51 protein-coding genes, 1 tRNA gene, 2 rRNA genes and 1 pseudogene (1 of these 55 cut by a window edge) are annotated in these 56,965 nt (G+C 64.9%); 30 read left to right on the top strand and 25 right to left on the bottom strand.

Annotation, left to right across the window (positions count from 1 at the left end; genetic code table 11):
* The 3 genes from AC51GT_RS20295 to AC51GT_RS20305 all read left to right on the top strand — a co-directional run.
* Nucleotides 1-88 (top strand): 23S ribosomal RNA (locus AC51GT_RS20295); the annotation flags it as partial.
* A 119-nt stretch (nt 89-207) separates the two neighbouring features.
* Nucleotides 208-324: ribosomal RNA gene (rrf, locus tag AC51GT_RS20300) — 5S ribosomal RNA — on the top strand.
* Between the two features lie 361 nt (nt 325-685).
* Nucleotides 686-1,345, top strand: a complete 660-nt coding sequence (locus AC51GT_RS20305) for a S1 family peptidase (protein WP_496326769.1) — start codon at nt 686-688, stop codon at nt 1,343-1,345.
* Nucleotides 1,346-1,348: 3 nt separating this feature from the next.
* Here AC51GT_RS20305 and AC51GT_RS20310 read toward each other — a convergent pair whose 3' ends face one another.
* Both AC51GT_RS20310 and AC51GT_RS20315 read right to left on the bottom strand, forming a co-directional pair.
* Nucleotides 1,349-2,131 carry a hypothetical protein gene (locus AC51GT_RS20310; protein ID WP_496329969.1) on the bottom strand — a complete coding sequence of 261 codons (783 nt, stop codon included), beginning with the start codon at nt 2,129-2,131 and terminating at the stop codon, nt 1,349-1,351.
* Between the two features lie 147 nt (nt 2,132-2,278).
* Nucleotides 2,279-4,621: a DEAD/DEAH box helicase gene (locus AC51GT_RS20315; RefSeq protein WP_496329970.1), complete on the bottom strand. Its 2,343-nt coding sequence runs from the start codon at nt 4,619-4,621 to the stop codon at nt 2,279-2,281.
* A 306-nt stretch (nt 4,622-4,927) separates the two neighbouring features.
* Here AC51GT_RS20315 and AC51GT_RS20320 point away from each other — a divergent pair, with 306 nt between their 5' ends.
* The 3 genes from AC51GT_RS20320 (at nt 4,928) to topA (ending at nt 9,036) form a co-directional block, all read left to right on the top strand.
* A complete protein-coding gene (locus AC51GT_RS20320) occupies nt 4,928-5,131 on the top strand; it encodes a cold-shock protein (protein WP_020109852.1) in 204 nt (67 codons plus the stop codon).
* Between the two features lie 178 nt (nt 5,132-5,309).
* On the top strand, nt 5,310-5,888 hold the full coding sequence (locus tag AC51GT_RS20325) for a hypothetical protein (protein WP_496326772.1): 579 nt from the start codon (nt 5,310-5,312) through the stop codon (nt 5,886-5,888).
* Nucleotides 5,889-6,060: 172 nt separating this feature from the next.
* Nucleotides 6,061-9,036, top strand: a complete 2,976-nt coding sequence (gene topA, locus AC51GT_RS20330) for a type I DNA topoisomerase (protein ID WP_496329971.1) — start codon at nt 6,061-6,063, stop codon at nt 9,034-9,036.
* 74 nt (nt 9,037-9,110) lie between these two features.
* Here topA and AC51GT_RS20335 read toward each other — a convergent pair whose 3' ends face one another.
* Entirely contained in the window at nt 9,111-10,658 is a 1,548-nt protein-coding gene (locus AC51GT_RS20335) for an adenylate/guanylate cyclase domain-containing protein (protein WP_496326774.1), read from the bottom strand.
* 63 nt (nt 10,659-10,721) lie between these two features.
* Here AC51GT_RS20335 and AC51GT_RS20340 point away from each other — a divergent pair, with 63 nt between their 5' ends.
* On the top strand, nt 10,722-11,975 hold the full coding sequence (locus AC51GT_RS20340) for a DNA polymerase III subunit delta' (RefSeq protein WP_496326775.1): 1,254 nt from the start codon (nt 10,722-10,724) through the stop codon (nt 11,973-11,975).
* 31 nt (nt 11,976-12,006) lie between these two features.
* Here the strand turns inward: AC51GT_RS20340 and AC51GT_RS20345 are convergent, their stop codons facing one another.
* On the bottom strand, nt 12,007-12,879 hold the full coding sequence (locus AC51GT_RS20345) for a hypothetical protein (RefSeq protein WP_496329972.1): 873 nt from the start codon (nt 12,877-12,879) through the stop codon (nt 12,007-12,009).
* A 132-nt stretch (nt 12,880-13,011) separates the two neighbouring features.
* Between AC51GT_RS20345 and AC51GT_RS20350 the strand changes: the two genes are divergently transcribed.
* Nucleotides 13,012-14,091, top strand: coding sequence for a phosphotransferase (locus AC51GT_RS20350; RefSeq protein WP_496329973.1), 1,080 nt, complete (start codon nt 13,012-13,014; stop codon nt 14,089-14,091).
* A 60-nt stretch (nt 14,092-14,151) separates the two neighbouring features.
* Nucleotides 14,152-14,227: transfer RNA gene (locus AC51GT_RS20355), tRNA-Thr, on the top strand.
* 98 nt (nt 14,228-14,325) lie between these two features.
* Here the strand turns inward: AC51GT_RS20355 and AC51GT_RS20360 are convergent.
* On the bottom strand, nt 14,326-14,919 hold the full coding sequence (locus AC51GT_RS20360) for a TetR family transcriptional regulator (RefSeq protein WP_496329974.1): 594 nt from the start codon (nt 14,917-14,919) through the stop codon (nt 14,326-14,328).
* Nucleotides 14,920-15,018: 99 nt separating this feature from the next.
* On the opposite strand from AC51GT_RS20360, the gene AC51GT_RS20365 reads away from it, so the two are divergent.
* The 4 genes from AC51GT_RS20365 to AC51GT_RS20380 all read left to right on the top strand — a co-directional run bounded on the left by AC51GT_RS20365 (nt 15,019) and on the right by AC51GT_RS20380 (nt 17,427).
* Nucleotides 15,019-15,762 (top strand): hypothetical protein, encoded by a 744-nt coding sequence (locus AC51GT_RS20365; RefSeq protein WP_496329975.1) that lies wholly within the window; start codon nt 15,019-15,021, stop codon nt 15,760-15,762.
* Nucleotides 15,759-16,511 (top strand): hypothetical protein, encoded by a 753-nt coding sequence (locus tag AC51GT_RS20370; protein ID WP_496329976.1) that lies wholly within the window; start codon nt 15,759-15,761, stop codon nt 16,509-16,511. Before AC51GT_RS20365 ends, AC51GT_RS20370 begins: the two co-directional genes overlap by 4 nt.
* A 90-nt stretch (nt 16,512-16,601) precedes the next feature.
* Nucleotides 16,602-17,120, top strand: a complete 519-nt coding sequence (locus tag AC51GT_RS20375) for a cytochrome c oxidase subunit 3 (RefSeq protein ID WP_496330077.1) — start codon at nt 16,602-16,604, stop codon at nt 17,118-17,120.
* 4 nt (nt 17,121-17,124) lie between these two features.
* Nucleotides 17,125-17,427 carry a cytochrome C oxidase subunit IV family protein gene (locus AC51GT_RS20380; RefSeq protein WP_496329977.1) on the top strand — a complete coding sequence of 101 codons (303 nt, stop codon included), beginning with the start codon at nt 17,125-17,127 and terminating at the stop codon, nt 17,425-17,427.
* A gap of 5 nt (nt 17,428-17,432) precedes the next feature.
* Here the strand turns inward: AC51GT_RS20380 and AC51GT_RS20385 are convergent, their stop codons facing one another.
* Complete coding sequence (locus tag AC51GT_RS20385) at nt 17,433-18,665, bottom strand: lipase family protein (protein ID WP_496329978.1); 1,233 nt, start codon at nt 18,663-18,665, stop codon at nt 17,433-17,435.
* Nucleotides 18,666-18,816: 151 nt separating this feature from the next.
* On the opposite strand from AC51GT_RS20385, the pseudogene AC51GT_RS20390 reads away from it, so the two are divergent.
* A pseudogene (locus AC51GT_RS20390) lies at nt 18,817-19,592 on the top strand (PIG-L family deacetylase).
* On the opposite strand, the gene AC51GT_RS20395 reads toward AC51GT_RS20390, so the two are convergent.
* Both AC51GT_RS20395 and AC51GT_RS20400 read right to left on the bottom strand, forming a co-directional pair.
* Nucleotides 19,581-20,243 (bottom strand): 3-oxoacid CoA-transferase subunit B, encoded by a 663-nt coding sequence (locus tag AC51GT_RS20395; protein ID WP_496326784.1) that lies wholly within the window; start codon nt 20,241-20,243, stop codon nt 19,581-19,583. The pseudogene AC51GT_RS20390 and the gene AC51GT_RS20395 sit on opposite strands and share 12 nt — an antisense overlap.
* Nucleotides 20,243-21,007 (bottom strand): CoA transferase subunit A, encoded by a 765-nt coding sequence (locus AC51GT_RS20400; RefSeq protein ID WP_496329979.1) that lies wholly within the window; start codon nt 21,005-21,007, stop codon nt 20,243-20,245. The genes AC51GT_RS20395 and AC51GT_RS20400 overlap by 1 nt, the downstream gene beginning before the upstream one ends.
* Nucleotides 21,008-21,169: 162 nt before the next feature.
* On the opposite strand from AC51GT_RS20400, the gene AC51GT_RS20405 reads away from it, so the two are divergent.
* The 5 genes from AC51GT_RS20405 (at nt 21,170) to AC51GT_RS20425 (ending at nt 26,241) form a co-directional block, all read left to right on the top strand.
* Entirely contained in the window at nt 21,170-21,940 is a 771-nt protein-coding gene (locus AC51GT_RS20405) for an IclR family transcriptional regulator (RefSeq protein ID WP_496329980.1), read from the top strand.
* A gap of 82 nt (nt 21,941-22,022) precedes the next feature.
* Nucleotides 22,023-22,826, top strand: a complete 804-nt coding sequence (gene stf0 / locus AC51GT_RS20410; RefSeq protein ID WP_496329981.1) for a trehalose 2-sulfotransferase — start codon at nt 22,023-22,025, stop codon at nt 22,824-22,826.
* Entirely contained in the window at nt 22,823-23,755 is a 933-nt protein-coding gene (cysD, locus tag AC51GT_RS20415) for a sulfate adenylyltransferase subunit CysD (protein WP_496326788.1), read from the top strand. Before stf0 ends, cysD begins: the two co-directional genes overlap by 4 nt.
* Complete coding sequence (gene cysC / locus AC51GT_RS20420; protein ID WP_496329982.1) at nt 23,755-25,620, top strand: adenylyl-sulfate kinase; 1,866 nt, start codon at nt 23,755-23,757, stop codon at nt 25,618-25,620. The genes cysD and cysC overlap by 1 nt, the downstream gene beginning before the upstream one ends.
* A 30-nt stretch (nt 25,621-25,650) precedes the next feature.
* Entirely contained in the window at nt 25,651-26,241 is a 591-nt protein-coding gene (locus AC51GT_RS20425; RefSeq protein ID WP_496326790.1) for a dihydrofolate reductase family protein, read from the top strand.
* Between the two features lie 9 nt (nt 26,242-26,250).
* Here the strand turns inward: AC51GT_RS20425 and AC51GT_RS20430 are convergent, their stop codons facing one another.
* Complete coding sequence (locus tag AC51GT_RS20430) at nt 26,251-26,793, bottom strand: GNAT family N-acetyltransferase (protein WP_496329983.1); 543 nt, start codon at nt 26,791-26,793, stop codon at nt 26,251-26,253.
* 85 nt (nt 26,794-26,878) lie between these two features.
* Here AC51GT_RS20430 and AC51GT_RS20435 point away from each other — a divergent pair, with 85 nt between their 5' ends.
* Entirely contained in the window at nt 26,879-28,906 is a 2,028-nt protein-coding gene (locus AC51GT_RS20435; protein WP_496329984.1) for a DUF6541 family protein, read from the top strand.
* Nucleotides 28,906-29,832, top strand: a complete 927-nt coding sequence (locus AC51GT_RS20440; protein ID WP_496326793.1) for an NAD-dependent epimerase/dehydratase family protein — start codon at nt 28,906-28,908, stop codon at nt 29,830-29,832. Before AC51GT_RS20435 ends, AC51GT_RS20440 begins: the two co-directional genes overlap by 1 nt.
* Nucleotides 29,833-29,927: 95 nt before the next feature.
* Here AC51GT_RS20440 and rfbB read toward each other — a convergent pair whose 3' ends face one another.
* Nucleotides 29,928-30,932 (bottom strand): dTDP-glucose 4,6-dehydratase, encoded by a 1,005-nt coding sequence (rfbB, locus tag AC51GT_RS20445; RefSeq protein WP_496329985.1) that lies wholly within the window; start codon nt 30,930-30,932, stop codon nt 29,928-29,930.
* A gap of 83 nt (nt 30,933-31,015) precedes the next feature.
* Between rfbB and rfbA the strand changes: the two genes are divergently transcribed.
* Nucleotides 31,016-31,891 carry a glucose-1-phosphate thymidylyltransferase RfbA gene (gene rfbA, locus AC51GT_RS20450; RefSeq protein ID WP_496326795.1) on the top strand — a complete coding sequence of 292 codons (876 nt, stop codon included), beginning with the start codon at nt 31,016-31,018 and terminating at the stop codon, nt 31,889-31,891.
* A gap of 20 nt (nt 31,892-31,911) precedes the next feature.
* Nucleotides 31,912-32,541 carry a dTDP-4-dehydrorhamnose 3,5-epimerase family protein gene (locus AC51GT_RS20455; protein WP_496329986.1) on the top strand — a complete coding sequence of 210 codons (630 nt, stop codon included), beginning with the start codon at nt 31,912-31,914 and terminating at the stop codon, nt 32,539-32,541.
* Between the two features lie 19 nt (nt 32,542-32,560).
* Here AC51GT_RS20455 and AC51GT_RS20460 read toward each other — a convergent pair whose 3' ends face one another.
* The 7 genes from AC51GT_RS20460 to AC51GT_RS20490 form a co-directional block, all read right to left on the bottom strand.
* Nucleotides 32,561-33,247: a HEAT repeat domain-containing protein gene (locus AC51GT_RS20460; RefSeq protein WP_496329987.1), complete on the bottom strand. Its 687-nt coding sequence runs from the start codon at nt 33,245-33,247 to the stop codon at nt 32,561-32,563.
* A gap of 129 nt (nt 33,248-33,376) precedes the next feature.
* The gene (locus AC51GT_RS20465) at nt 33,377-34,663 is read right to left on the bottom strand and encodes an HNH endonuclease signature motif containing protein (RefSeq protein ID WP_496329988.1); all 1,287 of its coding nucleotides are present in this window, start codon (nt 34,661-34,663) and stop codon (nt 33,377-33,379) included.
* Between the two features lie 554 nt (nt 34,664-35,217).
* Nucleotides 35,218-35,829, bottom strand: a complete 612-nt coding sequence (locus tag AC51GT_RS20470; RefSeq protein ID WP_496329989.1) for an ABC transporter ATP-binding protein — start codon at nt 35,827-35,829, stop codon at nt 35,218-35,220.
* On the bottom strand, nt 35,826-36,593 hold the full coding sequence (locus tag AC51GT_RS20475; RefSeq protein ID WP_496326800.1) for an ATP-binding cassette domain-containing protein: 768 nt from the start codon (nt 36,591-36,593) through the stop codon (nt 35,826-35,828). Before AC51GT_RS20475 ends, AC51GT_RS20470 begins: the two co-directional genes overlap by 4 nt.
* Entirely contained in the window at nt 36,590-37,420 is an 831-nt protein-coding gene (locus AC51GT_RS20480; RefSeq protein ID WP_496329990.1) for an ABC transporter permease, read from the bottom strand. Before AC51GT_RS20480 ends, AC51GT_RS20475 begins: the two co-directional genes overlap by 4 nt.
* The gene (locus AC51GT_RS20485) at nt 37,417-38,376 is read right to left on the bottom strand and encodes an ABC transporter permease (protein ID WP_496330078.1); all 960 of its coding nucleotides are present in this window, start codon (nt 38,374-38,376) and stop codon (nt 37,417-37,419) included. The genes AC51GT_RS20480 and AC51GT_RS20485 overlap by 4 nt, the downstream gene beginning before the upstream one ends.
* A 29-nt stretch (nt 38,377-38,405) precedes the next feature.
* Nucleotides 38,406-40,022 (bottom strand): ABC transporter substrate-binding protein, encoded by a 1,617-nt coding sequence (locus tag AC51GT_RS20490; RefSeq protein ID WP_496329991.1) that lies wholly within the window; start codon nt 40,020-40,022, stop codon nt 38,406-38,408.
* A gap of 27 nt (nt 40,023-40,049) precedes the next feature.
* Here AC51GT_RS20490 and AC51GT_RS20495 point away from each other — a divergent pair, with 27 nt between their 5' ends.
* Nucleotides 40,050-40,352, top strand: coding sequence for an ArsR/SmtB family transcription factor (locus tag AC51GT_RS20495; RefSeq protein WP_496326803.1), 303 nt, complete (start codon nt 40,050-40,052; stop codon nt 40,350-40,352).
* On the opposite strand, the gene AC51GT_RS20500 is transcribed toward AC51GT_RS20495, so the two are convergent.
* Both AC51GT_RS20500 and ppgS read right to left on the bottom strand, forming a co-directional pair.
* Nucleotides 40,346-40,720 (bottom strand): DUF2304 domain-containing protein, encoded by a 375-nt coding sequence (locus AC51GT_RS20500; protein WP_496326804.1) that lies wholly within the window; start codon nt 40,718-40,720, stop codon nt 40,346-40,348. The two genes, AC51GT_RS20495 and AC51GT_RS20500, sit on opposite strands and share 7 nt — an antisense overlap.
* A gap of 6 nt (nt 40,721-40,726) precedes the next feature.
* Nucleotides 40,727-41,443, bottom strand: a complete 717-nt coding sequence (ppgS, locus tag AC51GT_RS20505) for a polyprenyl-phospho-N-acetylgalactosaminyl synthase PpgS (protein ID WP_496329992.1) — start codon at nt 41,441-41,443, stop codon at nt 40,727-40,729.
* Nucleotides 41,444-41,566: 123 nt separating this feature from the next.
* On the opposite strand from ppgS, the gene AC51GT_RS20510 reads away from it, so the two are divergent.
* Nucleotides 41,567-42,427 carry a glycosyltransferase family 2 protein gene (locus tag AC51GT_RS20510; protein WP_496330079.1) on the top strand — a complete coding sequence of 287 codons (861 nt, stop codon included), beginning with the start codon at nt 41,567-41,569 and terminating at the stop codon, nt 42,425-42,427.
* Here the strand turns inward: AC51GT_RS20510 and AC51GT_RS20515 are convergent.
* Nucleotides 42,371-43,615 (bottom strand): polysaccharide biosynthesis protein, encoded by a 1,245-nt coding sequence (locus tag AC51GT_RS20515; RefSeq protein ID WP_496326806.1) that lies wholly within the window; start codon nt 43,613-43,615, stop codon nt 42,371-42,373. The genes AC51GT_RS20510 and AC51GT_RS20515 overlap by 57 nt on opposite strands.
* Nucleotides 43,616-44,980 (bottom strand): M1 family metallopeptidase, encoded by a 1,365-nt coding sequence (locus tag AC51GT_RS20520; protein ID WP_496326807.1) that lies wholly within the window; start codon nt 44,978-44,980, stop codon nt 43,616-43,618.
* Between the two features lie 196 nt (nt 44,981-45,176).
* Here AC51GT_RS20520 and AC51GT_RS20525 point away from each other — a divergent pair, with 196 nt between their 5' ends.
* Nucleotides 45,177-45,599, top strand: coding sequence for a DoxX family protein (locus tag AC51GT_RS20525; protein ID WP_496326808.1), 423 nt, complete (start codon nt 45,177-45,179; stop codon nt 45,597-45,599).
* Nucleotides 45,600-45,604: 5 nt separating this feature from the next.
* Here AC51GT_RS20525 and AC51GT_RS20530 read toward each other — a convergent pair whose 3' ends face one another.
* Nucleotides 45,605-49,489: a Pls/PosA family non-ribosomal peptide synthetase gene (locus AC51GT_RS20530; protein ID WP_496329993.1), complete on the bottom strand. Its 3,885-nt coding sequence runs from the start codon at nt 49,487-49,489 to the stop codon at nt 45,605-45,607.
* A gap of 181 nt (nt 49,490-49,670) precedes the next feature.
* Here AC51GT_RS20530 and AC51GT_RS20535 point away from each other — a divergent pair, with 181 nt between their 5' ends.
* Nucleotides 49,671-50,645 (top strand): alpha/beta hydrolase, encoded by a 975-nt coding sequence (locus AC51GT_RS20535; protein WP_496329994.1) that lies wholly within the window; start codon nt 49,671-49,673, stop codon nt 50,643-50,645.
* A gap of 53 nt (nt 50,646-50,698) precedes the next feature.
* Entirely contained in the window at nt 50,699-51,589 is an 891-nt protein-coding gene (locus AC51GT_RS20540; protein ID WP_496326811.1) for an oxygenase MpaB family protein, read from the top strand.
* Nucleotides 51,590-51,602: 13 nt separating this feature from the next.
* Here AC51GT_RS20540 and AC51GT_RS20545 read toward each other — a convergent pair whose 3' ends face one another.
* Nucleotides 51,603-53,495, bottom strand: coding sequence for an ABC transporter ATP-binding protein (locus tag AC51GT_RS20545; protein ID WP_496326812.1), 1,893 nt, complete (start codon nt 53,493-53,495; stop codon nt 51,603-51,605).
* 138 nt (nt 53,496-53,633) lie between these two features.
* On the opposite strand from AC51GT_RS20545, the gene fgd reads away from it, so the two are divergent.
* On the top strand, nt 53,634-54,641 hold the full coding sequence (gene fgd, locus AC51GT_RS20550; RefSeq protein WP_496329995.1) for a glucose-6-phosphate dehydrogenase (coenzyme-F420): 1,008 nt from the start codon (nt 53,634-53,636) through the stop codon (nt 54,639-54,641).
* Nucleotides 54,642-54,723: 82 nt separating this feature from the next.
* On the opposite strand, the gene AC51GT_RS20555 is transcribed toward fgd, so the two are convergent.
* Nucleotides 54,724-55,542 carry a DUF1206 domain-containing protein gene (locus AC51GT_RS20555; protein ID WP_496326814.1) on the bottom strand — a complete coding sequence of 273 codons (819 nt, stop codon included), beginning with the start codon at nt 55,540-55,542 and terminating at the stop codon, nt 54,724-54,726.
* Between the two features lie 33 nt (nt 55,543-55,575).
* Nucleotides 55,576-56,472, bottom strand: a complete 897-nt coding sequence (locus AC51GT_RS20560) for a LysR family transcriptional regulator (protein ID WP_496326815.1) — start codon at nt 56,470-56,472, stop codon at nt 55,576-55,578.
* Nucleotides 56,473-56,535: 63 nt separating this feature from the next.
* Here AC51GT_RS20560 and AC51GT_RS20565 point away from each other — a divergent pair, with 63 nt between their 5' ends.
* On the top strand, nt 56,536-56,965 hold the 5' portion of the coding sequence (locus AC51GT_RS20565) for a DMT family transporter (protein WP_496329996.1). It continues 518 nt past the right edge of the window; 430 of the gene's 948 nt are visible here — the first part of the coding sequence; its start codon is at nt 56,536-56,538; the stop codon falls past the right edge of the window.

Below are 56,965 nucleotides of genomic sequence, written 5' to 3' on the forward strand. Positions count from 1 at the left end.
CCTACAGACCATGGGGTAGATAGGCCAGAACTGGAAGCCCGGTAACGGGTGCAGGTGACTGGTACTAATCGGCCGAGGACTTACAACCAAAACAAGAAGACAATTATGTCTCGCATCCACTGTGCAATATCTGAAACAACACACAAACAAACAAATGATCAGCACTAATCATTGACTTGATTTGTGACGATGGTTGTTTCACATTGTTACGGCGGCTATAGCGGTAGGGAAACGCCCGGTCCCATTCCGAACCCGGAAGCTAAGCCTACCAGCGCCGATGGTACTGCACCCTAATCAGTGTGGGAGAGTAGGACACCGCCGAACACAATTTGCGAATACCCTGTATCCGATTCCAGCAATGGACTCGAATACAGGGTATTTTGCTATGTCCAGACCATTTCGTACAGAACTTGATGGGTGGCCGGCTACTGTGCTGTGAGTCGCGACGATCGTGATAGGTGCACGTTGGCCTTGCGAGAGCTCCTACCTCGCAACACATTTCGTCGGTGTTGTGTTGTCGGATGTGGGCATTGCCGGAGCAAATCGGCAGGCGACTGGCGGCTGGGTGCAGTAGCAGCATAGGGTGCGGAGAGACTCGGACGACTACAGGGGAATTGGTGGGGGCTTGATGCGGCGACTGTTGGCTATCGTGACCGGATTTATCGCGTTGATCGGAGTGTCCGGGATGACCGCCACAACCGCCAGTGCGGCCCCGCCCGTGGGGCTCGGTGGTGGTGCCGGGATTGTCATCGCAGACAACGCCGTGTGCACGCTGACCACCATCGGGCATGACCGCGCGGGACGGCTGGTGGGTCTGACCGCCGGTCACTGCGGCGGACGCGGGAGCGCGGTCAAGGCAGAGAAGAGCATGGGCTCGGGCGTACTCGGCGTGATCACGGAGTCCAACTTCCGCTGGGACTATGCCGTCATCGAGTTCGACAAGTCCAAGGTCACGCCCCAGCGTAGCTACCGGGGACTGACCATATCGGGTACCGGCCCTCGGCCGGTTTTCGGCCAGTCGGCCTGCAAGGCCGGCCGCACCACCGGCACCACGTGCGGCATCGTGTGGGGCAATGACCCGCAGGTACCGACATTCACCCTGAGCCAGGTCTGTTCCAACCACGGTGATTCCGGCGCGCCGATCGTGGTGGGGGACAAGGTCGTCGGACTGCTCAACGGTGGTCGCGTCATCCGCAACATCGGCGGCACCGGCCTCGAGATCGACGTGCCCTGCACCAACCCGAACTTCCCGATCCACAACCCCGCCATCAGCACGCCGATGACGACGATTCTGGACGACCTGAACGGCCGGAATATCGTGGGCAGCGGCTTCCGGTCGATCTGACGGTCAGGTCCGTTTCACCACGGCGGCGATGCCGGCGATCACGACGGCGATGCCGGCGAACAACGTGAGCCACAGGCCGAAACCGACCTCGAAACCCAACCCCCAGGTGTTCTCGGCGTCGAGGACGTCAAAGATGTCGATGACCGCGATCAAGGTGATCAGGGCGCCGGCCACAACAGCGATGATGCCGGCGGTGAGGTGTAGGCCCGAGCGCTTGGCGATCGCCGCACTGACCACCCCGAAGATCCCGGCGACCACACCGAGGGTCGCGGTCAGAACGCCATCGGTGGCCCCGGTATCCGAATCACCGATGCCGTTGACACTTACGGTGCCGGAGATCCACGGCAGGAACGCGGCGATGACGGCGAGGACCGCAAACCCTGCGATCGCCCAGCCGATGACGCGGACCGTGGAAGACACCGGTCCTGCCGAATCCGCCTGGGGCTGTGCGTACTGGGGCGCCTGTCCGTACTGAGGCCCCTGTCCGTACTGAGGTGTCGGCCCGGACTGCGGTTGGGCGCCGTAGGGATTCTGTCCGTATTGCGGCGCGGGTGGCCGTGATTGTTGTCCGTACGGCGGTGCCTGTCCGGGCTGGGATTGCCACGCCTGTGGCGGCCCGCCGTATTGCGGCTGTGGTGCGCCGTAGGGTTGCTGCGGCGGGGGCCCACCATACTGCGCAGGGCCCTGGCCCGATCCTGAATCGGCGGGCGGCGGAGTGGGTGGCGCCGAGGCGGGCCTGATGCGGGTCTGGTCGTAGGGGTCTGGCTGCCCGGGCGCTTGCGTCATTGGATTTACCTTTTTCAGCTGATCGGATTCCTCACGGTAAACCCGTTCGGACCCTCATAACAGCATTATCTCCGCCGTTCGAGCGACACCAGACCTGCTTTTCATGCGGCTGATCGACACCCGGGAACACTGCTCACCCTGACGCCGTCACGGCGTGTCGGAATCGGAGGCCAGAGAACTCGGCAGTTGCCTCAGGATCAGATCGAGCACCCGAACGGCGCCGGCCTTGTCCAGCGGATCGTTGCCGTTCCCGCATTTTGGGGACTGCACACATGACGGACAACCCGATTCACAAGCGCAGTGCGACACGGCATCTCGCGTCGCGCGGATCCAGATCTCGAAAGCTTCGTGACCGCGGTCGGCGAATCCTGCCCCGCCGGGATACCCGTCGTAGACGAACACCGTCGGCAGTCCGGTATCGGGATGGAGGTTCGTCGACAGTCCGCCGATGTCCCACCGGTCGCAGGTCGCGACGAGCGGCAACAGTCCGATGGCAGCATGTTCGGCGGCGTGCAGGGCACCGGGGAACATACCCACGGTGACGCCGACCGCCTCGAGGGCGTCGGGTTCGATCGTGTACATCACCGCCCGGGTCGAAAGGGTTTGGGCCGGCATGTCCAATTCGACCGAATCGAGGATCTCTCCGGTGTGCAGTTTGCGCAGATATCCGACGACCTGGTGGGTCACGTCGACCCTGACCAGGGCCACCGTCAGTGGTCCGAACGTATTGGTCTCCATCACGTCGGTGATCTCGACCAGAGTGGTCTCTCGGGCGCTGGTGGTCCAGTCCGGTTCTTCCGGGTGAACCAGCGCCAGACCGTCTTCGAGGTCGAGCTCGTCCACGACGTAGCTCTCGCCGCGATGGATGTGAACCGCTCCCGGGTGCACAGTCGACATCGCCCGGCCCGAGTCGACGGTCCCGAGTAGCTGGGCAGTGGTCTCGTCGACGATCATCACCTGTCCACCGATACCGCCGCGGATGTCGACGTCGGCGTGCGGCTCGACGCCAGGGGCGACGTACCACCCCGCCTTGCGGTGCCGGATGAGCCCGCGGACGGCCAAGTCCTCGAGTAGTTCGCGTGCGCCGAAGGCATCGACCTCCGATTCTTTGAGCGGCATTTCTGCTGCGGCACAGAGCAATTGCGGTCCCAGGACGTAGGGATTGGTCGGGTCTGTGACCGTGGCTTCAACGGGCTTGTCCAACAGCGCTTCCGGATGATTGACGAGATAGGTGTCGAGCGGGTCGTCGCGGGCGACGAGCACCACCAAGGATCCCTCGCCGCGACGTCCGGCCCGGCCCGCCTGTTGCCAGAAGGAGGCGACCGTACCCGGAAACCCGGCCACCACAATGGCATCGAGTCCGCTGATGTCGACGCCGAGCTCCAGTGCGTTGGTGGTGGCCACCCCGAGAAGCTTCCCGTCGGCCAGATCGCGTTCAAGGGTCCGGCGATCGTCGGCCAGGTAACCCGCCCGGTATGCGGCCACTCGCGGAGCCAACTCCGGGTCGACCTGTTCCAGAATGCGTTTGGCCGACAAAGCGGTGAGTTCGACGCCCCGCCGGCTGCGCACGAAGCAGAGCGTCCGTGCACCTTCGAGTACGAGGTCGGCGAGGATGCGCGCGGCTTCGGCGCCTGCTTGCCTGCGGACTGGGGCGCCGTTCTCGCCGCTGATCCCGGGGATGAACGCGGGCTCCCACAGTGCGACGGTGCGCGCGCCGTGGGGTGAACCGTCCTCGGTGATCTCGGCACAGTCGGCTCCGATCATGCGGCTCATCGCGGCGCCCGGACTGCCGGAGGTGGCACTGGCGCCGATCACCACCGGATCGGCCCCGGCCGCGCGGGCGATCCGCAACAGACGTCGTATGACCAGTGCGGTATGTGAGCCGAATACGCCACGGTAATGGTGGCATTCGTCGACGACGATGAAGGCCAGACCTCTCATGAAGTGCCGCCAACGGGCGTGTGAAGAGAGGATTCCGATATGGAGCATGTCCGGATTCGTGAATATCCATCGGGAATGTTCTCGAGCCCATTGCCGAATGGCCGGTTCGGTGTCGCCGTCGTATGCACAGGGCTGAAGATGTAAGAACTCTTTACGACCGGCCAGTAGCGAACTCACCGAACGCAACTGGTCGGAGCCGAGTGCTTTGGTGGGGGAAAGATAGAGAGCAGTTGCTCGCGGGTCTTCCAGGAGCCGGGTGAGGATCGGTACCTGGTACGCAAGGGATTTGCCTGAGGCGGTGCCGGTTGCCAGGACCACATGGCGTCCGGCGCGGGCGTGTTCCGCGGCGGCGACCTGATGGGACCACGGTCGGCGAATACCGGCATCGATCAATGCCTGCCGGACCGGGTCGCCGACCCAGGTCGGCCATTCGGTGAAACTGGCTGTCCTGCTGGGGATCAGGGTCTTGTGGGTCAAGGGTGATTCGTCAGGTCCGACGCCCGCCAGCGTGCGGGCGAGCAGTTGGGAGCCGAAGTCGGAGCTAGTCATCGATCCAGTTCATCACCTCGTAATATTACCTACTGTGAAGTGTCGATTGCGAAGTCGACCATGATTTGAATCAGTTTGACTTCCTGACTGTTGTGTACGCCCAGAACATGATTGACTTGTTGTGGTCGCAGCTTCTGGGGGGCGGTTCAAGATAACGGCCAGTCTCTTGGGATCGTGTTGCGAGCGTGGTACTGAAGGTCAGTGTGCGGGGGGCACCCGTAAACGGCGCCAGAAGGTATGGCGGTCGGAACCGGCCCGACGTGGGTAACTCCCCGTCGTATCCGGTGAAAGAAAAGGAATACAAGAATGGCACAGGGAACTGTGAAGTGGTTCAACGCGGAAAAGGGCTTCGGCTTCATTGCGCCAGATGACGGACCCGACGATGTGTTTGTCCACTACTCCGAGATCCAGGGATCCGGTTTCCGCACTCTCGAGGAGAACCAGCGGGTCGAGTTCGAGGTCGGTCAGGGAACGAAAGGTCCGCAGGCCACGGGTGTTCGAGGGTTGTAGCGGCACCCTTCATCAGATCGCCCCTCGTGGGCACTCCATCGAGGACCTTCGCATTGCGTGAAGTACCTCTGATTCATCTCCGGCACCACAACCCGGTGTCGGCGTCTTACCCCCGGTTTGTCGTGAAACGGCGTCGGGGGTCAGTCGTTTTCGGGTGAAAATACCGTACGGTTCTAACGTGGGTCAGCTGTCGATGTTCTCCGCGGAGACCGACGAGCCGTCGATTGACGATCTCGCCGGGATCTTGGCGACCGCCGGCCAGATCTCGGTGAACCCTCAGGGCGCACGTCTGTCGGTGGTGGTTCCCGATGACTGGCGTGCCCGGGCCCTGGCCGACGAGTTCGAGCGCTGCGGCGTCGCTGCGGAGATCTCGCTGTCGTCTGAGGGTTCCCCCCTCGTGGGGACGGTCACGACCCCCGAACTCGAGGATCTCTATCGCGCCTGGACGAAGGGTGCGATCAAAACGATGCCCCCGAACTGGGTACCCGGACCCCGCGCGCTGCGGCTGTGGGTCATCGCGGCCGGTCGTCGCGACGCCGAGCGGTACGTACTGGGCCTTGATCCGCACGCTCCCGACTCACACGGTTCTCTGGCGACTGCGGTGATGCGGGCGGGGATCGCGCCGACGCTGGTGGGCACACGCGGCGCCAATCCCTCGTTGCGGATCGCCGGAAAACGGCGTCTGACGCGTCTGATCGAATCGGTCGGTGAACCACCGGACATTCCGGGCGCGGCGGCACATTGGCCATTAATTTGATCAAATTTCTCGCAATTCACTATCTGAACTGCGAATACACCCTGTTCAAAGCTGGGGTGCCGACGGCCTGATCAGGCTCTTCTCGGGTGCCAGGCGGCATACTCGGATGCCACTACCGCTATACATAAGGTACAAACGGCCAGAAGAACCATGAAAGGTGCAGGCAACTACGGTGGCGGATTCAGATACAGCAGCTCGCGGGACAGGTAAGGCAGTGCGCCGTCTCGTGATCGTCGAGTCCCCGACGAAGGCCCGCAAGATCTCGTCGTATCTCGGCCCGAACTACGTGGTCGAGTCCTCGCGCGGTCACATTCGTGACCTGCCGCGCGGCGCGGCCGATGTGCCCGCCAAATACAAGGGACAGCCGTGGGCTCGGCTCGGGGTGAACGTCGACGAGAACTTCGAACCGTTGTACGTGGTCTCGCCGGACAAGAAGTCGACCGTCACCGAGCTGAAGGCTCTGTTGAAGGACGTCGACGAGCTCTACCTCGCGACAGACGGTGACCGCGAGGGTGAAGCCATCGCGTGGCACTTGCTCGAAACGCTCAAGCCCAAGGTCCCGGTCAAACGGATGGTCTTCCACGAGATCACCGAGTCGGCGATCCGTGCTGCCGCCGAAAGCCCCCGCGACCTGGACGAAGACCTGGTCGATGCGCAGGAAACCCGACGCATCCTCGACCGTCTCTACGGTTATGAGGTCTCGCCGGTCCTGTGGAAGAAGGTCATGCCGAAGCTGTCGGCGGGCCGGGTGCAGTCGGTGGCCACGCGGATCATCGTCGAACGCGAACGCGAGCGGATGGCGTTCCGGTCGGCCGAGTACTGGGATATCGCCGCCACGCTCGACGCCGGAGAATCGGCGAAGCCACGTAGTTTCGGTGCCCGACTGGTCAGCGTCGATGGGGCCCGGGTGGCCAGCGGCCGTGACTTCGATTCGACGGGTGGCCTGAAGAAGGACGACGTCACCGTTCTCGATGAAGCCCGCGCGGTGGCGCTGGCCTCGGGTCTGCAGGGTGCATCGCTCTCGGTGGCCTCGGTGGAGGAGAAGCCCTACACCCGCAAGCCGTATGCGCCGTTCATGACCTCGACCCTGCAGCAGGAAGCCGGCCGCAAGCTGCGGTTCACCTCCGATCGCACCATGCGGGTGGCGCAGCGGTTGTATGAAAACGGCTACATCACCTATATGCGTACCGACTCGACGACACTGTCGGAATCGGCGATCACCGCGGCGCGGAACCAGGCCCGGGACCTCTATGGTGCCGACTTCGTGCATCCGACCCCGCGGCAGTACACCCGCAAGGTCAAGAACGCGCAGGAGGCGCACGAGGCCATCCGTCCGGCCGGTGAATCGTTCCGCACCCCCGGTCAGGTTGCCTCCGCGCTGCAGTCCGACGAGTTCAAGCTCTACGAGTTGATCTGGCAGCGTACGGTCGCCTCGCAAATGGCCGACGCGCGCGGTACCACCATGAGTCTGCGGATCAGTGGCAACGCCAATACCGGCGAGACGTGTACCTTTGCCGCGTCCGGTCGCACCATCACGTTCCCCGGATTCTTGTCCGCCTACGTGGAGACCGTCGACGAACAGACCGGCGGCACCGCCGACGATGCCGAGAGCCGTCTGCCGAATCTTGTTCAGGGCCAGTCGCTCACCGCGACGGAGCTCAAGCCGGACGGACACACCACCAATCCGCCGGCGCGCTACACCGAGGCCTCTCTGGTGAAGACGTTGGAGGAGTTGGGGATTGGTCGTCCGTCGACGTACGCGTCGATCATCGGCACCATCCAGGACCGCGGATACGTGCACAAGAAGGGGTCGGCCCTGGTGCCGTCCTGGATTGCGTTTGCGGTGGTCGGTCTGCTCGAGGCGTACTTCAAACGCCTTGTCGACTACGACTTCACGGCCACCCTCGAAGACGATCTGGATCAGATCGCCCAGGGCGCCGAGAATCGCACGGATTGGTTGACCGGCTTCTATTTCGGAAAAGAAGGCGCCGAAGGCCAAGAAGGTACCGGCCTCAAAAAGCTCGTCGGTGTGAACCTCGAAGAGATCGACGCGCGTGAGGTCAACTCGATCCGCTTGTTCGACGACGAACAGGGTCGCCCGGTGTACGTGCGGGTGGGCCGGTTCGGTCCCTACCTCGAACGCACGGTCACGCCCGAGGACGGGGGAGAGCCGGAGTCGCAGCGCGCCAATCTGCCTGACGACATCACCCCGGATGAGCTGACACTGGATCTGGCCGAAAAGCTCTTCAGCACACCGCAAGAGGGCCGTGTACTCGGCGTCGATCCGCTCTCCGGCAACGAAATCGTTGCCAAGGAGGGTCGTTTCGGGCCGTACGTCACCGAGATCATGCCGGAGCCCGAAGACGAAGGCCCAGAAGGCGGCACAGTGCCTGCCCTGACCCCGCCGCCGGCGCCGACTCCGCTCGACGAGGGCGTCACGCCGCTGGACGCACCCGGCGACACGTTGACCGCCACCGCAACCAAGAAGGCGACGGCCAAGAAGACTGCCAAGAAGGCAGCGAAGAAGGCCGGGCCGAAGCCCCGTACCGGGTCGCTGTTCAAGTCGATGGACATCGCGACGGTCACCCTCGACGATGCGCTGAAGTTGCTGTCGTTGCCTCGAATCGTCGGCAAGGACGAAGAAGGTCAGGAGATCACCGCGCAAAACGGTCGCTACGGGCCGTACCTCAAGCGCGGCACCGACTCTCGTTCGTTGACCTCGGAAGACCAGATCTTCGACATCACCCTCGAAGAGGCGTTGAAGATCTATTCCGAGCCGAAGCGTCGGGGGCGGGCAGCTGCCGCGCCGCCGCTGCGTGAACTCGGTACCGACCCCGTGTCGGAGCAGCCGATGGTGATCAAGGACGGCCGGTTCGGTCCGTACGTCACCGACGGTGAGACCAACGCCAGCCTGCGCAAGGACGACGACGTCGCGTCGATCACCGACGAACGTGCATCGGAATTGTTGGCCGACCGGCGCGCTCGTGGTCCGGCGAAGAAGGCCGCCAAGAAGACCGCCAAGAAGGCTGCGAAGAAGGCTCCGGCCAAGAAGGCCGCAGCAAAGAAGACGGCGGCCAAGAAGGCCACCGCCAAGAAGGCCCCGGCGAAAAAGGCCGCGGCCAAGAAGGCTGCACCCGAGTCGGATTGACGCCAGGAATGTCCCGCAGGCGGGTGTCGAGGGAGTATTCCCGTCGGCGTCCGCCTGCGGGACGAACTTGGAATCTAATAGTTGATGGCGTAGTTCGGTCTGGCCAAGCGGGTCTCGATCCCGCGGCCGCGCAATTCGATGCCCTCGCCGATGTCCCAGTGTGCGGCCTCGGCGGCGGAGGCGAGATACACCGCGCGGGCTGATCCCAGGACACGGCTCGGCTCGTATTTGGCCAGCTCGGTCAGCCGGGCGGCCTCGTTCACCGGGTCGCCGATCACGGTGTATTCGAAGCGTTGGCTCGAACCGATGTGTCCGGCGATGGCCTTGCCCGCCGAGACCCCGATACCGATGTCGGTGTCACCGAGGGCGGCGTCGAGTTCCTTGCGCAGGATGCGGGCGGCCGCAAGAGCTTGCCCGGCGAAGTCCTCCATGTCGAGCGGTGCGCCGAAAATAGCCAGCGCCGCGTCACCCTGGAACTTGTTGACGAAGCCGCCGTGCCGTCCGACCACATCGACGATCACCCGGAAGAACTCGTTGAGCAGGTCCACGACCTCCCGCGGAGGCAGGTTGACGGCCAGGCTGGTCGAACCGACGATGTCTACGAACAGCACGCCCACGTAGCGTTCTTCACCACCGAGCTCGGTGCCGCTTTCGATGGCCCGTCGGGCGACGTCCTCGCCCACGTAGCGGCCGAACAGGTTGCGCAGTTCCTGTCGTTCGCGAACGTCGGCGACCATCTCGTTGAAGCCGGCCTGCAGCAGGCCCAGATCGCTGCCGTCGTAGATGCGCACGGAGGTGTCGAGGTTGCCCTCACGCACCTCGTGCTGCGCGAGGGTCAGCTGCTTGATCGGGTCGGCAATCGCCGAGACGACACGCACCACGCCGATCGATCCGAACACCAGGGCGGCGCCGGCCATCCACAGGATGGGCCGTTGCAGGCCTTCGGCGTCGGTGTCGATGATGCCGGTCTTCTGGCCGACGACCAGCGCGATGATCACTGCCAGCGGGGCGGCCACGCTGATCACCCAGAACAAGATGATGCGCTGGGTGACGCTGGGCGCGGTGGCGGCCTCGGGATTGTTGGCCATCGCCGCGACGGTGATCGGGCGCAGGATCTTCTCGGACTGCATGTACCCCAGCACCGAGGTCACCAGGGCGCCGACAAACGACCCCAGGGCCACCACGATCGCGGTGCGACCCGACTGGGACAGGCTCAGTAACGAGAACACCACGCCGCCGACAAGCCACAGCCCGCCGTGGACGAGCATCAGGAGCAGCGGCAGTCGAAGTGCGCGCCGCCGGGCGGCTTCGTTGTCGGGACGGGATCGTCGCCGATGCCAGACCAGCACCGGCAGGGAGAGCCGAATCGTGGCGTAGGCACTGACCATGCCGGCCAGGACGAGATAGACGACGAAGACCAACTGGCCGACGCCGCTGATCTGGGAGAGGCTGACCGAGGTCTGTTCGGGGAGTCCGAAACGGAGAAAAGCAAAGGTGAACAGGGCTCCGGCGATGTTCGCCCGAAGCATGTCCAGCGCCAGCACCGGCCAAGGTGTGCGCACCAGCCAGCGCAACATGTGCCACGCATGTTGCAGCTGTGACTGTCTCTGTACCACGTGCATACGGTAGCTGGCCGCTTGCAGGAGTTAAGCATCGCTGTCCGGCCTTCGAGATAGGGTTGACCTGTGACAACAGTGTTCGATCGGCTCGTCGGCCAGCATGCGGTCGTGGGCGAACTCACATCTGCGGCCATCGCCGCAGCCCAGCTGGCTGCGATACGTGAGCGCGAGTCTCACGGTGAAGTTGCGGTCACGGACCACGATGGACCGCGACACGGCTCGTCGGCGATGACCCACGCCTGGCTCTTCACCGGCCCTCCCGGGTCGGGACGATCGATCGCCGCGCAGTGTTTTGCCGCGGCCTTGCAGTGCGAGCGAATCGATGCGCCCGGGTGCGGCCAATGTCATGCGTGTACGACGGTGATGGCCGGTACGCACTCCGATGTCCGGCGGATCGTGCCGGAGGGCCTCTCGATCGGTGTCAAGGGCATGCGGGACATCGTCCAGACCGCGGCGCGGCGGCCGAGTGTCGGTCGGTGGCAGGTGGTTCTCATCGAGGACGCCGACCGGCTCACCGAGGCGGCGGGCAACGCGTTGCTCAAGGCCGTGGAAGAGCCGCCACCGCGGACCGTGTTCCTGTTGTGCGCGCCGAGCATCGACCCCGAGGACATCTCGGTCACCCTGCGTTCGCGTAGCCGGCACGTGCCGCTGGTGATGCCCAGCGCGGCAGCCATCAGCGAGGTCCTCATCGCGCAGGACTCCATCGAGCCCTCTCTCGCGCAGTGGGCGGCCTCGGTGTGTGGTGGTCACGTCGGCCGGGCCCGTCGTCTGGCCACCGATCAACAGTCGCGCGACGAGCGCACGCAGGCCTTGGGGTTGGCCCGGGCCGCGACATCGAATGCGCGGGCATATCAGGCCGCCGAAGAGCTCGTGAAGTCAGCGGAGGCCGCCGCCAAGTCGATCAGCGCCAAGTTGGACGAGGCCGAGACCGAGGAAATGCGGATGGCACTGGGTGCCGGCGGCACCGGCAAGGGCGCGGCCGGGGCGTTGCGTGGCTCGGCGGGCATCCTGAAAGACCTCGAGAAGCGACAGAAGTCGCGGCAGACGCGTACCAGTCGCGATCTCCTCGACCGGGCGTTGGTGGATCTGGCCGCGCTGTTCCGCGATGCGCTCGCCGCGTCCTACGGGGCCGCAGTGGTTGCGATGCATCCCGACATGGCCGAACAGACCCAGGGGATGGCGCGGTATGCGACCCGCGAAGAGTTGCTGACCTGCGTCGAGGCGGTGCTCGAATGCCGGGAGGTGCTCGCGTTCAACGTGAAACCCAAGTTTGCCGTCGACGCGATGGTCGCCAAGATCGGGATGGCTCTGCGGCATTGATCGTTCGGGGGCAGCGACGCGCGCCCGGCTCTCAGATGAATCGACTGAGCGCGTCGAAGAGCATGCCGTGATTCTCGATTGTGACGGCCTTCTTGACGGGGTCGTACTGCGTGATCTGTTGTACCCGACCGCCGTACCAGAAAAAGGTGTGGGGGCTGATGCTGCCGCCGGGTGCGTCGGCGGCCTGTTTGTGGGTGGAACCGATGATCTCTCGGAGGGCGAGGGTCGACTGCAGATTGGCGACCGGATGGAGCATCAGGAGATGTCGGTGCGGGACGCTGAAAACGACGCCGTGCTCGGCGCCGCCCAAGACGGTCTCGACCACGTTCTGCATGTTCAGAGCTTTTGACGCGATGAAGAACGACTCGCCCTGAAGTATGGTGATCGCCCTGGTGCCGTCCACCGAGAGCTCTTCGGTGTCAAAGGGTTCGGCGTCGGTGTTGCGCTGGCCGGCCTGGTATAGCAGGTCGAGGTCGCGTGATTCGACGGTGCGGTCGGTCAGCGTTTCGACCGTGGTCGGAAGGTCCCGGCACAGGTACACCACCAGATCGCCGACGAAGGGGCGCGCATAGTTGGTGGTCATCGTGGGGTCGATGGTGGTGTCCGGCTGCAGTCGGGTGCGCACTTCGGAGAGCAAAGCCGGTTCGGTCAGTTCGTCGGCCTGGGGGGAACGCAGCCCCTCGAAGTGCTGTTGGAAATGGAATGCGATGTAGCCGGCCCATTCGTCCTCGGGCAACCGCTGACAGGTGGTGACCACGTTCTGGAGGAAGTATCGCTCGGCGTCGGGGCCGACCAGGAAGACGTCGCCGTACTCGGGGTCGTCGACGGGAGTCACCTCGACACCGAGTTCGGCCAGTGCCGAAATCGACAAGGCCACCACTGTCCGTTCCGTGCTCTCGGTCATCGAACCTCCTCTGACAACCTTACTGATCAGGCCGGACAGTCCTGTTGATCAGGCCGAAGGCGTTCATCGTGGTGGTCGGCGGCTTTACCATCGAAGGAAGTTCACACTCCCGAAGATGCCCTGGAGCCGGCCATGATCGAGCTGCCAACGCCCGACGAATCCACGCTCGGTGACGTCGCTCAGCGGTTGAGAATCGGGCAGTACATCGACCACCGCTCGGAGCCGCTCGAATTCGACGTCGCCGCACCGGGGACGGCCGGTCTGTGGCGGGTTTTCCTTCGCGGCGAGCAGGGGCAGGCGTCGGCGGTGGTCAAGGTGTTACGCCATCCGGCGAAGTGGCCGGTGCTGGCCGAGTTGGCTCCACCGGTTCAAGAGTTCTTCTTGCGCACGTTTCCGTGGTCGCAGGACCCGGACGTGCTGTCAGAGGTGGCGGCACGCTGCCCCGAGGGGTTGCGGACGGTGACACTGTTGGGCACGCAGTGGCACGGTTCGCATATGCGATCGATGTGGCTGGAGGATCTCGGTGATGTCCAACTGTTCTCCACTGCAGGGCAATTCGAGAATGCAGCGCGCCTGTTGGGCGAGCTGTCAGGCAACCGGGCAGCAGCCGGATCGCCATTGTCGCAGGAGTTCGATGACGGGTTTGCGCTGTCGATGATCGCGCGCAGTCGCGTTCAGGAGTCGGACCTGATTCTGCTTGCCGAGATGCTGGCCGAACCCCGCGACACCCCAATCCCGACGGACCTCATCAACGACCTGCTGTGGGTTGGCGATCACATCGAGCTCCTCCTTGCCGACCTGTCGGAGCTCCCTCAGACGCCGGTGCACGGCGACGCTGCGCCGGACAACCTTGTTGCCGATCCGAGTGGCGGTGGGAGGACCGTGCTGATCGACCTGGCCCAGATGCCACGTCATGCGGTCGGATTCGACCTGGGTCAGTTGGTGTTCGGACGCCACAGTCCGGTGCTGGGGTTGGGGGAGGACGTCATCGAGCGGATCGTCGGCGAATACACCGCCGGGCTGGCCGCCGGGGGCGTGCCGGTCGACGTCTCGACGGTGTGGGCCGGCTTCGTCGGTTCCGCGGTGATCCGAAACGGGTTCGAGGTCGCAGGCGCTACCACCGACCTCACGGAGAAGATCGCGGCGGCGCAGTATCTGGCCCAAAAGTCCTTTGACCTGGGCTTGGTCCCCCCTCGCGTTCCGGTCACCTGAGCCGGTTTGGTCCTCGGCGTGACCGCTGGATAGACTGGCTGGCGCTGCCTGGTGCAGCACGCCGCCTTAGCTCAGTCGGTAGAGCGCTTCACTCGTAATGAAAAGGTCGCGAGTTCGATTCTCGCAGGCGGCTCCACGAAGAATCCCTTCTCCTGTAGTGACAGGGGAAGGGATTTTTGTTTCGATCGCGGGCGAGTCCATTTCTTGTCGGCAGTCCGGGCCGTCCCCGGGTGGCTATCCGGGGACGGCCGTCATGCCCTGCAAAGCAATGGTCACGTATTTCTCGACGATCGGCGTGCGGGCCTCGGGGGATTCGGGGATGGTGACCAAGAGGGCGTACATGCCGAGTAGGTAGAAGACGCCGTGGTGAAAGACGTCGGTTTCTGGTGGCAGTTCGCCGCGGTCGCGGGCTCGTTCCAGCTCTCCGATCACCGAGATGATCACCGGGTGATGTTCCCACTCTTCCTGGGGCGGTCGAGTGGTCGAGAAGTGCAGTGCCAGAAAATCTTTGAACAACCTGCCGCCCAGTCGCTCTTCGAGGTCCTCGAGCTCGCGGACCATCTGGGTCAACGTGTCTTGAACGGTGTGGGGAGTGTCGAAGAACTTTGCCAAGCTGTCCGCAATCCGAAGTTCTTCGCGCCGTTCGAGTTCGAGCAGGACATGTTCTTTGGTGGGGAAGTGGAAGAAAAACGTCCCGTGTGCCACGCCGGCCGCGGAGACGATGGCACCGATGTCGGCCGATGCCATCCCGTCGCGCTTGAACTCCGTCACCGCTGCTTCCAGCAGACGTTCGCGGGTCGCACGTCGCTTGGCCTCGCGGGCCGACACCTTGTCCGTAACCGAAATGGTCCACCTCCTGCTCGACCCCCCGGCACGAGTCTAGCGAATTCACTGACTCGAGTCAGCGAAGCGTGGTTTCCTCGACGCATGCAGTTCCTCGTCGAGGCCGAAGATCTACCGAAGGCGACCAACATCCGGACGCAACTCGTCGCGCTGTGGACGGGACCGGTGTTCGCGGTGGTGATGCTGATTGCATTTGTCGCCTTCCCGGGCTTCTGGCCGCCGATGCCGCCCACCATGCCGGCCGACGAGGTCGCGGCGTTCTATCGCGACAACACAGCCTGGATCCGGTTCAGCATGGTCACCTACAACCTCTGTGGCGTGATGTTACTGCCGTTTTTCCTGGTGATCGTGGTGCAGATGAAGCGGATGGCGACGCAAAGCCATGTCTTTGCGTACTGCTACCTCACCGCGGCGGTCAGCGGTGCGACCATTTTCGCCCTGTCGAACATCTTCTTCCTGGTCGCAGCGTTCCGGCCGGATCGCAACCCGGAACTGGTCCTGCTTCTCAACGACCTTGCCTGGATCACGTTCATCGCGCCGATCGGCATGGTGGTCGCGCAGTTCTTGCTCCTGGCGATCGCCGTCTATTTCGACAACGGACCTAACCCGGTTTTCCCGCGGTGGGTGGGTCATTACTCGCTTGCGACCGCGATCGCCATGCTTCCCGCCGCCGGTGCGGCAGTGGCCAAAACCGGGCCGCTGGCCTGGGACGGTCTGCTGTCGTTCTGGCTGCGCAACGGAGCCGTCGCCGCATTTGTGGTGGTGATGTTCTTCGTGCTCCGCGCAGCGCTGCATCGCCAGGCCGTCGAGGAAGGTGTGGCCCGATGAGCATCCTGTTGTCCAGGCGGGGACCGCCGGGCGCCGACCACTCCGAACCGGTGGGCAAGCCGGACGTCTGGATCGTCTACTGGATCTTCCCGGCGTTCTACGCGATCTTCGGTGCGGTGTTCGTACTACTGGCCAGGGTCACCCCGCCGCCGCGTCCCGACGTGAATGATCAACAGGCGGTGGACTTTTTCCAGGACCACGCCACCACCATCCGGATCGGATTCACGCTGCTGCTGGTGATCCTCGGCGGTGCGGCACTGACCAACGGCCTGATTTTCTACCACATGAAGCGGATGTCGTGCGGGTCGGTTTTCGCTTACGGCTACATGGGTGGCATGGCCGTCGGAGCAGTCCCGGGATTCCTTCTCGTTGCGGTCGTCTTCCTGACTGCAACCTTCCGTGCCGATCGGGATCCGCAGCAACTGGGGATGCTGTACGACCTCGGTCTGTTGTCGTACAACGGATCATTGGGATGCTTCACGGCCGCCTACTTTGCGCTGGCTGTGGCAATCCTCTACGACAAGAACGAGATCTTCCCCAAATGGTTTGCTTACGTGACCATTTGGCAGATCGTCACCGAGGTCATCGCAACCCAGATGTTTGTCTTCGAATCGGGGCCCTTCGCCTGGAATGGCTCGATCTCATTCTGGTGGGCGGTGGTGGTCTTCAGTGTCTGGCTGGGCGGGATGATCGTGCTGCTGCGGATCGCCACCGCGAAGGAGCCCGTCGATTCTCCGCCGCTGGACTGACAACCAAGGACTTGACCAGTGACAAAACCCCTGTCGCCCACAAAGATCTCCCCGAACGAACGGGACGGACACCTGCCCGGCGATGGCCACATGTGGGTCATGGTGCTCGGCGACATGGTCATCTTCGGTGGCTATTTCATCGTCTTCATGGTGCACCGGTCCATGTCGCCGGATGCCTATCTGGCATCGCAGCAGCATCTTGACATCAACCTCGGTGTGATCAATACGATTGTGCTGCTGACGAGTTCATGGTTCATCGCACGCAGTGTCCACGCTGCACGGGTTGGTGATCCGGACCGGGCCGTACGTCTCATCTATGCCTGCGGCTCGCTCGGGGTCGTATTCGTCGGCATCAAGGCATACGAGTGGTGGTCGAAGATCTCACAGGGTTACACCAATTCTGATGAATTCTTCTCGTTCTACTACGTGCTCACCGGCGTGCACCTTCTCCACGTGCTGATCGGCCTGGTGGTGCTGGGAGTTGTCGTGCGCGACCTTCGCAACCCCCGGCGCCGACGGATGTCGATGGTGGAATCCGGCGCCACCTACTGGCACATGGTCGACCTGCTGTGGGTTGTCATTTTTGCGTTGCTCTACGTGATGAGGTGAACCGGTGACCGCGACAACTGATCGGGTCGAACGTGGCGATCGATCGACCCGCGCCATCAACTATGCGTGGATCGTATTGTGCGGCATCACCATCGGATCGTGGTGGCTGGCACCTGGACATGCCGGCGGTTCGGCCTCCGCCGGTGTCGCGATCACGGTCACCGTGATCGCGCTGGGTTTCATCAAGGGCCGGCTCATCATCCGGTACTTCATGGAGGTGCGGTCGGCTCCGAAGTGGCTGCAGGTGGCCACCGACACCTGGCTGTTCGTTCTCTGGGCCGCGATCCTGGTGATCTATCTGGTCTAGTGGTGTCAGCAGGTGCTTGGTGCCGGGACTCCCCGGAACCGTTCATCGAGATAGTTCAACGCCACGGGTGCGCCCAAGACCGCAGTCGTCAGGTGGTCGGGGCTCGGGATCTGGGCGGAGTAGACCTTTGTTCCCGCACCGCAGTAACGCCGAATGGTGTTCTCGATCGCCGCGACCGGGATCAAGGCGTCATTCGGTGCATGCCATTCGAAAATGGGGATGGTCGGGACACCGTCGTACAGTTCTACGCTGTTCTCATCGAGCACGGCGCGAGCCCGCGGGTCGGAGGCCAGCGACTCCGATGTCGCGACCATCCGCGCGCTCAGACCGGCTCCGCCCGCGAGGATGTCGTTGGTGCACCCGTTGGCCATCTGATTGCGCAGCGCCAAACCTCTGGTATTGAGCTGCTCGCTGATGGGCAACCGGTCGGGATACTCCCGCTCCAGGCCGAGGGCCGCCGCGAATGCCAGTCCGAATGCCGGATGAGGTTGCAGACCAAGACCTTCGGCCATCTGGGTGAGGTTCATCGGCGCACCGCCCACCGCTGCGCCGGCGATCTCGAGGTCCGGCGCGTAGGAGGGCTGCAGAGCCGCCGCCCAGGCGGTGGCCATCCCGCCGCCGGAGTATCCGACCATCGCCACCGGGCTCTGGCGGGTATTCGACTGCGGTAGCGCTTGGACGGCCCGGATGCTGTCCAGGGTGATCTGTCCGCCGAGTTTGGCGGCGCCGTAGGCGCTGTTCGGACCGAGGTGGTCGGGCAGGACCACGCTCCAGCCACGGGCGAGTGCCACATTCAGGCCGGGTGCCTCTCGGATCACGAGATTCGGGTCTGAGGTGTACAACTCCTGCGACACAGCGCATTTGGTGCCGAGGCCGTTGATGATGTGTTGATAGGACAACAGTGGCCCATTGTTCTGGTGGCTTCGGGGGGTGAGCAGGGTGGTCGTCGCCGCGATCGGGTCGCCTTCTGAACTCGTGGACCGGAATTTGATGAGAGTGACTGTGGTGTCAGGGAAAGCGGGCAAACCAGGCATGGGACGGCTCGCGAGAACATCACCCGGTGCCTTGTCGGCGAGATCCGGGGGCTGGCTGTAGAACCGGTCCGGCAGCGGCGTGGGATACAGCGGTGCTGCTCCGGCCGGTACGGGTGACAACAGCGCTCCGGTCAGCGTGGCGATGCACAGGATCAGTGTTGTCGCCGACAGCCGGTGCCGGCAGGTGGTGTGTGAACGCGGCATGAGTGCGGTCCCCCCGGGGTGGTCTCATGGGTGGCGACTTCGCGCACAGGTTAACTGAGATTAATGTTTGTTTGCGGCGCTTCGAGTGAATTACTCCAGTGGCTAGACTGCATTGTTTGGTTCTGCGGTACCGCTGAGCAAGGGGTAGTTCATGAGTGTTCTTGTATGTTTCCACGCGCATCCCGACGACGAGGTGTTCGGGACCGGCGGGACCATGCGCCAGGCCTCCGAGGCCGGCCATCGGTTGTGCTCGTCACCGCCACCGACGGCGCGGCCGGAGAATTCCCGGCAGGCATCTTGGCCGAGGACGAATCGCTGATCGAGCGGCGGCGTGATGAGCTGGCGAAGTCGGCGGAGGCGTTGGGTGTGAGTCGCGTTGTGATGCTGGGCTATTCGGATTCGGGTATGGCCGGAACGCCCGAGAACGACAATCCCAGGGCGTTCGCCAATCTGCCGGTGGAGGCATCGGCTCAGGCGCTGGCAGCCGTGCTTGCCGAAGAGGGCGCCGATGTCGTGACCTTCTACGACAGCTACGGCGGCTACGGACACCCCGATCACATCCAGGTACACCACGTGGGGTTGAGGGCCTCACAGATCGCCGGGACGCCACACGTGTACGAGAGTGTGACGAACCGGGACCACTTCCAGGCGCTGGTCAAGGCCAACGACCAGTGGGATGCCCAGGACGCACCCAACATCGACAAGATCGGCGTCCCGGCAGATCAGATCACCACCGAGATCGACGTGGCCGAGTTCATCGAGGCCAAGCGGGCGGCGATGTTCGCGCATGCCACGCAGGTCGGCGACTTCGGGCCGTTCCTCGACATGCCCATCGACGATTTGCGGGCGGCCTTCGGCCTGGAGTGGTTCCGCCGCGTCGGCGAAACCCATCACTCCGGGCCGAAGGAGACCGCGCTACCCCTCTAGCCGGACCGTGAGTTCTGCGCCGGTCGCGGCGATGACGTCGTCGGCGGTCACTCCCGGTGCGAGTTCCTTGAGCACCAGCGTGCCGTCGCCGACGATGTCGATGATGCCGAGGTTGGTGATGATCTGGTCGACCACACCCTGGCCGGTCAGCGGCAGGGTGCAGGTCTCGAGGATCTTCGGGTTGCCGCCGCGATCGGTGTGCTCCATCAGGACGATGACGCGGGCGGCGCCGTGGACGAGGTCCATCGCGCCTCCCATGCCCTTCACCATTTTTCCGGGGACCATCCAGTTGGCGAGATCACCGGTTTTGGAGACCTGCATGCCGCCCAGTACCGCGGTGTCGATGTGCCCGCCGCGGATCATGCCGAAGGACAGGGCCGAATCGAAGAAGGCCGCACCGGGATTGACGGTGACCGTTTCTTTTCCGGCGTTGATGAGATCGGGGTCGACGGCGTCATCGGTGGGGTAACCGCCGGTGCCGAGGATGCCGTTCTCCGAATGCAGTGTGACGCGCACATCGTCGCCGAGATACGTCGGGATCAGGGTGGGCAAACCGATGCCGAGGTTGACGTATTCGCCGTCGATCATCTCGGCGGCCGCGCGGGCGGCCATCTGGTCTCGGGTCCATCCGGTGACCGTGGGGGCAGACATCACTTGGCTCCTTCGGTTGCGACGGTGCGCTTTTCGATCTTCTTGTCCTGAGGCCCGGTGTGCACGATCCGCTGGACGAACACACCCGGCAGGTGCACCGCACCCGGATCGATCTGCCCCGGCTCGACCAGACGCTCGACCTGCGCGATGGTGATCTTGCCTGCCATCGCGGCCAGGGGGTTGAAGTTCATGGCGGTCTTGTTGAAGACGAGGTTGCCGTCGGTGTCACCGAGTTCGGCATGGATGAGTGCGAAGTCGGCGTTGATGCCTTCTTCGAGGACGTACCGCTTGTCACCGAAGACGCGGGTCTCCTTGGGCGGGGACGCGATGGCGACCGAACCGTCGGCTGCGTAACGCCAGGGCATGCCACCGTCCGAGATGGGGCTGCCGACGCCGGCGGGTGTGTAGAAGCCGGGGATCCCGGCCCCGCCGGCACGCAGGCGCTCGGCCAACGTGCCCTGCGGGGTCAGTTCGACCTCGAGTTCACCGGCGAGATACTGCCGGGCGAACTCTTTGTTCTCGCCCACGTAGGACGCGGTGACCCGCCGGATCCGGCCCAGGCCCAGCAGGATGCCCAGGCCCTGGTTGTCGACGCCGCAGTTGTTGGAGAACACCTCGAGCTCGGCGGCCTTCGTCTCCGCCAGGGCCTCGATCAGTGCGTCGGGGATTCCGCACAGTCCGAATCCGCCGACGGCCAGCGATGCGCCGTCCTTGATGTCGGCGACTGCGCTCGCGGCCGACTCGTACACCTTTGAACTCACCATTTCTCCCATTCGCTTCATCGGGCAATCGACAACGTTCACAGAGCAAACGCTGACGATGTCGGGTTTCAGTCAACAACGTCGCAGCTCGGGGGATCAAGTGAACCGGCGAAACGCTCGGAAACTGTTCGCGGAACGATCGGTGGCGTCAGGTACGTTCATCAGATGAACGCGATTTCGCCGACTCGCTCGCATGTGGTCGCCCGGGTCGGAGCGCTCCTGCGCGCGGTGGGTTCGGCCGAGCCGGGTGGCGCCTCGACCACCGAGTTGGGCAAGGCCACCGACCTGGCACGGCCCACCGCACACCGGCTGCTGACCTCTCTGGCCGAGGAAGGCCTGATCGACCGTGACCTCGAGACCGGCCGATGGCGACTCGGGCCCGAGTTGTATCTGCTCGGTGTGGGCGCGGCCAATCGCTACGACATCAGCGATCAGGCCCACGATGTGTTGATCACGCTCGCCCGGGAAACCGGGGAGAGCGCCTTCCTGTCGGCCCGGCGTGGTGACGAGACCGTCTGCCTGCTCTGGGAGGAGGGTAGTTTTCCGCTCCGGTCCCACGTGCTGCACGAAGGGATCCGGTTCCCCTTGGGGGTGGCCTCGGCGGGACTGTCGATCCTCAGTCATCTCCCGGATCGCGACGTCGACGACTACTTCTCTCGGAGGAGGCCCGAGAAGGATTGGGGCCCAGCGCATTCAGAAGAAAACATTCGGGAGCGGATCAGGTCGACCAAACGGACCGGCTATGGGGTCAATCCGGCGCTGATCGTGGACGGCAGCTGGGGCATCGGTGCGGCGGTGTTCGATCGGACCGGACGTCCGGCCTGGGCCCTGAGTCTGACCGGGGTGCAGACCCGCTTTCGCGATGATCGGATCCACGAGATGGGGGTCCTGCTGCTCGAGCAGGCACATCTGTTGTCCGGCAGGCTCAAATCCTGACAAAGTCAATACTTTGAATCGTTCTGATCAACAGCCGCTCTGATCAATTGTTCCGGCGCTGGATATCTCTATATTCAGTGCCATGGCAAACCGGCCCCGGTCTTACCTTGTGTGCGCATCGCAGCGCAGTGGCAGCACACTGCTCGTCGAGTGCCTGCGGTACACCGGTATCGCCGGTGAGCCCGAAGAATACTTCCAGTATCTGCCCAGTACGTCGCGCGCACCGCAGCCCCGGCAGTGGTTCGCCGGTGTCGACGATCCTCAGATACTGAAACTGCTTGCGCCACTGGAACCGGGTACCCCGACCACGGAGACCAGCGACGAGTGGCGAATCCGGATCTCCAGTCACGGCCGCACCGGAAACGGTGTGTGGGGCGGCAAGTTGATGTGGAATCAGACCCCATTGGTCATCGAGCGTGCAGCCGGCCTGACCGGGCGCAGCGGGACCGGATTGCGATCGGCGCTGCGTGACGTCCTCGGCGAGGATCCCCTGTTCATCAAGGTGAATCGGGAGGATCCGGTGCCGCAGGCGGTCTCGTTCTGGCGGGCGGTGCAGACCCAGGTCTGGCGCGGTCAGGCGCCGCCGGCACTCGACGACACCGCAGAGTACAACGCCGACGGCATCGCACATCTGGTGTCCATCCTGCGTGACCAGGAAAAGGGTTGGCGTGAATGGTTTGCCGAGGAGGCGATCACGCCCATCGAGGTGAACTATCGCGATCTGGCCCGTGAGACCACAACGGTCATCGCCGGAATCCTGACCGCGCTGGGCCTCGATCCGGCCTCCGCGCCACCTCCGGTCCTGGAACGGCAGGCCAACGGCCGTTCGAATGAGTGGGTACAGCGCTATCGCGAGGACGCAGAGCAGAGGGGACTGCCCACATGAGCAGCAGTGCGGGGATCGCCGGCGACATCACACACGTGGACGAACTGCGGATACTCGAAGCCGAGGCGGTGCACATCATCCGGGAGGTGGTGGCCGAACTCGAACGACCGGTCCTGCTGTTCTCTGCCGGAAAGGATTCCATCGTCCTGTTACGGCTGGCGGAGAAGGCTTTTCGACCATCGCCGCTCCCGTTTCCGGTCCTGCACATCGACACCGGTCACAACTTTCCCGAGGTCATCGATTTTCGGGATCGACGACTCGCCGAGGGTGGGCATCGGCTGATCGTGGGATCGGTGCAGGAATCCATCGACCGCGGCCGGGTGCAGGAGGTCGGCGGCCGCGCCGGATCCCGTAATCGCCTGCAGACCAGGACCTTGCTCGACGCACTCGAGGCGGGCGGGTTCGATGCCGCGTTCGGTGGTGCCCGCCGTGACGAGGAACGGGCGCGGGCCAAGGAGCGGGTGATGAGCTTCCGCGACGAGTTCGGTCAGTGGGACCCCCGGTCCCAGCGGCCCGAGCCGTGGTCCCTGTACAACGGCCGGATCCGGAAAGGTGAACAGGTTCGGGTGTTTCCGTTGAGCAACTGGACCGAACTCGACATCTGGCGGTACATCGAACTCGAAGGTCTGGAGCTGCCGCCGATCTACTTCGCGCACGAGCGAGAGGTGTTCGAGCGCGACGGCATCCTGCTCGCCACCTCGGAATACACCAATCCGGCCGACGAAGAGATCGCCCGGGTCGAATGGGTCCGGTATCGGACCGTGGGCGACCTGACCATCACCGGTGCAGTCCGTTCCCGGGCGACCACGATTGCCGATGTGGTGAAGGAGATCTCGGCGTCGACGGTGTCCGAACGTGGTGAGACCCGCGCCGACGACCGGACCTCGGTCGCGGCCATGGAGGACCGCAAACGGGAGGGGTACTTCTGATGACTCGCCAACTGTTGCGGCTCGCCACCGCGGGATCGGTCGACGACGGCAAGAGCACCCTGATCGGGCGCCTGATGCACGACACCGACAGTCTGCCCACCGACCATCTCGAATCCGTGACAGACACCGAGGGGGTTGCCGACCTCGCCGCCCTGTCCGACGGACTGCGGGCCGAGCGCGAGCAGGGCATCACCATCGATGTTGCCTATCGCTTCTTCTCCACGGCCACCCGCAATTTCATCCTGGCCGACACGCCCGGTCATGAGCGGTACACGCGAAACATGTTCACCGGCGCGTCGAATGCCCACGTGGCAGTGCTGCTCGTCGACGCCCGCGCCGGCGTGGTGCGGCAGACCCGCCGTCATGCCCGGATCGCGACGCTCCTGGGCGTCCCGCATCTGGTGGCCGCCGTGAACAAGATCGACCTCGTCGACTACAGCCAGGAGCGGTTCGGCGAGGTCGAAGCCGAGTTGCACACGCTCGCAGCGCGACTCGGGGTCAAGGGGCTCGCGGTGGTCCCGTTGGCGGCGAAGATCGGCGACAACGTGGTCACCCGTTCGGCCAACACGCCCTGGTACACCGGTCCGACGTTGCTGGAGTTCCTCGAAGGTGTCGAGTTGAGCGCACCGGCCCCGCTGCCCACCGAGGTCCGTCTTGCCGTGCAGTGGGTTTCGCGACCGGACGACAGGCAGCGGCGACGCTACACCGGACGATTGGCGGCCGGAACCCTGCAGGTGGGGGACCCGATCCTGGTGCTGCCCTCCGGATCCCGAAGCACCGTCACCTCTCTCGACACCTTGGACGCCGACCGCACCATTGCGGTGGCGCCGCTGTCGGTGTCGGTGGAACTGGCCGACAACATCGACGTCGGCCGCGGCGACATGATCGTCAGCGGCGCCGGCGACGCGCACCTGCCGGTGTCCGCCCGCGAACTCGACGTAACGGTCTGCTGGTTCTCGAAGACCCCGTTACGGGCCGGAGACCGGATCGGGCTCAAGCAGGCCACCCGGACCGTGCGCGCGACGGTGCAGGAGATCAGCGGTCGACTCGATCCGGAAACCCTTGGCGAAGAAAAGAATCCGGTGGAGCTCGCGCTCAACGACGTCGGAACCGTGACCCTGCGCACCAGTTCGATCGTGGTGGCCGACCCGTATTCGACGAACAAGGATGTCGGGGCGTTCATCCTGATCGACGAGCACTCCAACGACACCGTCGGAGCCGGCACGATCACCGAGGCCCGGGTGGTCAAACCCGGTGAACGCAAACGCAATGACATCAAGTGGCATCCGTCGGCACTGGAACGAAACCACCGCTGGAACGCTGTCGGCCAACGGGGCGCGGTCATCTGGCTGACCGGACTGCCGGCGTCGGGCAAATCGACGGTGGCGGTTGCGCTGGAACGGGAACTGGTCGAGGCCGGGCGGGTGGCGTACCTGCTCGACGGCGACAACGTCCGTCACGGACTCTCCGACGACCTCGGCTTCTCGGCGGGTGATCGGGCCGAGAACATCCGTCGGGTCGGGCATCTGACCCGATTGTTTGCCGACGCCGGGGTGGTGGCAATCGCCTCGCTCGTCTCACCGCTGCGTTCGGACCGGGAGATCCCGCGGGCACTCAGTGCGGCCGCGGACCTGCCGTTCATCGAAGTGCACGTGGCCACCCCGCTGGCGGAGTGCGAGCGCCGCGACCCGAAGGGGCTGTACGCGCGGGCCCGCGCCGGTGAACTCAAAGGGCTGACCGGAGTCGATACCCCGTACGAGGCCCCGGTGAACCCGGACCTCGTGATCGACACGACCGGCGCGGATTCGGATGCGCTGGTGCAGGAGATCCTCGGCATCCTGGCCGGTCGCGAGGGGCAACGATGAGTTCGGGCGGCAGTTCTGGTCTACCGTCGTATGACTCGAATCATCGCGGACATCTCGGTTTCCCTTGACGGCTTCGTCACCGGGCCCGGCGCCGGCCCGGACGACGGGCTGGGCGTTGGCGGCGAGGCCCTGCACACCTGGGCGTTCTCCGACGATCCCGACGACAAACGGGTTCTGGGTGAAGGGACCGCCCGGTCGGGGGCTGTTGTCATGGGTCGGCGGCTCTTCGACGTGGTGGACGCACCGGGTGGTTGGGACGACGATGTCGGGTACGGCGCCGGGGAGGTCGGCAAACCCTCGTTTGTGGTGGTCACGAGTACGCCGCCCGCATCGATGCGGCTCACCGACCTCGATTGGACGTTTGTCACGACGGGTCTGTCCGACGCCGTCGCTGCGGCACGGCGACGAGCGGGGGACCTCGATGTCGTCCTGATGGGCGGCGGTGCCACGACAGGTTCGGCGATCGCAGCGGGGTTGGTCGACGTGCTGAGCCTGCACCACGCGCCGGTGATCCTGGGTGCCGGGACGCCGTTGTTCGCCGGCGGCCCCACGCGCACGTTGATGCGGCAAAGCGTGACCCCGACCTCGACAGCGATACACGCCACCTACCAGGTCGTCTGATCGCAGCGGCTACGCTCTGGGATCCGTCCGGAGGAGGCCGTGCAGCACCACGTCGTGGCGTCGGCCGTCCTTACCCAGTGCCGCCGACCGCGCGACGCCTTCTTCGACGAACCCACACTTGCCGGCCACCGCCCGCGAGCCGGCGTTCTCTGCGTAGGCGTCCAGGCACACCCGGACGGCCCCGATCTGCCAGGAGTAGTCGATGAGTAGTCGGGTCGCGCGGGTGGCGATGCCCCGCCCACGTGCCCACGGGGCGACCGCGTACCCGATTTTGGTGATCGCATCGTCGTCTTCGGAGTGCAGGCTGCACAGGCCGAGGAAACTGTTGGCGTCATCGACGATCGCCAGATCGAACCCCGGCCAGACCCGCACCGACCGACTCTCGACGAAGTCGCGGGCATCGGCTGCGGTGTACGGACTCGGCACCATCGTGAACGCGACGGTCAGCGGATCCTGGCTCGCGGCGTGCACGGATGGGATATCGGCACTGGTCAGAGGCCGCAGGGTGATCACCCGATCGGTCAATGTCGGGATATGACGTGGCCAGTCCATATGCTTCAACCTAGTGCGCAGAGGCCTCGTTTAAGGTTCTAACCGAACTTGATGGCGAGACTCGCAACCGACGGATGGGATCTGAATGCTGCTGGCCGCATGGGTCACGGTGGTCACGGCAGTGATCATGATCGTGCCCGGCGCACTTGTCGGCCGACGGATGTCGTTGCCCTGGCCGGTGGCCGTGGCGGCGGGGGCGCCCCTCACCTTCGGGATGGTCGGCCTGTTCACGGTGTTGTATGGCGTCGTCTCGATCCCGTGGAATCTGCTCACCGCGCTGCTCATGGTGGTGGTGTGCTGGCTGATCGCGTGGGGCTGGGACCGTGGTGCTCGCCGCCTGGGATGGCTCGCGCCGACCCCGGTCGCCGATACGCCAGGTCCGAGCCGTCGGTCGCTGCTGCTGATGGCCGGGGGTGTGCTGCTGGGCGCGGTGATCATCATGATGTCGTCGATCCGGCGACTCATGGGCACCACGTTCCTCGGTTTGAACAACGTCTCGCAGGTATGGGATGCGCTCTGGCATGCCGACGCGCTGCGCTGGATCCATCAGACCGGCGATGCGTCCGCGCTGCACATGGGCGAACTGATGAACTACGACACCGGCGGGTTCAACTACTACCCCAACACCTGGCATTCGCTGGGATCTCTGCTGTACCCGCTGACCGGCGCCAACACGGTGGAGATCTACAACGTCTACTCACCGGCGGTGCTGGCGTTCACCCTGCCGATCAGCATCGGGGCGCTGGCGTACTGGCTCGGCCGCAGCCGGCTCGATCCCGACCGGGCCGCGGTGTTCGCGGCTCTGGCCGCAGCGATCACCGCCGTGTTCCCCTCCCTTCCGTACGTCGAGCTGGCCTTCACGGCCGTTCCGAACGCGGTCGGGGTGTCGCTCGCGCCGGTCACCGCGGTGCTGGTCGCCTCGGCGCTGACCGATCGGCGTCGGATACTTGCTGCTGCACTGGCGATCGCGGGTACCGCCGCGACACATCCGTCCGGCCTGGTCGTCGTCGCTGCCATCGTCGGGCTGTGGTGGGTCTTGCAGCGGTTGTGGGCACCCGTTCGCGGCAGGCTGGGTGACGTCGCCGGTCTGGCGGCGATCGGTGCAGCCGCGCTGGTGCTGATCAGCCCGGTGATCATCGGCACCCTCAAGATGTCGGACAACAACGAGCTCTCCGGATACGGGTTCCGCGATGCGGACGCGACCGCCGGTGGCGCGCTGGCCCGCGCGGCTTTTCAGGGCACCGATCTGCTCGAGAGCAACTATCCGCTGATCTACCTGCTGGTTCCGGCCGCGATCGGTCTGGTCTGGATGGTGTGGTCCAGAAGCTGGGGCATGGTCGCGGCGTGGATCGTGTTCGTCCTGACCACTGCCAACGCCATCTATGACTTCGGGGGATTGCCGTCGGAGTTGCTGGGCACCTTCGGCGGATACTTCTACAATTCGCCGCACCGTCTCACCTTCGTCGTGTCGATGTTCACCGCGGCGGCCGCGGGAATCGGTGTGGGCGTCGTGGTCTTGTGGGCGGCGGGTCTACTGAGCAGACGGGAACGGTTCCGCGGCAACGTCTTGGTGATCCCGGCGGTGACGATGGTCGGGTTGCTTCTGGTCCTGGGGGCCGGGGTCTGGCGTTACGCCGACAACGGCAAGATCGCCACGCAGTACCGGAGCGAGCTGCGCATCGGCGTCGAAGATGTCGAGGCCTACAAATGGCTTGCGCAACAACCCGACGCGCGCGACACGGTGATCCTCAACAACCTGGATCAGGGCACCGGCTGGATGTATCCGGTGGCAGGTCTGACGCCGCTCTTCCCGTTCTATCGGGCCAACGATTTCAGTGCGCGGCAGACCGAGCTCCACTGGAATGTGGCCAAGATCGGCAGTGACCCGGAAATCGATCAGATCGTGCGGGATCTGAACATCCGCTACGTCATCGACGCCCCGCCGAGTTATTGGCCGTTCCAGCAGGGTCCACCGCGACCGGACGAGGGCATCTTCGGAGACCCCTATCTGCAATTGCGTGAGTCCGGGGCGCCGGGATTGCGGGAGATCTATCGCCAAGGCAATGTGACCATTTTCGAGGTCACCGAAGAAGTACGGAACGGGACGCGGTAATGCGCACATTGGTCACCGGCGGCGCCGGTTTCATCGGATCGACGCTGGTCGACCGGCTTCTCGACCAGGGACACGAGGTGGTCGCCGTAGATGACTTCTCGCGGGGGCGCCGCGAGAATCTTCAGGCCGCGATCGCACGTGGTGCCACGGTGGTCGAGGGTGACATCACCGTCGTCGATCTCAATGAGGTTGTCGCACAGGCCGAGCCGGAGGTCATCTTCCACCTGGCCGCGCAGATCGATGTCCGGGCGTCGGTGACCGATCCCCTGCATGACGCTCAGGTGAACGTGCTGGGAACGATCCGGCTCGCCGAGGCGGCCCGGCTGGCCGGTGTCCGCAAGATCGTCTTCACGTCATCGGGCGGTTCGATCTACGGATCGCCCGAGCACCTGCCGGTGGCCGAGACCGCGGCATTGGCGCCGATGAGTCCTTATGCCGCGGCCAAGGTCAGCGGCGAGATCTACCTCAACATGTACCGGTCGCTCTACGGCCTCGACTGCACCCACATCGCGCCGGCGAATGTCTATGGGCCACGCCAGGATCCACACGGTGAAGCCGGTGTGGTCGCGATCTTTGCCAAGCACCTTCTTGCCGGCACGACGACCAAGTTGTTCGGCGACGGCGGCAACACCCGCGACTACGTGTACGTCGACGACGTGGTCGCCGCATTCGTGTTGGCGTCCTCCGAAGCCGGTGGTGGGCAACGCTTCAACGTCGGCACCGGGGTGCAGACCTCCGACCGGGAATTGCACACGATGGTCGCCGCTGCCGCCGGCGCGGCCGACAATCCGACCTTCGAACCGGCCCGCCTCGGTGACGTCCGGGATTCGTCGATCGATGGATCACTGGCCGGCGAGGTGCTCGGCTGGAGCCCGGCGGTGTCGTTGACCGAAGGCATCAAGCGGACTGTCGACTACTTCCGATAGGCCAATCCCACCCAAAATTCGCGCCACCTGCCTGCATTCGCGCCAGTTGCAACCGGCGCGTACGCAGGTACGTGGCGCGAATTCGGGTAGGCGGGTCAGTCGACCACTTTTTCGGTGGTGGCGTATTTGTTTTCGGTGGCTTGTTTGAGTGGTTGCCACCACCCGGGGTTGTTGCGGTACCAGTCGATGGTGTCGGCCAGGCCGGTGCGGAAGTCGAGAAATTGCGGTTGCCAGCCGAGTTCGGTGCGTAGGCGGGTGGAGTCGATGGCGTAGCGCAGGTCGTGGCCGGGGCGGTCGGTGACGAAGTCGAAGGCGTCTGTGGGTTGCCCGGTCAGTTCGAGGATGGTTTCGATGACGGTGCGGTTGTCGGCTTCGCCGTCGGCGCCGATCAGGTAGGTTTCGCCGATCTGGCCTTTGTCGATGATGGTCCAGACGGCGTCGTTGTGGTCGTTGACGTGGATCCAGTCGCGGACGTTGGTGCCGGTGCCGTAGAGCTTGGGGCGGATGCCGGAGAGCACGTTGGTGATCTGGCGGGGGATGAACTTTTCGATGTGTTGGTAGGGGCCGTAGTTGTTGGAGCAGTTGGAGATGGTCGCTTGCACCCCGAAGGAGCGGACCCAGGCGCGCACGAGCAGGTCGCTGCCGGCTTTGGTCGAGGAGTAGGGGCTCGAGGGGTTGTAGGGGGTGGCTTCGGTGAAGCGGTGCGGGTCGTCGAGTTCGAGGTCGCCGTAGACCTCGTCGGTGCTGATGTGGTGGTAGCGGACGCCATGTTTGCGGACCGCTTCGAGCAGTGAGAAGGTGCCGACGATGTTGGTGTGGACGAAGCTGGTGGGGTCGGCCAGGGAGTTGTCGTTGTGGGATTCGGCGGCGAAGTGGACCACCAGGTCGGCGTCGGCGACCAATCGGTCGACGAGTTCGTTGTCGGCGACGTCGCCTTTGACGAACTCGATGCGGTCGGCGACCGGTGCCAATGATTGTGCGTTGGCGGCGTAGGTCATCGCGTCAAGGACGACTATCTGCGCATCAGGCCTGGTGGCCAGGGTGCGGTGCACAAAATTGGCGCCGATGAAACCGGCGCCACCGGTGATCAGTACCCGCATTTGCTGCCTCCATTCGCTGGTGCAACCCTACCGACCGGCTCAGTTCTGGGCAGTGACAGGACCCGCACCCTATGGTGTGAACCATGCGCGGAATCATTCTGGCCGGGGGAACCGGATCGAGGTTGCATCCGATCACTCAGGGTGTCAGTAAACAGCTGGTGCCGGTATACGACAAACCGATGATCTATTACCCGCTGACCACCCTGATGCTCGCGGGAATCCGGGACATCCTGATCATCACCACACCCCACGACGAGGCCGCGTTCCAGTCTCTCCTCGGCGACGGCTCCCAATTCGGTCTGTCGCTGACCTATCAGGTGCAGGCCAGTCCCGACGGACTCGCGCAAGCATTTGTGTTGGGCGCCGATCACATCGGCAACGATTCGGTGGCCCTGGTCCTGGGCGACAACATCTTCTACGGCCCCGGTCTGGGCGAACAACTCAACCGTTTCCAGAGCATCGACGGCGGTGCGGTCTTCGCCTACTGGGTCCGCAACCCCGAAGACTACGGCGTGGTCGATTTCGACGCCCAGGGCAAAGCCGTTGACCTGCAAGAAAAACCCGAACACCCCAAGTCCAACTATGCCGTGCCGGGCCTGTACTTCTACGACAACGACGTCGTCGAGATCGCCGCCGGCCTGCAGCCCAGTGCCCGCGGCGAATACGAGATCACCGACGTCAACCGCACCTACCTCGACCAGGGCCGCCTGCAGGTCGAGGTCCTGCCCCGCGGCACCGCCTGGCTCGACACCGGCACCTTCGACTCGCTGCTCGATGCCGGGAACTTCGTGCGTACCGTCGAACAACGCCAGGGGCTGAAAATCGCTGTCCCAGAAGAAGTTGCCTGGCGCCGCGGATTCATCGACGACAACCAACTCGAAGCCGTGGCGAACAAGCTCCTCAAATCCGGGTACGGCAGTTACCTCTTGGGCCTACTACAGCGCGGCAAAGACCACTGACGACATGGAACACTGACCTCATGCAGATTGAACCCCTGTCCATCGACGGTGCCTTTGTGATCACCCCGAAGATGTTCGGTGACCCCCGTGGACTGTTCATGGAATCGTTCCGCGCCGACCTGCTCACCGAAGCGATCGGCCATCCCTTCGACCTGCAACAGGCCAACCTGTCGGTCTCCGCGGCCGGCGTCCTACGCGGAGTGCACTTCGCCGACGTCCCACCCGGACAAGCCAAATACGTCAGCTGCCCCAAAGGTGCCATCTACGACATCGTCGTCGACATCCGCGTGGGCTCACCGACATTCGGCCAATCAGAAGGCGTCCTGCTCGACGACTCCAACCGCAAAGCCCTCTACGTCGGCGAAGGACTCGGCCACGCCTTCGTCAGCCTCGAAGACGACTCGGTCGTGACCTACCTGTGCTCAGCCGGCTACAACCCCACCGGCGAACACGGCATCTCACCCCTGGACCCCGCACTGAACCTCAACCTACCCAGCACCGCCCGCGACGGCAGCCCACTGACCTTCACACTCTCCGACAAAGACACCGCCGCACCAACACTGGCCCAAGCCCGGGACTCCGGTCTACTACCGGACCACGGTGAGGTCACTGCCTTCTTGCAGGCACTGGCAGATCCGACCCTCGGCTGACGGTTTCTCCGAATCCGCCTCACAGCAGGCGGGCGAGTCGCTTCTTGCGCAGGTTGTTGGTGACGATCCACGCGATGTCGGGGTCTGAATCATCGAGGCGCTGAAACTCCGCCAGGCCAGGCCGGGGATCGGCCGCCACAGCCACGCTCCAGCAGTAGCCGAGTGCCTGCCGGAGGGTGCGTACCCCCGGGTCCCGGCGAGTCTGCAGCGACCGCGCCGCCAAATGTGCCGTGGCACGTTTGCAGGCCTCGATCGCCACCGCGGCAGCCGCCGGGTCACGCAGCAGTCGAGGCTCGCAGATCGCGGCAATGGCTGCCCGCTGCACCAGAGGGCCCGAATCGTCGACCCACTGTTTGACGATTCGGTGCAGGGCAGCCGGGTCTTTGTCGCCGAGGCGCTGCAGCCCGATGGCGACCCCTTCGCGGATCCGCCACCGGTCTTCGGCGGCCAAAGCCCGCATGCGCGCCGCCACGTCATTCTCCGCGGCACGAGCGCCGAGGCAGACTGCGCCGCAGAACATCCGGTACTCGTCACCGCTGCTGATCAGGGCGTCGACGAGCTCGTTGGCGGCGAGGTCCGCCAGGGCCATTGCCAGTTCGATGTTGCCCCGTGGTCCTGGAAGCCCCGAGTTCGCATCCAGGAATGCGGGCCACGACGACCTTTCCAGCTGATTCAGTTGTTGCTGCCAGTCGGCTTTGCTGACCATACGGAGACCTCCCGCGATGAATCCGGTACCGGAGCCCGCCACACTATTCAGTTTTCAAGGATCGCGCAGTACGCAGCTTCCGCTGCGTTGCTTTTGCATCTGGAATCAAGCAGTTCTGGGATTGCCTGCCTATGCGGCGGTGAGCTCGGTGGTCAGGGTGCGGCGGGCGTTGGATCTGATCGGGGTCCTGGTGGCATCGTCCGGGGCGATGAACCACGGATGACCATCGCGATTGATGAACACCTCCCAGCCACGGTGATGGATATAGCGGTGGTGTCGCCGACACAGCAGGACCATGTTGATCATGCTGGTGCCCCCGCCATGGCTCCAGAAGTCGATGTGGTGGGCATCCGTCCGCCCGGGAGGGCAGTCACAACCGGGGAAGGCGCAGCCCCGGTCGCGGGCGATCAACGCTTTGCGGATCGCCGGAGTCACGGTCCGTTGATCGCGGCCGACATCGAGTGGCACCGAATTGTTGTCGAGCAAGATCTTCGTGATCACCGAATCACAGGCCACCAGCTGCGCGGTCGATGCTGATGCGGGTCCGGTCCATTCAAAGGCCGGCGCCAACGCGGGCGCCTTGGCGCCCGGGATGCCGCGTAGTTGCAGCGCCTGCAGGTGTTCCGGGGTCACCGTGACCACCACATGCGGTTTGGCGCCGCCGCGCGTCGGACGATCCTCTTGATCGAGGTACGAATCCAGCAGGCGTTCCAGAGCATCCGCACGGACCTGGGCATTCGATCGACGGTCCGGTGAACCGTCGGGTTCGGGTACCGGCGTCGACAACGGATCGAGGGCGACCCGCAGTTTCTCGCCCAGCAGGTTATCCAGATCCAAGGTGCCGTGACTGCGGCCGTCGTCACCGTTCCCGAGCGTGAACTCGTTGAGTTCATGGTTTTCGGCGTCGGGTATTTCTTTATCCGGCGGCGACAACACGATCGCCATGTGGCGTGCTCGCTCCGACACCGCCGCCGGACTCGCCATCAAGGCCTCGGTGAGCAAGCCGCGCACACAGTCAGCGCGGTCCTCGTCGGCCAGATCCGGGTTCCGCCGCTCAATGTGGTTGAGGCCCTTGACTATCGAGTCCACATGCTCACCCGACAGCGCTCCGTCGACACCGTAGGCCGCTACCGAGGGAATGTCGCCGAGAGCCTTACCCACCCGCACATATCGATGGGCCGCTACCGGCGCCATCCCCTCCTGCTGCAACAACCGCGCTGTGGAACCCGCGCCCGATTTCTGCGCCAACCCGAGCCGGTCGACTTCCCCGACCAGGCGGAAAAGTATCTGTTCCACAACATGATTGAGTCGGATAACCGTCACCGTGCGAGCTGAAATCTCAGCATCATCCCCGGCGACCACAGCCGCATCCCCGGCCAGATCTGACAACCTGGCGAACATTCCCCCGAAGTCCATGGGACAAGTTTACGGCCTAAAACCGATTCGCACAAGCTTTCGAATGGACTCATTCGGCTGTGGCGCAATATCTTTCGCCAGACTCACGTCTGGGGCCGAGTAGTGTATCGAAGTGGTCTGACAGCAGCGCCGTCGCCGCGACCGGGCCAATGGTGGTAGTGACAATTGGCCACCGGTGGTGGCCAAACCGACTGCCGCTGGCGGTATTTTGTTGGCCGAGTCCTTACTGGGAGCACTCTTCCGTGGTTGGTGTCCGCTTCGATCTGAGTGCTGGCGAGTTGCCTGCCAAACCGGCCAGGGCCATCGCCAATGCGGCCCATTTCAACGGGTGGAAAGCCCTGAGGTGCTGTGTCGTTGCAGGCTCGGCGCAGAGGTCAGGATGTCAAGAACACCAGTCAAGTCCATGGCGATCTGGAGGAACCCGTTTCATCGGATGTTCCCTCAAGACTGTACGTGGGTTGACCGCAACCGCGGGGATGGCCACCTGGTGCGGCCCGGGCACTGAACAACAGAACTGTCCATTGAGGCGCGCTCGTAGCTGCGCGCCGGTGGCTTCACAACTGCAGTCGGGACGAGGTACAGAGTCGATCGAGCAGTGTGTTGTCGTGGCTGACGAGCGCGATGGCCGTTCCGGCGTCGGATAGTTGTCGGAGCAGGTCGACGACGGCGGTGGTGGCGATGGGATCGAGCATCGCGGTGGGTTCGTCGCAGAGTAGAAACGCCGGTTCCCCGACGAGTACCCGTGCGAGGCAAGCGCGTTGGAGTTGTCCGCCACTGACCTGGGTTGGAAATCTGGTGAACAATTCCGGATCGAGTCCGACGCGGTCGGCAACTGCGATGAGATCAACGCTGCGTCCGGCGATGTCGGCGGGCTCGGTGATGATCTGGGAGAGTGTCCAGCGCGGGTTGCAGACCATTCTCGGATGCTGGTCGAGCATGGCCAACGATCCGGGCGCGGTCTCGGGTTCGCCGTCGTAGGAGATCGATCCGGAATCGGGTATCTGTAGCCCGGCGATGACGCGGAGCAGGGTGGTCTTCCCGCTGCCCGACGGCCCGATCACGCCGGTGATCTCACCTGAGTGCAGCTCCACGTCGACGTTCTCCAGGATGGTCTGGTCGCCGAATCGAACCGAGATCGACTTCGCTTGCAGGAAATGGCTGTTCACGCTGAGATCCCATCGAAGAACTGGCTGACATAGGTGTTGTCGATGCGCAGCACCGACGTCGGTGTGCCGTCGGCAACGATCCGGCCGGATCGCATCAACGCAACGGAATCGCAGATCTTCTGTGCAAAAAGACTTCTCACGTCGTGGGTGATGACCAGAACCGCTGCGCCGGTGTCTGCGATCGAGCGCAAGAGTCCCCAGGTCGCCGCCGCGAGGTCGGGGTCGAGCGCGGAGGTGGGTTCGTCGGCCACCACGACCGACGGGTTGCCGGCCAACGCGGCAGCAATCGCGGCGCGCTGTGCCATGCCGCCGGACAGCTCATGTGGAAACAGATCCAGCGCCGAAACCGGGAGTTCAACGAGTTCGGCCAACTCCTCGGCACCGCAGTTGCCATCCAAGACGCGAATACACTCTTCGATCTGAGAGCCCACAGTCCGCACCGGGGTGAAGGAGGTGGCGGGGGATTGTGGAATCAGACCGACATGACGTCCGCGGATCTGGCGCCAACGCTTCTCGTCGTTCGGCGCGATTGCCTCCCCGCCGATCTCGACGTCACCGCTGACCTGGCACCCGGGCGGGAGGAGGCCGCAGAGCGCCACTGCGACAAGGGACTTCCCGCACCCGGATTCACCCATGAGCGCGGTCACCTCGCCGCGGCCGAGGGTCAGATCCACACCGGCAAGTCCGGTCACACTCGGTGACCCGCGACCGCCCCTGGTGGCGATCTCCACCTTCAGATCGCGGATGAGGGCACCGGCGCTCACCAGATCGCTCCCGGTGGCGGTTCCATTCGTCGCCGTAGCCCGGACGCGGCGGCCGCAATGGCCAGGGCGGTGAGGACGAGGGCTCCGGCGGGCACCGCCAACGTCCACCAGGCGCCCAGCATCACGTCACCGCGTGCCTGCCCGAGAAGTGTGCCCAGACTGGCCCGGTCCGGCGACAGCCCGACCCCCAGAAACGACAGTGTCGATTCATGCCACACCGCATGGGGCAACAACATCACCATCGCCACCAGCGCCTGACCGCCGACGGCGGGCAGCAGATGGCGCCGCGCGACAAACCAGCGTGAGGCACCGGAGAGCCGGGCCGTGTGCACCCAACCGGACTCGGCGTTGGCCAACAACTCCGCGCGGACGACGCGAGCCACGGCCGGCCAGTGGGTCAGGGCGATGGAGGCGATGATCGCGAGCGGCTCGCCACGCCACATCGCCGCGATGACGATCCCGACCACAAGATGCGGGAGGGCGTTGAACCCGTCGACCACACGCATGACCACGGCATCGATCCAGCCACCCGCGGTTACGGATAACAGGCCGATCATAATCCCGAGAACTGTTGCCACAACGGCACATATGGCTGCCATGAGCAACGAGATCCGGAGTCCTTCGGCGGTTCGGACCAGCAGGCTGTAGCCGGAATGATCGGTCCCCATCAGATTGTCGGCGGCGGGTGCTCGGAGGGATTTGCTGAAGTCGGCCACCTGATCACCGGCGAGCACCGGGATCAAGATTGCGAAGAGTGCGATGGCCGCGAGGAGCAGCCATGGCCAATGTCGGTGCGTCCGGTGCCTGATCAGGCTCTGTGTACTCATGCTGCCATCCCGATCCGTGGATCCAGTGCGGTGGCGGCGGCGTCGGAGAGTGCGGACCCCACCAGCACCGCGAGTGCCGATCCGACCGCCAGTGCGGCCATCAATGGAAAGTCCAGTGCGGCAGCAGAGTCCACCAGCACAGAGGCGACCCCGGGCCATCCGAAGATCGTCTCGACGATCGCCGCGCCGGCGATGACCTCGGGAAGCCGCGTTCCCAACAATGCAAGTGTCGGGGCCACGGAGGTGGGAAGGACGTGTCCGCGCATCAGGGCCGCGCCACCGATTCCGCGTGCGCGGGCGGCGTGGACCGCATCGGAGCCGATGGATTCGACGACTGCCGCGCGGGTGGTGAGAAGTAGCCACGGAATCTGCGAAAGTGTCAGGGCCACAAAGGGCAACACCGCGTGTACGAGTATTCCGGATGCGGTGTACGGATCCCCCGGTTCACGGGCCCCGGAGGTGGGGAACCAGCGCAATCCCACCGCCAGTACCGACACCAGGACGAGGGAGACGACAAACGGGGGAACCGACGCGAACAGTGCCGAACCACCGGAGCAGAGTTTGTCGATGAGGCCGCCACGTCGCATCCCGGCGACCGCGCCGAGACCGACGGCGATGAGCGTGGCGGCGAGCAGTGCGACCGCGGACAGCCCGACGGTGAAGGGCAGTCTGCCGGTGAGAACCTCGGCCACGGGCAGGGATTGGGTCGATGACCAGCCCAGATCGCCGTGCAGCACATCGCGGATCCACTGCCACCACGCGTCGTACCAGGTTTGGTCGGTGTTGTAGGCGTCGGCGGTGGCCCGGCGCTGCGACGCGGTGGCGTTCTGGTAGTTGTCGCCCAGATAGGCGGCCAGCGGATCGAACGGCGAGAGCGATGCGAGCAGGAAGATGGCAGCGGAGACCGCGATGGTCACCGGGATCGCAATCAGGGCACGAAGTCCCAGCAGGCGCATCGCCGGGACCAGCCTTCGTCTGGCGGTGTTCACCGCTTCCAGGCCGTGATGTTCCACCACGGGCCCCACGTCACGCCATGGGAGTGTGGTTCGAGGATGGGTGCGCTCTGCTTCCAGCCGAGGTCGCCGTATGCGTAGGTGTGGTCGAGGAAGGCCAGGAACACCGACGACGGCTGCGCCATGTAGATGGCCTGGATCTCTCGGTACCGGGCGTCGTTCTCCGGTGTGGTCGGCGATTCGCGGGCCTGCTGCAGGAGTTCGTCCAGCCCGGGCGCGGTGAAGTTGCCCGGATTGGAGTAGGGCGACGAGTCCGGGACACGGGTGTGGAGTGTGTTGTAGACCTGAGAGTCGATGCTGTAGGGCGTATCTCCGCCGCCGAGCAGGACCGCCGAAGTGTCCATTCTGGTCTCGATGTCGTCCCAGCTGCTGCCGCGTGGTGTGACCTCGATGCCCAGCGGCTGCATGGCGGCGGCAAACGCGACGGCAAGATCGCGTCGCAGGGTGTCCTGCGCGTTGTACAGCAACTCGAATGATGCTCGGACGCCGTCCTTTTCGCGGACGCCCCGGTTGGTCCCAATTCGCCAGCCGGCGGAGTCGAGGATCGCCGCGGCCTGTGCCGGGTCGTGCTCGAACACCGCATCCGGATTGTGGGCGTCCCCGTAGACGTCGGCCACCGGGGTGCTGGCCGGCCGGCCGTGACCGGCCAGGACATCGGTGATCATCGCGTCGCGGTCGACGCCGTGGTTCATGGCCAGGCGGGCTCGCGGATCGGTCGTGAAAGTGTTGCCTGCGGGAAACGACACCCCCCGCCAGTCGGCCGACCGGACCCCGACCGTCTCGATGCCGTCCCGGCCATCAAGGGCGGCGAGCATCTTGGGGGGTAGGGGACCGCCATCGACCTCGCCGGTCGAGATCTGCGCGGACCGGCTGTTGTCGTCGGGGCTGTGGGTGAAAACCATTGTGCTCACCTGCGGTAGCGGTCCCCAGTAGTCGGAGCGGGCGATCATCACCGCCTGGTCGGCGTCCAGGCTTTCGAGCTCATAAGGGCCGGTACCAACGGGTTTGGTGTTCAGCGCCCAGTCGGCGGCCGGTGCATTCTCGATCATCTCCGAGGGCGCGATACCGAGCAGGAGGTACGGCGAAGGATCGGAATCGGTGTTCATGGTGACTGTCACGGCATCCGGTCCGTCGGCGGCAACCTCCACGATGGGTTCGAGTCCGGCCGAGATCTCGGACGCGACAACCGGATTGCGTACCGCGTCATAGGTCGCGACCACATCCGCCGCGTCGAACTCCGAACCATCGGAGAAACTGACATCCGGGCGCAGGGTGAGCCGCCACTGCCGCGGCGCGACGAGTTCTGGGGCGCCGCCGGCGAGTGAGGGGACCAGTGCGGGCAGCGTGGTGTCGGTATCCGACTGCGGTCTCAGCAGTCCCTCGTACAGCGGTGATACGCCCAGCGCGCCGTATCCCGATACCGGGTTGTAACCCCCGAGCGGACCGCTGTCGGCGAGCACGATGCGGGTCGAGTCCTCAGCCGGCGGTGACGAACACCCGGCCAGGACCAGGGTCCCCGCGGTTGCAATCAATGCCAGACGCACGAACACCGTGGAACCCCTCGCCTCGATATGTGTCTGGACAGACACATTTGATGTGTGCCGTAGCCTAGCATCGTGAGCCATCCGAAGGGTGACATCGACGACTGGGCCAAACGGTTTGCCCTGCTGTCTGATTCCACCCGGCTGCGCCTGCTCACCCACATGCACGAACACCCCGGGGCAGTGGTGGCCGAACTCGCCGAGGCGGCGGGGATCACCGAGAACGCTGCGTCGCAATCCCTGCGGGCGCTACGGGATCAGGGCTGGGTGACCACCACGAAGACCGGTCGTTCCGTGCAGTATCGGGTGGTGGCCGACGCCATCGTGCACCGAATCCTTCATGACGTCATGGGTGCCGAGCACCCGCACCATCACTGAGCCGGATCGGCGGGGGGCTGCTGCGGTTCGTGTTTGTTCTCGTTCGCCGCGTTCTGCAGCGCCACCGAACGTGCCAGCCGCGCATATTTGATCTCGATATCCCGGAACCGCAGGTAGGTGCTGATCGTGGTGAAGGCGAATGCGACCACCAGTCCGTACAACACCAGGTCGGTGCCACGTCCGACGCCCACCCAGCCCGCGATCACCGTCAGATCGTCCGGCCGCAGCAACGCGTAGACGCCAAACGCCAGGAACGCCAAGAAGATCAGCTTCACCCACGCCGAGGCCCGGGCACTGCCGCGGCGGGTGATGAAGTAGCCGACCATCAGTAGTACGGCAAGGATCAGAAGTATCTGGATGACCAGCATGGGGTGCTACCGCCTCATCCGGCCACCGAGCAGGCCGTCGCTCAAGATGTTGACACCGTTGAGCAGTGACTGGCCCTTGGCCATCGAATACTCGGTGTAGAGGATGGTCACCGGTTGTTCGGCCACCCGCCACTTGTACTCATCGATGAGCGCGACGAACTCCGACGCGTGGCTCATCCCGTTCATGATCAGGTCGAGTTGACCGGCCACCGTGGAATTGAAGACGCGCAGTCCGTTGTGGGCGTCGGTCAGACCCATCCGGCGGGTCCGGGGACTGAGGAAGACGATGGTGCGCAGTGCCATCCGCTTGATCACCGGGACGCTCTTGCTGCGGTCTTCGGCAAAGCGGGTGCCGATTACGATGTCGAGTGGCTCGTTGCGCAGCCGTTCGAGCATGGCGACCACATCGTCGACCTGGTGCTGTCCGTCGGCATCGAACGTCACGAAGTATCGGGCTCCGGGCTGCGCCCTCGCATATTCGACACCGGTCTGGATCGCGGCGCCCTGGCCGAGGTTCACCGGGTGACGGACGAGATCGGCTCCCGAGGCCCGAATCTCGGAGACGGAGTTGTCCTTGCTGCCGTCGTCGACGCAGACGATGTTCGGGAACGTCTTCTTCGCCGCGGTGATCACCGATCGGATCACCGGTTCCTCGTTGAACACCGGAACGATCAGCCAGACGTCGGAATTGCCGGTGCCGGCGGGTGAGACAGTGATGATCACACCTCCACGCGCACATCGACCGGGTACCGAAACAGGTCCCGGACAACCCAACCGCTGTCGGGCCGATAGGCAGTCTATCGGTCTCGCCGCTGTACGCTGCGGAGCGTGCCAGCTGTCGACGTCATGTTGCCGTTCTACGGTGACGTGGATCAACTGAAAGCCGCGGTCCGTAGCGTGCTGGATCAGACCTTCACGGACTTCCGGCTGGTGGTGGTCGACGATCAGTACCCCGACCCCGAGCCCGCTCGCTGGCTGCAATCACTCGGTGACGTCCGGGTGCACCACCTCCGCAACGACGTGAACCTCGGCGTCAACGGCAACTTCCGGCGTTGTGTCGACCTCGTCGAGGCTCCCGCGTTCACACTCATGGGCTGCGACGACATGATGGCGCCCGAACATCTGGCCACGGCGCTGGACGCACTCGAGGCGCATCCGGCTGCGGCGGTCGTCCAACCCGGTGTGCAGGTCGTCGATGTCGACGACTCCGTCGTGCGGCCGCTGGGTGACCGGGTGAAGGCCCGGATGACACCCCAGGCGCCGGCCGTCCTACAGGGTGAGGCGCTGGCCGCGAGTCTGTACCGCGGCAACTGGACGTACTTCCCGTCTCTGGTCTGGCGGACCTCGGCGGCCAAACCGATCGGCTTTCGGCCCGGGCTCGAGATCGTGCTCGACCTGGCCCTGCTGGTCGACATCGCGCGGTCGGGCGGTGCGCTGGTCCTCACCGACCGCGTCACCTTCTCCTACCGCAGGCACACCGGTTCGGTGAGCTCGCTGCAGGCCGTGGACGGCAGGCGTTTCGACGAGGAACGCGCCTTCTTTTCGGGCGAGGCACAGCGGTGTGTGGAGATCGGCTGGCCCGATGCGGCCCGTGCCGCGCGCCGCCACCTGACCTCCAGGTTGAACGCGGCGACCCTGGTGCCCGCAGCGTTACTCGGCAGGCAGTGGCCGGTTGTCTCCGTGCTCGCGCGGCACGTTGTCCGCTGAGGCCGACCGCGCGGCCCACAGGTGCACGGCCATCCCGATCAACGGCCCGGCGATGAGGGCGACCGAGACCCGCACCTCGAGGTCGGCCGGTACGAACAGCAGGGCGACGCTCGCGGCGGTGGCCACCCACCAGCCGGCCGCGTAGAGACGGTGCTGCCCGACGGCCAGCGCCATCGCACCGGTCAGCGTGAGCACCGCCATCGCCACCGCGCCGATGGTCAGCGCGGCGATGGTGACACCCGAGAGGCGGTAGTCGCCGCCGAAGACGGTCTCGAGCAGCCACGGACCGACCAGCCAGGCCAGGGCCGCGCCGATCACGCCGACCCCGGTCACGATCAGCAGCGGGGTCATCAATGACGCCACCACCCGGTGGCGATTCTCGACGAACCGGCTGATCAGGACGCCCTGAAAGCTGTTCAGTGGCACCAGCAGTGGAGCCCGGGTCAGAGTCACCGCCAGGATCACGGCCCCGGCAACAGAGTCGAGGTCGCCGGAGGTGGACAGTTTGATCAGCACCGGGAAACCCATGACGAGGGCGGCACTGGCGAGCGCGGCGGCCATGGCCGTGAAGGTGTTTCGGGTCAATTCCCGGACCGCGACATCGCCGCGGGCACCCAGTGCCTCCCGGGCCGGCCGCAGGCACAGGACGACAATCGCCGACGACACCGTGCCCGCCACGGTCATCACCAGGAACGCGAACAAACCCCAGCCGGCGATGACGGCAATGATGGTCAGTGCCAAGCGGATCAGCGCATCGACGATGAGCAGTGCGGCAAAAGGTCCCCACCTGCCGAGTCCGGACAGGGCACCGCCGAGACCGGCGTAGACCCCGAACGCCGCGACACCCGCGGCGAGCAACAGCACCGATTCGATGCGGTACCACTCGAATACCGCTCCGGCCCAGCCGATCGACGTCGCCGCCACGACCAGGGCCAGGCCGATCCCGACCGCCGCGTTGAGCGGCATCAGCCGTGCGGCCTTCTCGCCCGCGTCCGCGATCCGGGCGCCCCGGATCGCGCGGGTCGTTTCCTGGAGCTGCCCGTTCTGGGTCCCGGTGACCAGTCCGTACGCGGCCCAGAACACCGCGAATGCCGCGTAGCCGTCGGCACCGAGGGCGCGGGCCGCGAGGAGCAGTACCAGATAGCCGGACACCGCGGCGATCACGGTCGCCAGGGCCACCCGACTCATCTAGACACCCGGGTACGCCGGCAGCGGCTTCTCGTCGAGCCAGCGCTGCCACAGTTCGTTCAGCGGCTCCGGGCTGTGTTTGGCGGCGAGGCCGGTGAAGTCGGCCGAGGTGACGGAGCTGTAGCGGTAGTCCCTCGTCCACTCCCGGAGAAGATCGAAGAAGTTGTTGTCGCCAAGTCGTTTTCGCAGTGCATGCAGAGTCAGTGCGCCACGTTTGTAGACCCGGTCGTCGAACATGTTCTTGGGTCCCGGATCGCCGATCACCAGATCCATGGGGGATGCCGCCAACCGCCCGTAGTATTTACGGGCCTGGGCCTCGGCACTGAGCCCGCCCGAGGCCTCCGACCACAGCCATTCGCTGTAGCAGGCGAATCCCTCGTGTAGCCAGATGTCTTTCCACCGACTCAGCGTCAGTGAGTTACCGAACCACTGATGAGCCAATTCGTGTGCGATCAGTCGCTCGGACGATCCGGAGCCGTCGCAGTGGTTGGCGCCGAAGATCGACATGCCCTGGGCCTCGAGCGGGATCTCGAGTTCGTCGTCGGTGACCACCACCGAGTACTCCGGGAACGGGTAGGGCCCGAACAGGTCGACGAACACCTCCATCATCGACCGCTGCTTGACGAAGTCGAGGTCGAATTCTTTGCGCAGCCGCGGCGGGATCACCGCGTGGATGGGAACGGGCTTGGTGCTGAGTGTCTTTCGGGTGTACGCGCCGATCTGAACGGTGGCCAGGTAGGACGCCATCGGCTCGATCTGCTCGTACACCCAGGTGGTCTGAGCGGCCTTGGTGCGCTTGCTCTTGAGGACGCCGTTGGCGATCGCCATGAAGGGACTGTCGGTGGTGATCGAGATCCCGTACGCGGCTTTGGAACTGGGATGGTCGTCGCAGGGGAACCAGGATGCGGCGCCGTTGGGCTGGCCGGCGACCAGCGAACCCTCGGTGAGCTCTTCCCAGCCGACCTCGCCCCACTGGCCGCGGATCGGCTTCGGATTGCCGGCGTACTTGATGACGATGATCATCCCGCCGCCGGCCGGCAGATCGGTGGCCAGCGTGATGGTGAGTTTGTGACTGCGGTGGGTGTAGCGGGCCGGACGCTTGCCGTTGACGGTGACGCGTTCGACCTTGAGGGCCGATGACAGGTCGATACTGAAGCGGCTCAGGTTGCTGACGGTGGTCGCGGTGATGGCGGCGACACCGGCGAGCCGATTGGTCGCGACCTTGTATTCGAGGTCGAGGTCGTAGCGGGAAACCCGGTATCCGAGATTGCCGTTGGCTGGCAGATACGGGTCGATTCCATCAGATGGGTCACCCAATATCGACTGTCCTGACCGTGAGGATCGCCTGCCGCATTTACCTGGCACAAATCCTCCTGTTCGGTTCCGATCTGCATCGTCGATCGAGTTCAATGGCTCCGGGGTGGGCATCTGAGACGTTGCAACGGCAATTCGTGATCGCTCGTGACGTTACATGGCCACCCTGGCGATGGTGTCTCAAGACCCGTGGGCACACGGCCGGCGAAGTCGACGTACTTTCTTTCGAGGATAAGGACCTACAGTCATGGTTACATCGAGAAGCTTCGCATCCCTGATCGCACGTGTGATCCTGGGCATAATTTTCATCTTCCATGGGTGGCAGAAGTTGAGCACCAACGGAATCGATGCCACCGAGGCGTACTTCAGGTCGCTGGACATCCCTGCGCCCGCTGCCGCGGCCTGGTACTCCGCGCTGGTCGAGTTCGGTGGTGGCATCCTGCTCATCCTGGGTGTACTGACGCCACTGGTCTCGCTGTTGTTGATCGCCGATATGATCGGCGCAATTTTCTACGCCCACATCGACAACGGATTCTGGAACGCCGACGGCGGGTATGAGCTCCCGCTCGCCCTGATCGCCGGACTGGTGGCCGTCGGACTCGCCGACACCGGCCGTGTCGGAGCCGACGGTTACCTGATGAACCGCCGCCGACGTCGCACCCGGGTGTAGCAGCACTAGTTCCACGGTGCGATCGGATTCCCTTGCCAGCGGGTGGAATCGGGGACCACATCGCCTCGCATGACCAGTGAGGCGGGTCCGACGGTGGCACCGGCTCCCAGCCCGGAGGCCGGAAGCGCGACGCAGTGTGGTCCGAGTGTGGCGCCGGGCCCCAGGACGACCTCGTCCATGGCCATCACCCGGTCATGGAAGAGGTGCGTCTGGACAACGCAACCGCGTTGCACGGTGGCGCCGTCGCCCAGGGTCACCAGATCGGCCTCGGGTAGCCAGTAGGTTTCGCACCAGACGCCCTTGCCGATGTGGGCGCCGAGCATCCGCAGCCAGACGTTGAGGATGGGTGTTCCGGTCGCCGCGTTCGCGAACCAGGGCGCGGCGACCGTTTCCACAAAGGCATCGGAGAGTTCGTTGCGCCAGACGAACGAGCTCCACAACGGATATTCGGTGGCCCGGATGCGGCCGACGACAATCCATTTGGCGGCGGCGGCGATGCAGCAGGCGGCGGCGCCGGCAATCAGCAGCACCAGCCCGCTGACGAGGGCCGCCACGTAATAGTTGGTCTCCACGACGACGTACTGCAAGGCGATCAGAACCAGTAATCCCAGGCCGAAGCTGACCATCACCGGGATCAGTCGCATCGTCTCCACCGTCGCGCGGGCGATCTTCAGTCTCGTGGGGGGATCGAATGTCCGGGACGTGTCGGTGCGGGCCGCGGACCGCCGCAGGCGAACCGGTGGACTGCCCAGCCAGCTCGATCCCGATTTCGCCTTGCTCGGTGTCGCCGACAGGACGGCGACCAAGGAGTTCTTCGGGACCTTGCGGCCGGGGCCGGTCATGCCGGAGTTGCCGAGGAAGGCACGTTTGCCGATCTTGGCCTCGTCGATGTGCATCCATCCGCCGCCGAGTTCGTACGACGCGACCATCGTGTCGTCGGCCAGGAACGCGCCGTCGCCGACGGTGGTGAACTTCGGGATCACCAGGGCGGTGGAGATCTCGGTGCCCTTGCCGATGTCGGCGCCCAGGATCCGGAACCAGAGCGGGGTCAGCAGGGAGGCATAGAGCGGGAACAGGAAGGTCCGGGCCGAGTCCATCAACCGCTCGGTCACCCAGACCTGCCACCCGACGCGGGAACGCACCGGGTGATAGCCCTTCTGCATTCCGATCGACATCAACCGCACCAGGACCACGGTGAGCGCCGCGAACACCAGCAGGCTCAGCAGGGTCGCGGCGGGGAGCAGTGCCATCGCGCGCAGCGTCACCGACTCGAGGTCGTGGGCACCGCCTGCCCAGCTGCCGATGATGGTCAGACCGGCAGCCAGGGACACCAGCGGAACCCCGGCCAGCAACACCGACGACACCCCGAAGACAGGCACCCAGTAGCTGCGCCTCGCGGGCCGTTCCTCCGGCCAGGGGCGCTGGGCCTTACCGGTCTTGACCGCAGGCGAACCGGCCCAGCGTTGGCCGCCCTTGACCCGGCCCATCACGGCCGAACCCGGTGCGATCTCGGCGCCCGCGCCAATTCTCGCTCCCGGCAACAGCGTTGATCGCGAACCGATACTGGTGCCGGCACCGATCTCGATCTCGCCGATGTGGACCACGTCCCCGTCGATCCACCAGCCGGACAGGTCGACCTCCGGCTCCACCGAGCAGCCGTCGCCGAGTGTGATCATGCCCGTCACCGGCGGCAACGTGTGCATGTCGACGTCACGGCCGATCTGGGCGCCGAGCGAACGGGCGAAATAGATCATCCAGGGCGCGCCAGAGAGATTCGCGGCACCACTGGCCTCGGTCAGGCGTTCGGCGATCCACAGCCGCAGATGCACCGACCCGCCGCGGGGATGATCACCGGGGCGGACCCCGGCCAGCAACAGTCGGATGCCCGCCGCGGCGGTGAGCATCCGGCCGAGCGGGGTGATGAAGATGATGAAGGCGGCCAGAACGATCCACCAGTTGATCGGATGGATCCAAGGCGCGTCGAAGGCCGCCGACAGGACGTTGTTCACGATGGCCAACCAGGTCGCCCACTGCAGACCGGTCAAGGTGGTCAGCGGTACGGACAGCGCGACCTGGGCCAGTCCGGTTCGGCGCGGGGTCGGCTCTACGATCCGCGGTTCGACCACCGCGCCCGGGTTGAGGTCGTCGAGCATCTGCGCCAGTGAACCGAGCCGGGGGTGGTCGTAGAGGTCGGCGACGGTGACGGTGGGGAATCGCTGGCGCAGAACGGTCACCAGTTGGGCGGCCGCGAGCGAGCCGCCGCCTTCGGAGAAGAAGTCGGCCTTCGCGTCGGTGATACCGACGCCGAGCACCGTTGCCCAGTGCCCGGCCAGCCAGGCCTCGGTCGCGCTGAGGTCGCCGCCGGCGGCCTCGCCGTCACCGGAGGGCAGCGGCCAGGGCAGTGCGTCGCGGTCGACTTTGCCCGAGGTTCGGGTGGGCAGGTCGTCGACCAGCACCAGGCGCGGGATCAGCGCGGCCGGCAAACGATCGGTGAGCTGATCGCGGGCCCGGGCCACGTCGAAATCAGGGTCGGTCGAGACGAGGTATCCGACCAGCAGTGAATTGCCTGCCGCCGATTTCCGGACGGCCGCGGCCGCACCGGCGACCCCGGGGAGATGTTGCAGGGCGTTGTCGACCTCGCCGAGTTCGATGCGGCGTCCGCCCACCTTGACCTGATCGTCGGCGCGGCCCATGAACACCAGGCCTTCGGGCTCGAACCGGACCAGGTCGCCGCTGCGGTACGCGCGTTCCCAGCCCAGGGTCTCCATCGGTGAGTATTTCTCGGCATCTTTGACCGGATCCAGATAGCGGGCGAGTCCGACCCCGCCGATCACCAGCTCGCCGATCTCACCGACGTCGACCTGTTTCTGTTCTCCGTCGACCACGGCCAGATCCCAGCCGGCCAGCGGCAGTCCGATCCGGACCGGCCGGCTGCCGTCGAGCCGGGCGGCGCACGCCACCACGGTCGCCTCGGTGGGGCCGTAGGTGTTCCACACCTCGCGTCCGTCGACGGCCAGCCGCTCGCCGAGTTCGGGCGGGCAGGCCTCACCGCCGAAGATCAGCAACCGGACCGCTTCGAGGGCTTCCGGGGGCCAGAGGGCGGCCAGCGTCGGGACCGTGGAGACCACGGTGATGTCACGCTGGACGAGCCACGGGCCCAGGTCCATGCCCGAGCGCACCAGCGAGCGGGGCGCGGGGACCAGGCAGGCGCCGTGCCGCCACGCCAGCCACATCTCCTCGCAGGACGCGTCGAAGGCGACCGACAACCCGGCCAGCACCCGGTCGCCGGGACCGAGCGGTTCGTCCTGCAGGAACAGCATGGCCTCGGCGTCGACGAACGCCGCCGCGTTGCGGTGGGTGACGGCCACACCTTTCGGCGTGCCGGTGGAGCCGGAGGTGAAGATGATCCAGGCGTCGTCCCCGATGGTCGGCGGGGTCGGGTTCGCAACGCCCGCACCGCCGGACAGACCGAGATCGGCGGGCCGCCTCAAGCCGTCGGCGCCCAGAACCGCCGCCACCCGGGCCTCACCGAACACCAGGGTGGCCCGCTCCGGTGGATCGTCCGCATCGACCGGCACATAGGCCGCACCGGCCGCGAGGGTCGACAGGATTGCCAGGTACAGCTCACGGGACCCCGACGGCATCCGGATTCCGACACGATCACCGCGCCCGATCCCTCGCGTCCCGAGCCAGGCCGCACCTTCGTTCACCAGATCCATCAGTTCGGCGTACGTCAGAATCGTGTCGCCGTCATCGATGGCCGGCGCATCCGGATGTGCCGACGCGGTCTCGGTCAGTACATCGATGAGGGTCCGTGCGGCTGGTGCCTGCGCAGACCTGCTGAACTGCGCGAGGGTCGGAGCTGTCACCAAGGGCCTTTCTGTCCACATTCGTCCGAACAAGTGTTGCAGTCCAGTCGTGGACTCACGGTGCAACGAGACCACATCGGCCCGTCGCCAGGCATATCCAGGTCGGACCTATTGCTCGGCGGGCGGTGTAACTTCGCCAGAGGTTTGTTTAGAATTCACTGATCACAACGATTTGCCCTGGTCACCGCGAAGGGGACTCGAGATGTCAGTGACTAGACATGCCCGGCCGAGCCTGCGGTCGTACCCGATCTGGATGGGCTCGCGGCTCTTCGTGAAGCCGATCCTCGCGCTCTGGCCCATCGGGGCCCTGGGGCTGCGACCGCTCTACCTCATCGACGAGATCTTCGCCCTCGGGCCGAAGGCAAGAACTGTGGCGCGCGAGCAGATCACCTTGGCCGGCCGACCGGTGGAATTGTCGGTGCCGGCCCGCCCGAGTGGTCGTGATGAAACTGCCGCCGTGCTGTATCTGCACGGTGGGGCCCTGGTCGTGTGTGGTCTGGCCACACATCGGGCGATCGCCGGGCGGCTGTGTCAGGACACTGACCTGCCGGTGTATTCGCTTGCGTACCGGCAACTTCCGGAAGCCGGCGTGGGAACGTCCGTGGCCGACGCCTATCAGGCCTATCGGGAACTGGTTGTCGAACGAGGGTACAAACACGTTGTGGTGGCGGGTGATTCGGCCGGCGGGTTCTTGGCAGGCAAGATCGTCGAGTTTGCCCATCGTGACGGATTGACCTCCCCCACGGCCTATCTCGGGTTCTCGCCGTTGCTCGACCTCGACCTCGGCGCGAATCCCGACCGTTCGAGTCGTAGCGACGCGTACCTCCCGATCCGAAAACTGGCCGCACTGCGACCGCAATTCGACAAGGGCCCACACGAACTCGACGGGGCCAGGCGGATCGTGGATGTACCGCACCACGCGTTCCCGCCGACCATCGTCATCACTGCCGAGGACGAGATGCTCGAGCCGGACGCGCTGGAGCTGGTGGAGTCGCTGGCCGCAGCCGGCGTGACGTCGCAGATGCACAGTTATGCCTGGCAGGTTCACGCCTTCCCGGCGCTCGCGGGGCGCCATCCCGAGTCGCTGCGCGCGATCGCGATGGCGGCGCGGTTCGCCAAAGACGCGGTCGCAACGGCCGCGCGTGGCGGGCAGGCCCCGTTACGCGGTGTCAGCTGACAACTGTTGGCACAAACTTCCGAATCTGTTCCATCGCTGCTAACGTCGGATTCATGACCGACGCAATCGACACGGCGGCCGCCACGTCAGAGCCCGATGATGCGCGCCCGGAGATCGTTGGCGCACCACTGGGCCCGGGCTCTCTGACCTGGCGTTACTTCGGTGACAACCGGGTCACACTGCTGGGTCCGCGGCCCGGCGTGCTCGAGAACATGCTGCCCGAACTCGGCCAGGCCGTGTTGGAGCATTCGGTGTTCTTCTCCGATCCCTTTGCCCGCATCAAGCGTTCGTTACCGGGGATTTACGGCACCGTTTACGCCCCCGAGGGTTCGAGTGCCGGCCCGACGGTTCGCGATTTCCACCTCGACATCAAGGGAAAAATGCCCGATGGCGAGCGCTATCACGCGCTCGATCCGGAGACCTACTACTGGGCGCATGCGACGTTTGTCGACATCGTCCTGCAGGCCACCGACCGCTTCATCAAAAAGCTCAGCGATGCCGAAAAGGAACAGATCTACGCCGAATCGGTCACCTGGTATCGCCGTTACGGAGTCAGCGAACGGCCGGTTCCGGCGACGTACGCCGACTTCGTGGCGTATTGGGACCACATGGTCGACGATGTCCTCGTCCCGCACAAGACGGCGCGCTACGGCGTCGGTTTCGTCACCAAGGGTTATCCGTTGCCGCCCGGCATGAATCCGCTTGTGTGGAAGCTGATCTCACCGATCGTGAATCCGTTTGCCGCATTCATCACCACCGGGGGACTGCCGCCGCGTTCGCGTCGCCAGTTGAACCTGCCGTGGAGTGACCGGAAGGAACGCAACTACCGGCGCTTCTGTGCTGCCGTCCGGGCCATCGATCCGATCTACCGGAAGCTGCCCGTCACAGTCCGCTACAACAAGTTTGCGCTGAAGGGTTTCGCCGAGGCGGGTGTGCGGCCCTGAGGGGTGGCTGTATTCACTTGACCGGCGCGGAGTTGTTGTCCGAGAACTGGGTTCGATACAGCTCGGAGTAACGCCCGCCACGCGCGAGCAGATCGAGGTGCGTGCCACGTTCGACCACGCGGCCCTCTTCCAGGACGAGTATCTCGTCGGCCGCCCGGATGGTCGACAGTCGGTGAGCGATCACCACTGATGTCCGGTCGGCCAGCGCTTCGCCCAGTGCTTCCTGCACCGCGGCTTCCGAGGTGGAGTCGAGATGAGCGGTCGCCTCGTCGAGGATCACCACGGACGGTTGTGCCAGCAGCAATCGTGCGATGGTCAGGCGCTGCCGCTCACCGCCGGAAAGGCGGTATCCCCGCTCTCCGACAACGGTGTCGAGGCCGTCGGCCAGGCCGGCCACCAAGCCGTCGAGTCGGGCGCGGCGCAACGCGTCCCAGATGTCCTGCTCGGTGGCGTCGGGGCCGGCGAACAACAGATTCGCGCGGACCGTGTCGTGGAACAGATGTCCGTCCTGGGTGACCAGCCCGATCGAGCGATGCAGCGATCCGCTCTCGATGTCCCGAATGTCTGTGCCGCCCAGCAGGATCGAACCTTCGTCGACGTCGTACAGCCGCGTGGCCAGCTGTGCCACCGTTGACTTCCCGGCGCCGGAACTGCCGACGAGGGCGACCATCTTGCCGGGTGGCACCGTGAACGACACATCGTGGATGACCTCTTCGCCGCCACGGGTGTCGAGGATCGCGACCTCTTCGAGCGAGGCCAGTGAGACCTTGTCGGCCGACGGGTACGCGAAACGGACGTGGTCGAAGGTCAGCGATTGTGGTCCGGCCGGGGCGGTCACGGCGTCGTCCTTGTCGGTGATCAGCGGCGGCAGATCGATGACCTCGAACACGCGCTCAAAACTGACCACTGCGCTCATGATCTCGACCCGGGCGTTGGCCAGTGCGGTCAGCGGTGCGTACATCCGGGTCAGCAGCAGGGCCAACGACACCACGGCGCCGGCGTCCAGATGTCCGTTGACCGCGAGGTAGCCGCCCAGGCCGTAGACCAGTGCCAGTGCCAGCGCCGAGACCAGTGTCAGCGAGGTGACGAAGATGCTCTGGGCCAGTGAGCGGCGGACGCCGATGGCCCGGACCTTGTCGGCCCGGATGGCGAACTCGTCGGATTCGTGGTCGGGGCGTCCGAACAGCTTGACCAGGGTCGCGCCCGGGGCCGAGAACCGCTCGGTCATCTGGGTGGACATCAGGGAGTTGTATTCGGCGGCCTCCCGGGACAGCGCTTGCATCCGCTTGCCCATGCGCCGGGCGGGTACGACGAACAACGGCAGCAGGATCAGTGTCAGCAGGGTGATCTGCCAGCTGATCGTCAGCATCACGGCAACCGTCAGTGTCAGCGTGACGATGTTGGACACCACCCCCGAAAGCGTGTCGGAGAACGCCCGCTGCGCACCGATGACATCGTTGTTGAGTCGGCTCACCAGGGCGCCGGTCCGGGTCCGGGTGAAGAACGCGACCGGCATCTTCTGGACGTGGTCGAACACCGCTCGGCGCAGGTCGTAGATCAGACCCTCGCCGATGGTGGACGACAACCAGCTCACCACGAGTCCGGCCCCGGCCTCGGCGAGCGCGATCAGTGCGATCAGAACCGACAGCCACACCACGGTCGACGCGACACCCCCGTCGACGACCTGGTTCACCACCTGCCCGGCCAGGATCGGCGTGAGCACGGTCAGGACCGCGACCACCACACTCAGGATCATGAACACGGCGAGCTTGCCCCGATGTGGCGTGGCGAACGCCAGGATTCGGCGCACCGTGACGCCTCGGTTGCCCCGCTGCCTCTCCCGGTCGAGGTCGGGCCCGTTCGCCGACCGGTACATCGTGCTCCAGGCCACTGACTCCATGCTCATGCCGTCAACTGTAGAAGTTAAAGTTCGCTTGAAGTCAAACCGCTGGTGAGGTGCTGTTCTCATCGGCCTGTGGGTGCTCCCGCCGACGCATTGTGGTCAACTGGAATCAAAGGTGCACATAGTGACGAGGGAGACACGGTGGTTTTGCGACTCGGGTACAAGGCTTCGGCGGAACAATTCAATCCTCGTGAGTTGGTCGAGATCGCGGTGGCCGCGGAAGAGCACGGCATGGATTCGGTTGCGGTCTCGGACCATTTCCAGCCGTGGCGACACAACGGAGGCCATGCCCCGTTCTCGCTGGCCTGGATGGCCGCGGTGGGCGAGCGCACCAACCGGGTGCAGATCGGTACCTCGGTGATGACCCCGACATTCCGGTACAACCCGGCGGTCATCGCCCAGGCGTTCGCCTCGATGGCGTGCATGTATCCGGGGCGCATCATGCTCGGTGTCGGAACCGGTGAGGCACTCAACGAATACGCCACCGGATTCCAGGGTGAATGGCCCGAGTTCAAGGAGCGGTTCGCGCGGCTGCGAGAAGCGGTCAAGTTGATGCGTGAGCTGTGGACCGGTGAAGAGGTCAACTTCGACGGCGAGTTCTACAAGACGCAGGGCGCGTACATGTACGACATCCCCGAGCAGCCGGTGCCGGTGTACATCGCCGCCGGTGGTCCGGTGGTGGCCCGCTATGCCGGTCGCAGCGGTGACGGTTTCATCTGTACCTCGGGCAAGGGCATGGAGCTCTACACCGAGAAGCTGATCCCGGCGGTGAAGGAAGGTGCCGAGAAGGTAGAGCGCAATTTCGAGGACATCGACCGGATGATCGAGATCAAGATCTCGTACGACCCCGATCCCGAACTGGCACTGGAGAACTGCCGCTTCTGGGCGCCGCTGTCGCTGACGCCGGAGCAGAAGCACAGTGTGAACTCGTCGACGGAGATGGAGCGCCTTGCCGACGAGCTGCCCATCGAGCAGGTCGCCAAGCGCTGGATCGTCGCCTCCGATCCCGACGAGGCCGTCGAGAAGGTCAAGGCGTACACCGATGCGGGCCTGAACCACCTGGTGTTCCATGCCCCCGGCCACGATCAGGCCCGGTTCCTGACCAACTTCCAGAACGATCTCGAACCCCGCCTGCGCAAGCTGGGCTGACCCGCCCCCCCGACACCGAAAGTGTGCCCTTTTGGCGAACAAAACCCCAGGTGGGGGCCGCCAAAAGGGCACACTTTTGGGTTTACATGCGTGAGTAGCGGGCCATCGCGAAGCTGTACAGGCCGTAGGCGGCGATCCCGAGTGCTGCGACAACCAACAGGAACTGGCCGAACGGTGCCTCGCCGAGGGTCTTGACCGCACCGTCGATCCCGGTTGCCTTGGACGGATCCGACTTGATCGACGCGACGATCACGAGGATCCCGGCACCCACCAGGACCAACCCTTTCGCGGTGTATCCGACGACACCCAGCGGGGTGACGACGGAGCTTTCGGAAATCTTGAGGTCGTCGAGGAAGTTCTTGGTGACGCCTTTGTAGATGTGATATCCGCCGATGGCGATGATGATCAGTCCGACCACCACGAGCAAAGTCTTACCTGCCGTGTTCTCCATCAGCCGCGCGGATAGGCCGGCGTTCTGTTTGCCGCTCGATTGGCCGCTGCCACGGGCGAACTGCACCGCCGAGATGGTGAACCCGATGTAGACAACCGCCACACCGGCTGACTTCGCGCGATCGAAGAGCCCGGACATGCCCGAATCGCCGCTGCCCGGTTCGCTGGCATGCTGGCCGACGATGGTCTCGGCGATGCGCCAGAGTGCCATGGCGGCGAAGGCCACGGCGGCGATCCACAGCACCACCGCGCCGCCGGATTTGTCGGACAGCGTCCCCAGGGCCCCTGATTGGTCGGCGCTGCCGCCGGACCCGAACGCCAGCCGCAGGATGATGTAGGCGATCAGCAGGTGCAATAGCCCGCTGACGACGTGGCCGCCACGTGCGGCCCGCTCGAAGAGATTGCTGTCGGTGGCTCGATCCACCGCACCGGATACTTGGTTGTTGGCCATGAGTCACCTCACCACACTCGGGGCCGGCATGGGTCAGGCCGCCAGCGGAGTCGCGACGCGCTCGCGTAGAAGTTCGAGGATCCGCTGCACCGCGGGGTTGCCGCGGACGGCCTGACGCGTTCGTACCGAAATGGTCCGCATCGGGGTCGGGTTGATCAGCGGCCGACTGACCACGCCCGGCGGCAATATCCCAGCGCCCAGGGCGGGCAGCACCGTGACCCCGACACCGGCCGCGACAAAACTGATCGCGGTCGGATAGTCGTGGGTCTCGATGTGAAAGCCGGGACTGAAACCCACCACCGAGCAGGCGTCGAGGAGTGCCTGTCGGCACGGCCCGCGGGAGACGTCGTTGTCGACCCACTGCTCGTCGCGCAGGGTATCGAGGTCGATCTGTTCGCGTCCGGCGAGCGGATGGTCGTCGCGCAGCACCACCACATAGGGCTCGGCGAGCAGCTGCTCGACGTCGTAGCCACGCAGCGACGTGGAGGCGGCGCCCTCGACATAGATCTCGACGTCCGGGTCACCCGAATTGTCGTGTGCCAACTCGACCAGCCGCAGATCCACTCGCAGGTCGGGGTATTCGCGGGTGAGCGTCGCGATGATCGGGGGGATCCAGGCGGCGCCCGCCGAGGAGAAATAGCTGACGGACAGACTGCCCACCCGACCCGAGCGCAGGTCGGCGACCAGGGATTCGAGTTCGGCAAGACGCTCGAGAACCTTGGCGGCCTCACCGGCAACCGTCAGCCCGACCGCAGTGGGTTTGATGCCCCGGCCATCCTTTTCCATCAGCGTCAGGCCGGTCTCTTTCTGCAGGGCCGTCAGGTGCTGACTGATCGCCGACGGGGTGTATCCGAGCGCTGTGGCCGCTTCGTTGATGGAACCGGCAGCCACCACGGCTCGGAAGATTCGCAAACGATGGACGTCCAACATCCCCTCAATGTACAGCCGTACTGAAATGACAACAAGGAAAAGTCACTTGTGCTTACGGGTGGCATGGGTGAAAGTAGGAGTCATGAAAGCAGGCAGGTCGTGAGGGCAGCACTGGCGAACAACCTGGCGGTGGTCGCCGCCGCGGTGACCGTCCTGCTCTGGGCATCGGCGTTTGTGGTCATCCGGTTCGTCGGGGAGAGCTTGTCCCCCGGCCCGATGACCGTGGCGAGGCTCGGTGTCGGTTCGGTTGTCCTGGTGATCATCGCCCTGCGTTACCGCCGCCCGCTTCCCCGGGGCAAGGCGCTGTTGCTGGTCATCGGCTACGGGCTGGTCTGGTTCGCCGGCTACACCGTGCTCCTCAACTGGGCCGAACAGCATCTCGATGCCGGGACCGCGGCCCTACTGGTGAACTTCGCCCCGATCCTGGTGGCGGTCTTTGCCGGCCTCTTCATGGGCGAGGGCTTTCCGCGGCAACTGGTGATCGGCATCCTGG

Source organism: Williamsia sp. z34 (assembly GCF_059553395.1).

Excerpts from the sequence above, each read along its gene's own strand:
- AC51GT_RS20305 (WP_496326769.1), top strand. The coding sequence starts at position 686 with ATGACCGCCACAACCGCCAGTGCGGCCCCGCCCGTGGGGCTCGGTGGT.
- AC51GT_RS20310 (WP_496329969.1), bottom strand. The coding sequence starts at position 2,131 with ATGACGCAAGCGCCCGGGCAGCCAGACCCCTACGACCAGACCCGCATC.
- AC51GT_RS20315 (WP_496329970.1), bottom strand. The coding sequence starts at position 4,621 with ATGACTAGCTCCGACTTCGGCTCCCAACTGCTCGCCCGCACGCTGGCG.
- AC51GT_RS20320 (WP_020109852.1), top strand. The coding sequence starts at position 4,928 with ATGGCACAGGGAACTGTGAAGTGGTTCAACGCGGAAAAGGGCTTCGGC.
- AC51GT_RS20335 (WP_496326774.1), bottom strand. The coding sequence starts at position 10,658 with ATGCACGTGGTACAGAGACAGTCACAGCTGCAACATGCGTGGCACATG.
- AC51GT_RS20345 (WP_496329972.1), bottom strand. The coding sequence starts at position 12,879 with ATGACCGAGAGCACGGAACGGACAGTGGTGGCCTTGTCGATTTCGGCA.
- AC51GT_RS20350 (WP_496329973.1), top strand. The coding sequence starts at position 13,012 with ATGATCGAGCTGCCAACGCCCGACGAATCCACGCTCGGTGACGTCGCT.
- AC51GT_RS20365 (WP_496329975.1), top strand. The coding sequence starts at position 15,019 with ATGCAGTTCCTCGTCGAGGCCGAAGATCTACCGAAGGCGACCAACATC.
- AC51GT_RS20370 (WP_496329976.1), top strand. The coding sequence starts at position 15,759 with ATGAGCATCCTGTTGTCCAGGCGGGGACCGCCGGGCGCCGACCACTCC.
- AC51GT_RS20375 (WP_496330077.1), top strand. The coding sequence starts at position 16,602 with ATGTGGGTCATGGTGCTCGGCGACATGGTCATCTTCGGTGGCTATTTC.
- AC51GT_RS20385 (WP_496329978.1), bottom strand. The coding sequence starts at position 18,665 with ATGCCGCGTTCACACACCACCTGCCGGCACCGGCTGTCGGCGACAACA.
- AC51GT_RS20395 (WP_496326784.1), bottom strand. The coding sequence starts at position 20,243 with ATGTCTGCCCCCACGGTCACCGGATGGACCCGAGACCAGATGGCCGCC.
- AC51GT_RS20400 (WP_496329979.1), bottom strand. The coding sequence starts at position 21,007 with ATGGTGAGTTCAAAGGTGTACGAGTCGGCCGCGAGCGCAGTCGCCGAC.
- AC51GT_RS20405 (WP_496329980.1), top strand. The coding sequence starts at position 21,170 with ATGAACGCGATTTCGCCGACTCGCTCGCATGTGGTCGCCCGGGTCGGA.
- stf0 (WP_496329981.1), top strand. The coding sequence starts at position 22,023 with ATGGCAAACCGGCCCCGGTCTTACCTTGTGTGCGCATCGCAGCGCAGT.
- cysD (WP_496326788.1), top strand. The coding sequence starts at position 22,823 with ATGAGCAGCAGTGCGGGGATCGCCGGCGACATCACACACGTGGACGAA.
- cysC (WP_496329982.1), top strand. The coding sequence starts at position 23,755 with ATGACTCGCCAACTGTTGCGGCTCGCCACCGCGGGATCGGTCGACGAC.
- AC51GT_RS20425 (WP_496326790.1), top strand. The coding sequence starts at position 25,651 with ATGACTCGAATCATCGCGGACATCTCGGTTTCCCTTGACGGCTTCGTC.
- AC51GT_RS20430 (WP_496329983.1), bottom strand. The coding sequence starts at position 26,793 with ATGGACTGGCCACGTCATATCCCGACATTGACCGATCGGGTGATCACC.
- AC51GT_RS20435 (WP_496329984.1), top strand. The coding sequence starts at position 26,879 with ATGCTGCTGGCCGCATGGGTCACGGTGGTCACGGCAGTGATCATGATC.
- AC51GT_RS20440 (WP_496326793.1), top strand. The coding sequence starts at position 28,906 with ATGCGCACATTGGTCACCGGCGGCGCCGGTTTCATCGGATCGACGCTG.
- rfbB (WP_496329985.1), bottom strand. The coding sequence starts at position 30,932 with ATGCGGGTACTGATCACCGGTGGCGCCGGTTTCATCGGCGCCAATTTT.
- rfbA (WP_496326795.1), top strand. The coding sequence starts at position 31,016 with ATGCGCGGAATCATTCTGGCCGGGGGAACCGGATCGAGGTTGCATCCG.
- AC51GT_RS20455 (WP_496329986.1), top strand. The coding sequence starts at position 31,912 with ATGCAGATTGAACCCCTGTCCATCGACGGTGCCTTTGTGATCACCCCG.
- AC51GT_RS20460 (WP_496329987.1), bottom strand. The coding sequence starts at position 33,247 with ATGGTCAGCAAAGCCGACTGGCAGCAACAACTGAATCAGCTGGAAAGG.
- AC51GT_RS20465 (WP_496329988.1), bottom strand. The coding sequence starts at position 34,663 with ATGGACTTCGGGGGAATGTTCGCCAGGTTGTCAGATCTGGCCGGGGAT.
- AC51GT_RS20480 (WP_496329990.1), bottom strand. The coding sequence starts at position 37,420 with ATGAGTACACAGAGCCTGATCAGGCACCGGACGCACCGACATTGGCCA.
- AC51GT_RS20485 (WP_496330078.1), bottom strand. The coding sequence starts at position 38,376 with ATGCGCCTGCTGGGACTTCGTGCCCTGATTGCGATCCCGGTGACCATC.
- AC51GT_RS20500 (WP_496326804.1), bottom strand. The coding sequence starts at position 40,720 with ATGCTGGTCATCCAGATACTTCTGATCCTTGCCGTACTACTGATGGTC.
- AC51GT_RS20510 (WP_496330079.1), top strand. The coding sequence starts at position 41,567 with ATGTTGCCGTTCTACGGTGACGTGGATCAACTGAAAGCCGCGGTCCGT.
- AC51GT_RS20515 (WP_496326806.1), bottom strand. The coding sequence starts at position 43,615 with ATGAGTCGGGTGGCCCTGGCGACCGTGATCGCCGCGGTGTCCGGCTAT.
- AC51GT_RS20525 (WP_496326808.1), top strand. The coding sequence starts at position 45,177 with ATGGTTACATCGAGAAGCTTCGCATCCCTGATCGCACGTGTGATCCTG.
- AC51GT_RS20530 (WP_496329993.1), bottom strand. The coding sequence starts at position 49,489 with ATGTGGACAGAAAGGCCCTTGGTGACAGCTCCGACCCTCGCGCAGTTC.
- AC51GT_RS20535 (WP_496329994.1), top strand. The coding sequence starts at position 49,671 with ATGTCAGTGACTAGACATGCCCGGCCGAGCCTGCGGTCGTACCCGATC.
- AC51GT_RS20540 (WP_496326811.1), top strand. The coding sequence starts at position 50,699 with ATGACCGACGCAATCGACACGGCGGCCGCCACGTCAGAGCCCGATGAT.
- AC51GT_RS20545 (WP_496326812.1), bottom strand. The coding sequence starts at position 53,495 with ATGAGCATGGAGTCAGTGGCCTGGAGCACGATGTACCGGTCGGCGAAC.
- AC51GT_RS20555 (WP_496326814.1), bottom strand. The coding sequence starts at position 55,542 with ATGGCCAACAACCAAGTATCCGGTGCGGTGGATCGAGCCACCGACAGC.
- AC51GT_RS20560 (WP_496326815.1), bottom strand. The coding sequence starts at position 56,472 with ATGTTGGACGTCCATCGTTTGCGAATCTTCCGAGCCGTGGTGGCTGCC.